This window comes from Acinetobacter sp. WC-141, assembly GCF_000313935.1.
In the GTDB taxonomy this organism is placed as follows: Bacteria; Pseudomonadota; Gammaproteobacteria; order Pseudomonadales; family Moraxellaceae; genus Acinetobacter.
The window spans coordinates 1-57,671 of record NZ_AMSS01000088.1; the positions used below are offsets into that span (position 1 = coordinate 1).

48 protein-coding genes, 1 tRNA gene and 1 pseudogene (1 of these 50 running past the window's edge) are annotated in these 57,671 nt (G+C 38.5%); 18 read left to right on the forward strand and 32 right to left on the reverse strand.

Translation table 11 applies throughout. The annotated features are described in order from the left end of the window. The 6 genes and pseudogenes from ACINWC141_RS19910 to efp form a co-directional block, all read right to left on the reverse strand. Positions 1 to 555 (reverse strand): annotated as a pseudogene (locus ACINWC141_RS19910) (IS3-like element ISAba22 family transposase); the annotation flags it as partial. A 53-nt stretch (positions 556 to 608) separates the two neighbouring features. Beyond that, a complete protein-coding gene (locus ACINWC141_RS17265; RefSeq protein WP_009393534.1) occupies positions 609 to 1,184 on the reverse strand; it encodes an integrase arm-type DNA-binding domain-containing protein in 576 nt (191 codons plus the stop codon). Between the two features lie 175 nt (positions 1,185 to 1,359). Next, a tRNA-Val gene (locus ACINWC141_RS17270) sits at positions 1,360 to 1,436 on the reverse strand. 167 nt (positions 1,437 to 1,603) lie between these two features. Continuing rightward, entirely contained in the window at positions 1,604 to 1,906 is a 303-nt protein-coding gene (locus ACINWC141_RS17275) for a YbdD/YjiX family protein (RefSeq protein ID WP_009393620.1), read from the reverse strand. A gap of 2 nt (positions 1,907 to 1,908) precedes the next feature. Next, positions 1,909 to 4,005 carry a carbon starvation CstA family protein gene (locus tag ACINWC141_RS17280; protein ID WP_034679043.1) on the reverse strand — a complete coding sequence of 699 codons (2,097 nt, stop codon included), beginning with the start codon at positions 4,003 to 4,005 and terminating at the stop codon, positions 1,909 to 1,911. 165 nt (positions 4,006 to 4,170) lie between these two features. After that, the gene (efp, locus tag ACINWC141_RS17285; RefSeq protein ID WP_004790907.1) at positions 4,171 to 4,740 is read right to left on the reverse strand and encodes an elongation factor P; all 570 of its coding nucleotides are present in this window, start codon (positions 4,738 to 4,740) and stop codon (positions 4,171 to 4,173) included. Positions 4,741 to 4,813: 73 nt separating this feature from the next. Here efp and epmB point away from each other — a divergent pair, with 73 nt between their 5' ends. Genes epmB through ACINWC141_RS17300 form a run of 3 tightly spaced genes read left to right on the forward strand, consistent with a single transcriptional unit; the run spans position 4,814 to position 9,699 of the window. Beyond that, the gene (gene epmB, locus ACINWC141_RS17290; protein ID WP_009393625.1) at positions 4,814 to 5,830 is read left to right on the forward strand and encodes an EF-P beta-lysylation protein EpmB; all 1,017 of its coding nucleotides are present in this window, start codon (positions 4,814 to 4,816) and stop codon (positions 5,828 to 5,830) included. 15 nt (positions 5,831 to 5,845) lie between these two features. Then, positions 5,846 to 7,591, forward strand: a complete 1,746-nt coding sequence (locus ACINWC141_RS17295; RefSeq protein WP_009393472.1) for a cyclic-di-GMP receptor FimW-related protein — start codon at positions 5,846 to 5,848, stop codon at positions 7,589 to 7,591. Then, complete coding sequence (locus tag ACINWC141_RS17300) at positions 7,588 to 9,699, forward strand: EAL domain-containing protein (protein ID WP_009393575.1); 2,112 nt, start codon at positions 7,588 to 7,590, stop codon at positions 9,697 to 9,699. Before ACINWC141_RS17295 ends, ACINWC141_RS17300 begins: the two co-directional genes overlap by 4 nt. A 63-nt stretch (positions 9,700 to 9,762) precedes the next feature. On the opposite strand, the gene rpmE is transcribed toward ACINWC141_RS17300, so the two are convergent. The 4 genes from rpmE to ACINWC141_RS17320 form a co-directional block, all read right to left on the reverse strand. Then, a complete protein-coding gene (gene rpmE, locus ACINWC141_RS17305) occupies positions 9,763 to 9,987 on the reverse strand; it encodes a 50S ribosomal protein L31 (RefSeq protein ID WP_003650476.1) in 225 nt (74 codons plus the stop codon). 193 nt (positions 9,988 to 10,180) lie between these two features. Beyond that, complete coding sequence (locus ACINWC141_RS17310; RefSeq protein ID WP_171058576.1) at positions 10,181 to 11,152, reverse strand: bile acid:sodium symporter family protein; 972 nt, start codon at positions 11,150 to 11,152, stop codon at positions 10,181 to 10,183. A 133-nt stretch (positions 11,153 to 11,285) separates the two neighbouring features. Continuing rightward, positions 11,286 to 11,687: a lactoylglutathione lyase gene (gene gloA / locus ACINWC141_RS17315; protein WP_009393535.1), complete on the reverse strand. Its 402-nt coding sequence runs from the start codon at positions 11,685 to 11,687 to the stop codon at positions 11,286 to 11,288. A 2-nt stretch (positions 11,688 to 11,689) separates the two neighbouring features. Beyond that, a complete protein-coding gene (locus tag ACINWC141_RS17320) occupies positions 11,690 to 13,876 on the reverse strand; it encodes an AmpG family muropeptide MFS transporter (RefSeq protein ID WP_009393541.1) in 2,187 nt (728 codons plus the stop codon). A gap of 165 nt (positions 13,877 to 14,041) precedes the next feature. On the opposite strand from ACINWC141_RS17320, the gene ACINWC141_RS17325 reads away from it, so the two are divergent. Then, the gene (locus ACINWC141_RS17325; protein ID WP_009393549.1) at positions 14,042 to 16,660 is read left to right on the forward strand and encodes a Lon protease family protein; all 2,619 of its coding nucleotides are present in this window, start codon (positions 14,042 to 14,044) and stop codon (positions 16,658 to 16,660) included. A 52-nt stretch (positions 16,661 to 16,712) separates the two neighbouring features. Here ACINWC141_RS17325 and ACINWC141_RS17330 read toward each other — a convergent pair whose 3' ends face one another. The 3 genes from ACINWC141_RS17330 to surE form a co-directional block, all read right to left on the reverse strand. Next, a complete protein-coding gene (locus tag ACINWC141_RS17330; protein WP_009393673.1) occupies positions 16,713 to 17,642 on the reverse strand; it encodes a LysR family transcriptional regulator in 930 nt (309 codons plus the stop codon). Positions 17,643 to 17,743: 101 nt separating this feature from the next. Continuing rightward, entirely contained in the window at positions 17,744 to 18,571 is an 828-nt protein-coding gene (locus ACINWC141_RS17335; RefSeq protein WP_009393515.1) for a peptidoglycan DD-metalloendopeptidase family protein, read from the reverse strand. A 111-nt stretch (positions 18,572 to 18,682) separates the two neighbouring features. Continuing rightward, entirely contained in the window at positions 18,683 to 19,453 is a 771-nt protein-coding gene (gene surE, locus ACINWC141_RS17340) for a 5'/3'-nucleotidase SurE (protein WP_009393519.1), read from the reverse strand. A gap of 101 nt (positions 19,454 to 19,554) precedes the next feature. Between surE and ACINWC141_RS17345 the strand changes: the two genes are divergently transcribed. The 9 genes from ACINWC141_RS17345 to ACINWC141_RS17385 all read left to right on the forward strand — a co-directional run bounded on the left by ACINWC141_RS17345 (position 19,555) and on the right by ACINWC141_RS17385 (position 27,109). Then, a complete protein-coding gene (locus ACINWC141_RS17345; RefSeq protein ID WP_009393510.1) occupies positions 19,555 to 19,926 on the forward strand; it encodes an MCR_0457 family protein in 372 nt (123 codons plus the stop codon). Positions 19,927 to 20,074: 148 nt separating this feature from the next. Then, positions 20,075 to 20,497, forward strand: a complete 423-nt coding sequence (locus ACINWC141_RS17350) for an MCR_0457 family protein (protein WP_009393579.1) — start codon at positions 20,075 to 20,077, stop codon at positions 20,495 to 20,497. Positions 20,498 to 20,623: 126 nt separating this feature from the next. Then, complete coding sequence (dacC, locus tag ACINWC141_RS17355; protein WP_009393588.1) at positions 20,624 to 21,772, forward strand: D-alanyl-D-alanine carboxypeptidase PBP5/6; 1,149 nt, start codon at positions 20,624 to 20,626, stop codon at positions 21,770 to 21,772. Between the two features lie 91 nt (positions 21,773 to 21,863). Further along, entirely contained in the window at positions 21,864 to 22,415 is a 552-nt protein-coding gene (locus tag ACINWC141_RS17360) for a gamma carbonic anhydrase family protein (RefSeq protein ID WP_009393468.1), read from the forward strand. A 144-nt stretch (positions 22,416 to 22,559) separates the two neighbouring features. Next, positions 22,560 to 23,048, forward strand: coding sequence for an NUDIX hydrolase (locus tag ACINWC141_RS17365; RefSeq protein ID WP_009393640.1), 489 nt, complete (start codon positions 22,560 to 22,562; stop codon positions 23,046 to 23,048). Between the two features lie 4 nt (positions 23,049 to 23,052). Beyond that, entirely contained in the window at positions 23,053 to 24,186 is a 1,134-nt protein-coding gene (gene mnmA / locus ACINWC141_RS17370; RefSeq protein ID WP_009393647.1) for a tRNA 2-thiouridine(34) synthase MnmA, read from the forward strand. A gap of 13 nt (positions 24,187 to 24,199) precedes the next feature. Continuing rightward, positions 24,200 to 24,931 (forward strand): high frequency lysogenization protein HflD, encoded by a 732-nt coding sequence (gene hflD, locus ACINWC141_RS17375; RefSeq protein WP_004643577.1) that lies wholly within the window; start codon positions 24,200 to 24,202, stop codon positions 24,929 to 24,931. A gap of 53 nt (positions 24,932 to 24,984) precedes the next feature. Then, on the forward strand, positions 24,985 to 26,373 hold the full coding sequence (gene purB / locus ACINWC141_RS17380) for an adenylosuccinate lyase (RefSeq protein ID WP_009393663.1): 1,389 nt from the start codon (positions 24,985 to 24,987) through the stop codon (positions 26,371 to 26,373). A 79-nt stretch (positions 26,374 to 26,452) separates the two neighbouring features. After that, on the forward strand, positions 26,453 to 27,109 hold the full coding sequence (locus ACINWC141_RS17385) for a DUF2238 domain-containing protein (RefSeq protein ID WP_009393499.1): 657 nt from the start codon (positions 26,453 to 26,455) through the stop codon (positions 27,107 to 27,109). A 19-nt stretch (positions 27,110 to 27,128) separates the two neighbouring features. On the opposite strand, the gene blp2 is transcribed toward ACINWC141_RS17385, so the two are convergent. From blp2 to ACINWC141_RS17430, 9 genes are all read right to left on the reverse strand, one after another. Next, positions 27,129 to 29,324 carry an Ig-like repeat protein Blp2 gene (gene blp2 / locus ACINWC141_RS17390; protein WP_034679046.1) on the reverse strand — a complete coding sequence of 732 codons (2,196 nt, stop codon included), beginning with the start codon at positions 29,322 to 29,324 and terminating at the stop codon, positions 27,129 to 27,131. A 245-nt stretch (positions 29,325 to 29,569) separates the two neighbouring features. Further along, entirely contained in the window at positions 29,570 to 30,187 is a 618-nt protein-coding gene (locus ACINWC141_RS17395) for a cytochrome b/b6 domain-containing protein (RefSeq protein WP_009393566.1), read from the reverse strand. A gap of 135 nt (positions 30,188 to 30,322) precedes the next feature. Beyond that, on the reverse strand, positions 30,323 to 31,285 hold the full coding sequence (sohB, locus tag ACINWC141_RS17400; RefSeq protein WP_009393626.1) for a protease SohB: 963 nt from the start codon (positions 31,283 to 31,285) through the stop codon (positions 30,323 to 30,325). A 148-nt stretch (positions 31,286 to 31,433) separates the two neighbouring features. Next, positions 31,434 to 32,336 carry a phosphate ABC transporter ATP-binding protein PstB gene (gene pstB, locus ACINWC141_RS17405; protein ID WP_009393441.1) on the reverse strand — a complete coding sequence of 301 codons (903 nt, stop codon included), beginning with the start codon at positions 32,334 to 32,336 and terminating at the stop codon, positions 31,434 to 31,436. 13 nt (positions 32,337 to 32,349) lie between these two features. Beyond that, positions 32,350 to 33,747 carry a phosphate ABC transporter permease PstA gene (pstA, locus tag ACINWC141_RS17410; RefSeq protein ID WP_034679048.1) on the reverse strand — a complete coding sequence of 466 codons (1,398 nt, stop codon included), beginning with the start codon at positions 33,745 to 33,747 and terminating at the stop codon, positions 32,350 to 32,352. Further along, positions 33,744 to 35,123 (reverse strand): phosphate ABC transporter permease subunit PstC, encoded by a 1,380-nt coding sequence (gene pstC / locus ACINWC141_RS17415; RefSeq protein WP_009393725.1) that lies wholly within the window; start codon positions 35,121 to 35,123, stop codon positions 33,744 to 33,746. The genes pstA and pstC overlap by 4 nt, the downstream gene beginning before the upstream one ends. 100 nt (positions 35,124 to 35,223) lie before the next feature. Beyond that, positions 35,224 to 36,255 (reverse strand): substrate-binding domain-containing protein, encoded by a 1,032-nt coding sequence (locus ACINWC141_RS17420; RefSeq protein WP_009393506.1) that lies wholly within the window; start codon positions 36,253 to 36,255, stop codon positions 35,224 to 35,226. A gap of 476 nt (positions 36,256 to 36,731) precedes the next feature. After that, positions 36,732 to 38,111 carry an amino acid permease gene (locus tag ACINWC141_RS17425; RefSeq protein WP_009393651.1) on the reverse strand — a complete coding sequence of 460 codons (1,380 nt, stop codon included), beginning with the start codon at positions 38,109 to 38,111 and terminating at the stop codon, positions 36,732 to 36,734. A gap of 140 nt (positions 38,112 to 38,251) precedes the next feature. Then, on the reverse strand, positions 38,252 to 39,973 hold the full coding sequence (locus tag ACINWC141_RS17430; RefSeq protein ID WP_009393430.1) for an alpha-keto acid decarboxylase family protein: 1,722 nt from the start codon (positions 39,971 to 39,973) through the stop codon (positions 38,252 to 38,254). A gap of 134 nt (positions 39,974 to 40,107) precedes the next feature. On the opposite strand from ACINWC141_RS17430, the gene ACINWC141_RS17435 reads away from it, so the two are divergent. Next, positions 40,108 to 40,593, forward strand: coding sequence for an Lrp/AsnC family transcriptional regulator (locus ACINWC141_RS17435; protein ID WP_004643588.1), 486 nt, complete (start codon positions 40,108 to 40,110; stop codon positions 40,591 to 40,593). A gap of 69 nt (positions 40,594 to 40,662) precedes the next feature. Here ACINWC141_RS17435 and ACINWC141_RS17440 read toward each other — a convergent pair whose 3' ends face one another. The 3 genes from ACINWC141_RS17440 to ACINWC141_RS17450 form a co-directional block, all read right to left on the reverse strand. Next, entirely contained in the window at positions 40,663 to 42,093 is a 1,431-nt protein-coding gene (locus ACINWC141_RS17440) for an aldehyde dehydrogenase family protein (protein ID WP_009393462.1), read from the reverse strand. 286 nt (positions 42,094 to 42,379) lie between these two features. Next, a complete protein-coding gene (locus ACINWC141_RS17445; RefSeq protein WP_009393619.1) occupies positions 42,380 to 43,912 on the reverse strand; it encodes a pyridoxal phosphate-dependent decarboxylase family protein in 1,533 nt (510 codons plus the stop codon). 2 nt (positions 43,913 to 43,914) lie between these two features. Beyond that, positions 43,915 to 45,288 (reverse strand): diaminobutyrate--2-oxoglutarate transaminase, encoded by a 1,374-nt coding sequence (locus ACINWC141_RS17450; protein ID WP_034679054.1) that lies wholly within the window; start codon positions 45,286 to 45,288, stop codon positions 43,915 to 43,917. A gap of 466 nt (positions 45,289 to 45,754) precedes the next feature. Between ACINWC141_RS17450 and ACINWC141_RS17455 the strand changes: the two genes are divergently transcribed. After that, on the forward strand, positions 45,755 to 46,456 hold the full coding sequence (locus ACINWC141_RS17455) for an SIMPL domain-containing protein (protein WP_009393520.1): 702 nt from the start codon (positions 45,755 to 45,757) through the stop codon (positions 46,454 to 46,456). A 63-nt stretch (positions 46,457 to 46,519) separates the two neighbouring features. Here the strand turns inward: ACINWC141_RS17455 and ACINWC141_RS17460 are convergent, their stop codons facing one another. Continuing rightward, on the reverse strand, positions 46,520 to 47,143 hold the full coding sequence (locus tag ACINWC141_RS17460) for a TetR/AcrR family transcriptional regulator (RefSeq protein ID WP_009393563.1): 624 nt from the start codon (positions 47,141 to 47,143) through the stop codon (positions 46,520 to 46,522). A 117-nt stretch (positions 47,144 to 47,260) separates the two neighbouring features. Here ACINWC141_RS17460 and ACINWC141_RS17465 point away from each other — a divergent pair, with 117 nt between their 5' ends. Beyond that, complete coding sequence (locus ACINWC141_RS17465; protein ID WP_009393665.1) at positions 47,261 to 47,725, forward strand: hotdog fold domain-containing protein; 465 nt, start codon at positions 47,261 to 47,263, stop codon at positions 47,723 to 47,725. 35 nt (positions 47,726 to 47,760) lie between these two features. Here the strand turns inward: ACINWC141_RS17465 and ACINWC141_RS17470 are convergent, their stop codons facing one another. Beyond that, positions 47,761 to 48,855: a fatty acid desaturase family protein gene (locus ACINWC141_RS17470; protein ID WP_009393562.1), complete on the reverse strand. Its 1,095-nt coding sequence runs from the start codon at positions 48,853 to 48,855 to the stop codon at positions 47,761 to 47,763. A 12-nt stretch (positions 48,856 to 48,867) separates the two neighbouring features. Beyond that, positions 48,868 to 49,935 (reverse strand): ferredoxin reductase, encoded by a 1,068-nt coding sequence (locus tag ACINWC141_RS17475; RefSeq protein ID WP_034679057.1) that lies wholly within the window; start codon positions 49,933 to 49,935, stop codon positions 48,868 to 48,870. Positions 49,936 to 50,074: 139 nt separating this feature from the next. Between ACINWC141_RS17475 and fabR the strand changes: the two genes are divergently transcribed. Both fabR and ACINWC141_RS17485 read left to right on the forward strand, forming a co-directional pair. Then, positions 50,075 to 50,770, forward strand: a complete 696-nt coding sequence (fabR, locus tag ACINWC141_RS17480) for an HTH-type transcriptional repressor FabR (protein ID WP_009393459.1) — start codon at positions 50,075 to 50,077, stop codon at positions 50,768 to 50,770. Positions 50,771 to 50,936: 166 nt separating this feature from the next. Then, positions 50,937 to 51,953: an AI-2E family transporter gene (locus ACINWC141_RS17485; protein ID WP_009393722.1), complete on the forward strand. Its 1,017-nt coding sequence runs from the start codon at positions 50,937 to 50,939 to the stop codon at positions 51,951 to 51,953. A gap of 57 nt (positions 51,954 to 52,010) precedes the next feature. Here ACINWC141_RS17485 and rapA read toward each other — a convergent pair whose 3' ends face one another. The 4 genes from rapA to hemL all read right to left on the reverse strand — a co-directional run. Next, positions 52,011 to 54,848: an RNA polymerase-associated protein RapA gene (gene rapA, locus ACINWC141_RS17490; protein WP_034679059.1), complete on the reverse strand. Its 2,838-nt coding sequence runs from the start codon at positions 54,846 to 54,848 to the stop codon at positions 52,011 to 52,013. A gap of 144 nt (positions 54,849 to 54,992) precedes the next feature. Beyond that, positions 54,993 to 55,631, reverse strand: a complete 639-nt coding sequence (locus ACINWC141_RS17495) for an RluA family pseudouridine synthase (protein WP_009393487.1) — start codon at positions 55,629 to 55,631, stop codon at positions 54,993 to 54,995. A gap of 132 nt (positions 55,632 to 55,763) precedes the next feature. Beyond that, positions 55,764 to 56,468 carry a phosphopantetheine attachment domain protein gene (locus tag ACINWC141_RS17500; protein WP_009393554.1) on the reverse strand — a complete coding sequence of 235 codons (705 nt, stop codon included), beginning with the start codon at positions 56,466 to 56,468 and terminating at the stop codon, positions 55,764 to 55,766. 63 nt (positions 56,469 to 56,531) lie between these two features. After that, positions 56,532 to 57,671, reverse strand: the 3' portion of a protein-coding gene (gene hemL, locus ACINWC141_RS17505; RefSeq protein WP_009393469.1) for a glutamate-1-semialdehyde 2,1-aminomutase. The gene runs 159 nt beyond the window's last position; only the last 1,140 of its 1,299 coding nucleotides appear in the window; the start codon falls outside the window, past its right edge; its stop codon occupies positions 56,532 to 56,534.

A 57,671-nucleotide genomic window follows, 5' to 3' on the forward strand; every position in this document is an offset into this window, starting at 1 on the left:
TTATCTGACGTACAGCGTACATACTCATTTTTATACCCTGAGCTTGTAAGTATTTGGTTAATCGAATATAACCATAGCTCTGCTTTGTCTCCTCATGGGCTATTTTCACCAATATCGTCTGTTGATTTCGTTGAATCGTTCTTTTGCTCACGCCTCTCTTGAGCCAATCATAAAAACATGAAACTGAAACATGAAGTAATCGAGCCATTAAGGTAATTGGAAAAGAATATCTTTTTTGTTTCATATAGGCGTACCTTACTGACTTTCTTTGGCAAAGTACGCTGCTGCCTTTTTTAAAAATTCACGTTCCATTTCAGCTATTTTGAGCTGTTGTTTGAGTTTTTTATTTTCTTCGAGTAGAGCGTTTAGATCAGGTGAATACTGTTTTGTACCTGCTAAAGTTCCAGCCTTTGCTTTGGTATTCCAATTTGAAAGAGTTTGCATTGAAATGCTAAGTTGTCTGGCTGTTTCCGAGACATTGCCTTGATTGGCTTCAATTAATTTGATGGCTTCAGCTTTAAATTCTGTGGTGTAAGTCTTGTGTTTCTTGCTCATGGTAAACTCCTGATGAGTGTGTTTAGTTTACCAAGTTAAAACCTCCTGTTTTTTCAGCACACATCATTTGCTAAATCATAGGCATTTGTACAATATGAGATTAGTTTATCAACTTGATTATTAATTTTATTAACTGTTCTTAATCTTTGAAAGAAATCAAACCATTCTTTCTTTTTAATTGATATACATTCTCTATAACCAAATTCCTTTATCACATGTTTTTGGATTGATTTTTTAGCTTTATAAAACGTTTCTTCATCCCAAGTATTTTTTTTAGTTTCAAGCCAATCATTGATAATGACTTCAAATGTTAAGTTTTTTTTACTATCAATATGTTTTTTATAATGTTTGCTAAATCTAACAATCTCACCATTTGATTCTTTAAGTGCTAATTCACTAGCTTTTTTTCTAGCATATTGTCCACTTACGTTTGGGTAGCTACCTAACCCCTGATAACCGTCCTTTCCCAATTCATTTTTAGAGCGATATTGCCAAGACTTACTTCCATCTTTCTTCACAAAAAAATATAACTTGCCACTATCTCTAATCCTGTAATCAACACTCTCAGGTTCTAGATTAGCCAATGCGGTATCCGATAAAGGTATCTTTTTTATTTCACTTCTTTTCATATAATTTTGTATCACGAGTTCGATTTATTTTAATGATACGTACTGTGATACAAAAATACCAGCGGTATATAGCGTTATATATCGTTATTAAACGCAATAAAAAAGCCTCAAAACATTGAATTTTGAGGCTTTTTTTTAGTATACAGTCATATTGCTTTATACTAATTCATAATTTTGGTAGGTATATCCAGACTCGAACTGGAGACCTCTACGATGTCAACGTAGCGCTCTAACCAACTGAGCTATACACCTAGAATGGAAAGCATAATATTCATTTTTCAAAAGCAAAACAAGTGATTTTCAATTGAAAAAAATACAAATGAGCAGACTTTAAGCAAACTTTTTTCATTTTCTAAAAAAGAAAAACGGTACATGGTTTAACCACATACCGTTTTGTTTAGCTGAATATCAAGCTCAACTTAACAAGGGCATTTCTTTAAAGTACCGCCTGCCGTTGGATAACGCGCATCCACACAATAACGATAGAAAGTCTTTGCATCCATTGGTGTTAAATCAGGATGATGCGCTTTCATGTGTTCCAAATAAGTTTGGTAATCTGGCACACCAACCATGAGTCGAAAGCTTTGCTGCAAACGCTGCCACAGTGTTGCAATGCGTGACCAGTTCTTTGGAGACAACAACAGCTCTTTTTGCGAGAGCACCGTCATTTTGATGATTTTCGCAATAATGACAGTTCCATTTTTTGCAAATTTAAAATTCATCTTTACTCTCCTCGAGTGGTGACCACTTTAGGATCGGCATATACCGCAGGCGCTTCGTTTACAGTCGGTGTTCGACTTGCTAAAGCACGGCGTACAATACCAATTGAAGCAATAATCATGACAATCGATACAATCATAAAGAAGCCACAAAGCGCAGCATTAATCTGATTCGACATCACAATGTTTTGCATCTCAGCAATAGTTTTGGCTGGTTTAATTATTTCCCCACGAGCAATCGCATCAGAAGCCTTATGTGCTTGTGCCAAGAATCCAATCTTTGGATTTTCGTGGAAAATCTTTTGCCAACCCGCAGTCATACAAGTCACGAATAAGAAAATTGTTGGGACGATTGTTACCCATACATATTTTTCTTTTTTCATTTTAAACAAAATGACTGTACCCAAAATGAGTGCCATTGAAGCCAGCATCTGGTTACCAACACCAAATAAAGGCCAGAGTGAATTGACACCACCGAGTGGATCAATCACACCTTGATAGACGAAGAAACCCCATCCACCCACTGCAACCGCAGTACCCACTAAGTTACCCAAGAATGAACCAGAAGATTTAACCGCAGGAATAACAATACCCACTGTGTCTTGCACCATGAAACGGCAAGCACGTGTACCCGCATCTACAGCAGTTAAGATGAATAATGCTTCAAACAAAATGGCAAAGTGATACCAAAACGCCATCATTGAACGGCTATTGAAAATTTCCGAAATGATGTGTGCCATACCAATCGCAAACGTAGGTGCTCCACCTGTACGCGATAAAATCGAAGATTCTCCGACTTCCTGTGCCAACACCGTCAACATTTCAGGAGTAACCACAAACCCTAAATTACGAACAGCTTCTGCCGCAGTTTCTACAGTTGTACCAAGTACAGCCGCAGGTGCATTAATTGCAAAGTACACGCCTGGGTCTAAGACAGTTGCACAGATCATCGCCATAATACCGACGAAAGATTCCATGAGCATGCCGCCATAACCAATCACACGAATATCAGCTTCGTTATCAATGAGTTTTGGTGTTGTACCACTGGATACAAGCGCATGGAAACCAGAAATCGCACCACAGGCAATGGTAATAAATAGGAATGGAAATAAACTACCTGAGAAAACAGGACCAGTACCATCAATAAAGTGGGTCACTGCTGGCATTTTCAATTCAGGTAATGCAATGATAATACCGACTGCTAAACCGAGAATGACACCAATTTTAAGGAAAGTTGATAGGTAATCACGTGGTGCTAACAGTAGCCAGACTGGCAATACTGAGGCAATAAAACCATAAATGATTAAACACCAAGTGAGCTGTGTTCCCGTTAAAGTGAAAAATTCACCCCAGTAAGGATCTGCTGCAACATGTCCACCATAGACAATAGCAAGCATCATTAACACGAAGCCAATAATAGAAACTTCAGCAATACGTCCTGGGCGAATAAATCGCATATAGACGCCCATAAATAATGCAATTGGAATAGTTGCTGCAATTGTAAAAACACCCCATGGGCTATGGGCAAGTGCTTTAACTACAACTAAAGCCAATACTGCTAGGATAATAATCATTACCCCAAGCGCACCAAGCATTACAACGATTCCGGCAAAAGAACCTAATTCCTGTTTTGCCATTTCACCAAGCGACCGACCGTCTCGACGCGTTGAAATAAATAAAACTAAAAAGTCTTGTACTGCCCCCGCGACAACCACACCAACCAGTAGCCAGATTGTCCCCGGTAAAAAACCCATTTGTGCCGCTAAAATTGGCCCGACTAATGGCCCCGCTCCGGCAATTGCAGCAAAGTGGTGACCAAAAAGTACATATTTATTGGTGGGTACATAATCCAGACCATCGGCTAAACGATGTGCTGGGGTTAAACGTCTTGGGTTTAATTCAAATACTTTAGTTGCAATAAATAGACTATAAAATCGATATGCGATGCTATATACACATGCTGCAGCGAGTACAAGCCAAACCGCATTGACATGTTCACCACGACTGAGTGCCAGCATCCCAAAAGAAATCGCACCTATAATTGCCACTAGGCTCCAGACCAGCTTGGAGGGAAGCGTAGATTTCGCTTGCATTGTGTCCATTCTTAACCTCTCAATAAATAACTACAGCATTTTTATATTGTTATGTACTGTTCCTATCAAATCCTTGTGACTGTACTCCTCCTTTCGTTTTTTTCCTCTTATACTTTCGCATAAAAAAAGGGATGATTGACATCATCCCTTCGATAATAGTTTATTTTTTAACTATTATGCACGCTCTAAATAATCGCCAGTACGAGTATCTACACGAACGCTTTCTTCTTGCTGAACAAATAACGGAACACGAACAACCGCACCTGTTTCAAGCTTAGCAGGTTTACCGCCACCGCCAGATGTATCACCACGTACACCTGGATCAGTTTCAACAATTTTTAATACAACGAAGTTCGGTGGGTTTACAGTTAAAGGTACGCCGTTGAACAACATAATCGTACATTTTTCATTTGAATCGTCTTTTAACCATTTTGCAGCATCGCCCATTGCAGTTTTGTCTGCAGCGATTTGCTCAAAAGATACAGGATCCATGAAATTCCACATTTCACCATCGTTGTATAGGTATTCCATTTCAACTTCAACAATATCAGCAGCTTCTAAAGAGTCACCTGATTTGAAAGTTTTTTCTAATACTTTACCGGTTTTAAGGTTACGTAGTTTTACACGGTTGAACGCTTGACCTTTACCTGGTTTTACATATTCGTTTTCCATGATTGAACATGGGTTACCATCAAGCATAACCTTAAGGCCTGCTTTAAAATCATTTGTAGAATAATAGGCCATGAAAGGCACACTCCAAACTTAACAAGTCAACTATGCGATATAATGCGTTGTTGCATTATCTTAATCGTGTCAAATGATAAACTATTTATACCAAGAGCAAAACTGGCAATCACAACTGAGTGACCTTATTACTGATCCTTCTGAATTGCTAAGCCTACTCGAGTTATCCTCAGAGCAGCTATTATCGGGTGCGATTCTGGCTTCTGAACAGTTTAAATTACGTGTTCCTCGTGCGTTCGTCGGAAAAATGAACACACAAAACCCTTTTGACCCGCTTTTGCTACAAGTTTTACCTCATCATTTAGAACTTGAAGAACATCCTGAATTTGTTACTGACCCATTAGGCGAAGAAGCAGCAAATCAATTACCCGGTGTATTACATAAATATAAATCGCGCTTTTTACTGACTTTAACGGGTGCCTGTGCCGTACATTGCCGTTATTGCTTCCGTCGACATTTTCCCTATCAAGAAAATTTGCCAAAAAATGAAGATTGGCTAAATATTAAAAATTATATTGAAGCGAATCCGCACATTAATGAAATCATTTTGAGTGGTGGAGACCCCCTTACGCTTTCTAATCGTAAATTAGCACTTTGGCTAGAACGTTTATCATCTCTCAAACAAATTAAGATTCTGAGAATTCATTCACGGGTTCCAATTGTGATTCCAAACCGGATCGACGAAGAGCTGATTTCTTTATTAAAAAACAGTAGGCTGCGTATTATTCTGGTGGTACACTCAAATCACGCTTCTGAACTCGATGACTTTACCTGTTCAAAATTGTTGCAGTTATCTGCCGAGCACATTACTGTACTGAATCAGGCAGTATTGCTTAAAGGTGTGAATGATTCTGCACAAACATTAATTGATTTAAGTTATCGTTTATTTGAAGCTCGCGTTATGCCTTATTACTTACATGTTTTAGATAAAGTAAAAGGTGCACAACATTTTGATTTAGAATCATCTGAGATAGATGATATATATCGTGATGTGTTAGCGAACCTACCGGGGTATTTGGTTCCTAAACTCGTCAGGGAAATTGCGGGCGAAAAGAATAAAACACCGCTTTTTGGGGCTACAACATTTTGAGTTATATAATAAGTGATGATGAATAATGCACTGTCGGACATTTTTCACAATCAAACCGAACTCACTCGTGAGCGGTTAAGCTTTTGTGAAGCCAATATTAAAGATCTTAATGAATGGGTCACTACCCTTTCTATTATGCAACTCGGCGATACCTCAAAAGCATTATTCACCGCTATTTTAGAGCTCAATGAATTAAAATGTAGTGAAACCCTGCGTTTTGATCTCATTCAAACGCTTCACCCCACCATTAATAATGTTCTTTCAAGTCTAGAAAAAAACTTTTTTAACCAAGGTGTTATTAGCACAGACCGTAATGAACATATTATTGAGTTAGCGATGTTGCTCCGTTGCTATTTCGCCAGTATTTATTTAAATATTGCGCAAAATAGCCATGAGCAATTACAGCATCAAAAGTTTTCTTTATTTGCCTATAGACAAAAAAAGAATTTACAAACAGCACGTACTTTATCAACTTTCCATGCCCTACAACAATTAACCAGTCTCTTATATCAGCAGCATATGCTCTACAGTGAACCGGTTAAAGGGCAATGGTTAATTGCACATCAACTCTACGAAACCGCAGTTCAACATAAATATCATCTGGTAAATATTAACCACATTCAGGGTGTACATCATCCCCTAGCAAATATTACCCAAGCCTATGCACAGCTAATTTTGCTCGATATTTTAAATACGAACCAAATTCGTCAGTCAGAAATTCAGGCTTTATTTCAATGTAGTTTTGACTGGGCAAGAATGATTCATATCTTGCCAAAAGATACAGCTTTAACAAAATATGTAGTCGACCCAAATAAAGACCATCCGCCGGTTTATAACACCAAACGTAGCTCTAACTTTAGCCCAAGCATTTTTATAGGCACACAGGCTTTACTTGAGCATGTCACTGCAACCATGCATAAAAATGCACAATATATTTCCAAGAATGAAAAGTTTTATTTAAGCCCAGCTTTAAAGTTTCATGTTCAAACAATTTTAGGTACGACGGCTCAACGTCGTCATGAGCGTTATGAATATAATGCAGAGCTACAAATTTGTTTCGGTTTAAGCACGGCCCACTTCTATCTTTCAAAAGCAAAAAACTTTGAAGAAACCTTACATCTTAATAATAACTACAACTTACAAAGTGAGTCTAAAGTCCTATCCAATTTAGAGAAAAAAGAACAACAAACGACATCCTATCAACGCTTGAGTCGTGAAACTAAAACTATTTATCAAACGACTGTTCTTGATATTAGTGTCAATGGATATCGTATTAAATGGTCTGGGGAAGCACCAAAAAATCTAAGAACCGGTGAATATATTTTAGTTAAAGAAACCCTGCATGGACAATGGCGTGGTGGCGTAATCCGCTGGATTAAGCAGTCGACAGAAAAATCACTAGAGTTAGGTCTAGAGATTTTGTCACAGGCCATGTTCCCTTGCGCAGTGCATATTCAAGCTGAGCGTCATACGCGCAATTATCATCCTGCACTATTACTACAAACACAAAACCTAGAAGAAATACAAAACACACTAATTTTACCGGGGTCACAAATTTTTAGAGAGCAACAAACAATTCATTTACGATTGGGGACAGAAGAAATCAAAGTGTATCTACTCAAAGCACAACTCATTACTCAAAGTTTTATTCAATTTCATTTCGAGCTTCTGAATGAGCAGCAACAAAATCTGCTTGATCAATTCATGATGAAAAAGAATAGCAACTCTAGCAGTCAAGATTTATGGGAAGCACTAAAGTGAGAAACTCTTTATTATCTAAAAAGTTAAAACGTACTGAAACGCGTTTACTCATTATTGATGACAACCAGCTACGTTATAACCAGATTTTAAATTTATTATTGGGGAATAATTATCAAGTCCACGCTTTACTACTTGATGATCTAAAAAGTTTCGAAAAACAGTTAAATACGCCTTGGGATGCTATTATTTTTGGTCGTGCTTATGACCTAAAAATTGAACAAACCCTCTCCCTCATTCAAGCATCTGAGCAGCCACATTTACCTGTTTTATTATTGCAACCTGAAGATTATCAACCTCAGCAATATCAAGCGTACATTCATAAAGGTATTTATGATGTAGTTCCATTAGAACCACTAGATTATTTTTATATCACGCTTATTCGGACCTTGTCGTATAGCCACTTATTGCAGACCGAACAACGTCTGACCAATGAACTAGAGACTATTCATTCTCATACACAAACATTGGTCAATAACAGTCATAAAGCAGTTGCCCTTTTTCAAGAAGGTATGCACGTTAAGGCAAACACAGAATATCTCAACCTTTTTGGCTTTAAACAAGAAGAAGAGATTATTGGCCTGCCTATTTTAGATGTGTTACAACCCAATGATTTAAATATTTTTAAACAAAGATTTAAGAAAATTTCATTAGGTCAATTTGATCAGGCACGTTTTGAAATTCAAAGCCAACATGTAGCCATTTCAGGCAATAATGCTTTAAAACTTGAATTTATTCCGAGTCAGGAAGAAGACGCCGTACAGTTAACCATTGACTATCAACTGGATTTACAAGCACCTGCAAATACAGTTTTTTCTGAAAAGAGTTACGGATCCGTTACACCTTGGCAACAGATTAATCGACAGCTATCAACCCACCCTGCTCAAGCGAATGCATTGGTTTTATTTAGATTAAGTCAGTGCCCAGAACGTGTATTTCAACTCGATTGGCAAACTCCTGCACAATATTTTAATCAGCTGCAAAGTTTCCTGAAAGAACAAACGCAAATGCCGATTTTCAATCTTGAACTTGGGGCATATCTTGGGGTTTTGCAAGCCGAAAACAGTACAGTCCTTAACTCCCAATTGGCTAGTCTGCAAAGTTTGCAAAAAGAGCATTTATTAACGATTGATGAGCTTAATTATTCAGTACAATTCAAACTCAGTTATGCTGAAATTAGTGAACCTTTAAATGAAGCTAGCTTTGCAGAGCTTCTTGATCAAACAAATCAGCAAGAGCTACCTAAGGCGAAGTCAGACATTGAGTTAGTACCAACCATCGATATTATTTCTTCTGAACCGACCAGCTCTTCTATCTCACTTGATCTTACCCTTCAACATGTCGATGCCCCTGTGCAATCATCGCTATTGCAGCAGTTAAAGCAACAGCTAGCTCGGGGTGAAATTCATTTAAAATATCAGCAGATTTATGATAAGCATGATCAAGACACTCATAACTATGAAGTAACTAGTGGCTTTATTGCAGATGAACAGTGGCATGATTTAAACGATTTAGCTGCATTAAGAGATGATAGTGAACTTTCAATTCAATTAGACCGTTGGGTTTTGGTAGAGGCTTGCAAGCAACTACATAATTTCATTACGCAGTACCCGAAAGCTAAACTCATTATTAACTTGAATATTGATATCTTACTCAAAGATAAAACATTCCCTGAGCTCATTTCGAAATTACTCACTATTATTGGGAGTAAGCAAGAAAGCCCGTTGATTTTGCAATTTTCAGAGCAGGCGATTCAGCCACATCTTTCAATTGTTCAGCAACACATAACCCGCCTACGTCAACACGGGGCGGAAATTTCAATTCGAGATTTCACCTCTTCACTTTATAGCGAATCGATATTGCAACAGCTTGATGTTCAATATTTAAAATTGCAATTGAAGAAGACAGAGCTATTAAACTCAGAAGATGGGTTAGCGCAACTACAAGAAAAGATTTTGAACTATCTGGCTGTAAAACCTGTAGGGATTTTACTTGCTGATCTTAATGATATGAACTTATTTGCTAACGCTTGGAATGTAGAAGCACGTTTCTTACAAGGTCGTTATTTCCAGAAAAGGCTTGATCGATTAACAGACGTACAAGACCAATAATGGTCTTGTCGTTCACAAACAAAAAACGGGCATAAAGCCCGTTTTTTGTTTCGTTTTGCAGTATTAACGCTTGATAGAGCGAGACATACCAGAAAAACGTTGTTTGAATTTGTCGATACGACCACCAGTGTCTACATTCTTTTGCTTACCAGTATAGAATGGGTGGCAAGCTGAACATACGTCAAGGTAGATAGTGTCTTTACCTAAAGCAGAACGAGTTTCGATTACGTTACCGCAAGAACAAGTTGCTACTAATGTTGCATATTTTGGGTGAATATCGGCGCGCATCGTCGATTACTCCTAATTAGAAAGGCTTAAGCTGTCATCGCAATTGATCACTCTCAATGTAAATCGAGGAAAGCTCAAAATGAGCAGATCAACACCACAACAGACCATTCTTTTGGCCCACCGAAACCTCTAGGGTTAGAGCTAAGCACAACAAGTGGACAACATTATACGTCAAATAATTTATTTTTGCGAATTAATCTTTAGATTTAGCCCAGTAATTTGCAATTACCCCGCAAACCATTAATTGGATTTGATGAAAGATCATAATAGGTAACACAATCATGCCTAAAGGCTGGCCAATAAATAAAATTTGCGCCATTGGCACGCCACTTGCCAATGTCTTTTTTGAACTACAAAAGAAAACCGTGACTTGATCTGCGCGGTTAAATCCTAAAGCACGAGGCAGATACAGTGCTAATAGCATAATGATGGTTAATAGAACTGAACAAGCAACTGTTAGAATGAGTAAGGTTTTCCAGCTCACCTGATGCCAAAGCCCTGCGACCACTGCCCCACTGAAAGCTCCATACACCACCATCAAAATTGAGCCTTGATCGAATGCCTTAACAATACTTGGAACTTTTGCCATATAAGGAAAAATATAAGGACGTAATATCTGCCCTAAAATAAATGGCACTAACAGCAACAATGTAATTTGTATAATTGAAGCAGTCGGGTCAAACCCATGTTGGCTTTGGCCTAAAATAAAAAAGCTGACCAACACTGGTGTAATAAACATACCAATCAAGTTTGAAAAAGATGCACTACAGACCGCTCCAGCCACATTCCCTTTTGCAACTGATGTAAATGCAATAGAAGATTGAACCGTAGAGGGTAAAAAGCACATAAACAAAAAACCCCAATATAGCTGCTGACCTAATAGAGGTAACAGAATCGGTTTAGCTAACAAACCAATCACGGGGAAAACAAAAAAAGTAAATGCGAAGACAAGTAAATGCATTTTCCAATGCAAAATGCCTTCAATTACAGCCTCACGGGACAGCTTCGCACCATGTAAAAAGAATAAAATTGCAATCGCGACAGTAGTCAGTGTATTGAAATATTGCGCTGCTTGACCACTGACTGGAAAAAATGTTGCTAGTAATACCATTCCAACTAACAAAATTGTAAATCGATCAAGTGCCAATAACTTCAACATAGCCACATCCTATGATTATTTTAGATAAATAAAAAACCCAGTTGATAAATTGACCATTTGGTCAAGCGTTCATCATACTGGGCTAAAAAAATAAAGCTAGACTTTTAAGACCTAAATCTTAAAGCGTCATAGTCAATTTTTAGTTATTTGTCGCATTAGCATCTTGTTGAATCAATTCGACTTTATAACCATCTGGATCTTCAACAAATGCGATAACGGTAACACCACCTTTCATTGGACCCGCTTCACGCACCACTTTACCGCCACGTGCTTTAATTTCTTCACACGCTTTATAGGCATCGTCAACACCAATAGCAATATGACCATAGGCATTGCCTAACTCATAACTTGATGTATCCCAGTTATGGGTAAGTTCAAGCACAGTATTGGTTTCTTCATCACCATAACCAACAAATGCCAGTGTAAAGCGCCCTTCTTCATAATCGCGCTTACGAAGTAACTTCATTCCTAATACTTCGGTATAGAACTTTAAAGATTGTTCTAAATTGCCTACTCGCAACATTGTATGAAGCATTCGCATGTTTATTCACCTGCCTTTTCTGATTCATGAGTTTGATGATCTTTTAAAAGTTTTCCAACCCAAACCACTAAAATTAAGATTGGAATACCAATAAGAGTGGTCATCAAAAAGAACTTTGGATAACCAATATTACTCACTATGGTACCTGAATATCCACCCAAAAGTTTTGGAGTAAGCGTCATGAGTGAACTAAAGATCGCATATTGAACAGCTGTAAATGAAACACTCGTTAAACTTGAAAGGAATGCAATAAATGCTGCGCCAGCTAAGCCAGAAGCCAAGTTGTCGACAATAATGGCAAAATAAAGCCATAAAGAACTATATGGTTTAATCACCTTACCACTGATTTCAACAGATTGACCAGAGAGTGGATCAATATAAGGGAGCGGCTCAATATTCACATCTAATTCACTTGTCGCTTTTAGATTGGAGCTAACCGCATAAGGATGAGTTGCAGAAAGTATTTTCTGTTCGCCCTCTATTACAGCTACATCAAGCTCTTTACTCTTCGATGCCACTAATTTTTTCGCATCAATGGTTGCACTGAAAACACCTTTTTGATCAGACATTTTTGCATCAAAATTTTGTCCATCAAGACTAATTATGATTTTTTGTGCAGGAGTTAAAGCTTGCCCAAAGTATTGGCCTCGAACCACAACACTTCCCTCCCCCTCTTTAAGTGAAACCTGATCATTGCCCATGACAGGTAAAATTTGTAGAGGTGATTTTGCTAATTCAGTGGTCAGTAATGGCTGAGTACGTATGACAGGTAGCACACTAGTTTGTGCAGCATAAGCAGCTTTTACTTCAATTTGTTTTGTTCCACTAAAAGCAGAACTTGGAACTTCTAATTTCCATAATCCCACTTCATCTGGTTTAACTTGATAATTTTGACCGCCAACTTTTACATCAACCATATCTAATGGCTGACCAGATTTTACTAGACCAATGAAAATTAAATTCGTAGAACTTGCCAAAACTGCACCCACAAACATAAGCTTCATAATGTTTATGCGCTGTGCTAAAAGACCGCCTAAGAACCCACCAACTAGGCTAAATAAAACACCATAGATTTTGACTGCTTCGGCAATTTCTTCTTTACTAAAATTCAGGTCTTGGTAAAACACATTGGAAATGACACCGGCAATAATGTCTGAAATACGGAAAAAACCAATGAGAAGTAATAAGACTAATGCGAGTTTGACGCCATAACGTTTAAAGAAATCTAAAATTGGTGCAATCCATGTTTCTTTAGCCATTTGTTGGTTAACTACTCCAAATTTAACCAGTAAATAACCCACAAAAATGGCACAAGCTGTGGCCGTTAAAAATCTTAAAGCTTCTAAACCAAATAATGCTGCGTTGTCTTTTATATTTCCAGCTTGCGAAATTGCCTCTGTTATCTGTCCAGAATAAATATAGGTGACTACAAATGAAATAACGGCAACAAAAAATACGAAAACCAAGCGGTAGTAATCACTACTCTTATAGTTTTTATAAACACGATTTACCTGAGGTTCACGAATGAGCAAAGTCGTTACAATACCGACTAACATAACCGCTGCCATGGTTAAATAAGTCATTTTCCAAGCTTCGTAAATGTAATTACCTTTAGCCGTCCCCAAATATGCAGCTAGAAATAGTGCTCCTGCTCCAGCCACAATCATTCCGATTCGATAACCAGCATTATAGGTAGATGCCAACACTGTTTGCATTTCTGTTTCTGCTAATTCAATACGGTAGGCATCAATCACAATATCTTGGGTTGCTGCTGAAAAACCAAGCAACACCGCACCCACTGCCATTTGAACAAGATAACTCTGTCCTAAAGCAGGATCAGAAAAAGCCATGATACAAATAGCAAGAACAATCAAACACTGTGCAATTAACAACCAAGCACGTCTTCGACCTAACATTTTGGTTAAAACAGGTACAGGTAACTCATCAATGAGAGGAGCCCAAACAAACTTAAAAGAGTAACCTAGAGCCGCCCAACTAAAAAAAGTGACTGCACTTTTATCAATACCCGCCTCTCCAAGCCATAAAGAAAGACTAGAGAAAATTAATAAAATTGGAATTCCGGCAGAAAAACCAAGAAACAGCATAATTAATGCACGGCGATCTAAAAATGCTTTAAAAGCAGAGACCCAACCCGAAGCTTGTGTGGTCATTCGTTTTTTATTTTCCATAAATTGTAAATGTGCCTATTCAAACCCTTCTTACAATTGCTTTCAAGATTCTTTATGCAAACATTTTTGTTTTGGCGATAAAAACCGCAAGTTTGCTTGATATTTTATGCTAAACCTGTATACCTTTAGGCTTCAAACTTCGTTTTCTTTTGCTGGATATCAACAGTGACACAAAAACTTGATCAAGTGACTATTTCAACTTTATCACTCGCTAAAACAACCACCACAAACGTCACAGTAAATGCATTTCCTTCAGCTTTTGAGCAACCTGATATAAAAATGACCTTAGATAAGACCGTTTTAAAACCCGAACAACTTACACATATCCCAGATTTTGAAAAAATTCCAGCTTCAACCAAACGCATCAAACCTCTTAATAACTTTTTAGGTCAAGATCGTGCCAAAGCATCTGTAGAGGCAGGAATTTCGTTGCCCTACTCAGGCTATAACATTTTTGCAGTAGGAACTGCTGGTTTAGGCAAACGTACCATGATCAAACGTTTGTTACAGCAGCACGCCAAAACAATGCCAACGCCTGATGATTGGGTGTATGTCTATAATTTCAAACAAGCACGTCAACCTATTGCCCTACGTTTCCCAGCAGGTCAAGGGACTAAGTTTCAGCAAGCACATGAACAAACTTGGCAAATTATTTTAAAACAACTTGAACGCCGTTTTAGTGCAGAAACTTATCATAACCGTATTGAACGGATCCGTCAGGAAACAGGTGATGTACAACAGCAAGCACTTGTTGAACTGACCAAAGAAGGTGAAGAACTCGACTTAAAACTCATTTCCCGTAATGAGAAACATGGTTTTGTGCCAGTACAAGTCAAAGATGATCAAGTTCAAGAACTTACCCAAAACGATATTGATGCGTTAAATAGTAAACAACGCGCTGAAATTGCGGCCAATATTCGCTATATGGATAAAAAGCTGGATCGCCTTGGTCTACATTTAGGTGATTTAGAAGATGATGCACGTGACAAAGTGTCTGTGTTAAATCGAGATATTGCAACGCAAGTCGTTATGCCAAGAATGGATCTTATTTTAAATAAATACGGTCAGGTTAAAGGACTCGAAGACTACTTAAAACAATATGCGCAAGATATTATTGATAATGTAGAACTGATTTTAGAACAAGAAGAAGATGATTATGCTCCTTCAATGTTCAATCGTGTTCCTGCACGTTATCAAGCCAATGTCATTGTTGCAAATAAACCAAATAGCGGTGCTCCTGTTATTTTTGAAGACTTTCCAACACACTATAATTTACTCGGTCACGTTGAACAGCTCACCCATAACGGCACAATTACCACAGATTTCACCTTGATTCGTCCTGGTTCATTGCATCAAGCCAATGGTGGCTTTTTAATGCTTGAAGCTGAGCAGCTATTAGAACAACCCTATGCTTGGCAAGGTTTAAAACGTGCGCTTAAATCTGGGCAGCTTAGATTATCGTCACTCGAACATATGCTGACTTTAACAGGTAGCATTTCGATTGAACCTGCTGCAATTCCGCTCGACATTAAAGTGATCTTAATGGCTGAACCTGAAATTTATTATGAAATTTTAGAGGTTGAGCCGGAACTTGGTAGTGTCTTTAAAATTCGTGCAGATTTTACCGATACACTTCAACGCAATGAAGCAAATGAACAGGCTTATATGCAGTTGATTGCTGACTACGTACAAGCCGATAAATTATTACCATTTGATCGTAGCGCTTTAGCAGCTTTATTAACTGATTCTAGCCGCCAAGCTGAAGATCAAAGCTCATTATCATTACATGCCTCTACTCTAGGTGACCTCATTCGGGAAGCACATCACCATGCGTTTAAAGCCGATGATAAGATTGTCACTGAACAGCATATCAACCTAGCTCTACAACATCGACAATACCGCTTAGGCTATTTGAGAGAGTTATATTGGCAAGATCTTTCACGTGGCACGCAATTAATCGAAACGTCAGGATACCGTTTAGGTCAGATCAATGCCCTTTCCGTTATTCATTATGCAGATGTTGAGTTTGGTCTGCCTTCACGTTTGACAGCCTCTGTTTATCAAGGTGGCGGTGATATTCTTGATATTGAACGTAGTGTAGAGCTTGGTGGTTCACTTCACGCGAAAGGCGTGTTGCTCATGTCTAGCTTTTTGAAAGCTCACTTTGGCCGTCAACAGATTTTGCACTTCTCTGCTGCACTTGCATTTGAACAAAGCTATGGTCAAGTCGATGGTGATAGTGCAACTGTTGCTGAGCTTTCAGCGTTGATTTCTGCGATTAGCCAGATACCAATTGATCAATCATGGGCAATTACCGGCTCTATGAACCAGTTAGGACAAGTTCAGCCAATTGGTGGTGTAAATGCAAAAATTGAAGGTTTTTATGATGCATGTAAGCTACAAGGTTTGACTGGTAAGCAAGGTGTTATTATTCCTCGTCAAAACATGCAGCATTTAATGTTACGTCAGGATGTGATTGAGGCTGTTCGCAGTGGTCAATTCCATATCCATGCGATTGATACGATCGATCAGGCACTTGAAATTTTAATGGCTCGTCCGGTTGGTACACTCGATAAGAAGGGTAAATACAGTAAAAATTCAATTTATGCGGCAGTGATGGAACAACTTGAATATTGGCAAGCCATTGAAGATGGTGCTGAAATTGAAGAAGAGCCAAAGAAGAAAAAGAAAAATAAGAAGAAAATTAAAAAGCATGAAGAACTTACTGCTGACGATCTGCCACAAGAAAATGCAGAAGAAGTTGCCACATTAAAACAGAAGTAATAAAAAAAGGGCCTGTAAAATACAGGCCCTTTTTACTTTTAGAGTGGCAAAATTAACGAACGATCTGAATCGCTCGTCCCCCTGCTAACTGGCTAAAATATTGTTTAAGTGCCTCAACACAACGTTGAATTTTCATTGGTTGCTGTTCATGCTTCGCAATCTCAGCATACAATGTAAACGTTGGTAATTTCCAATCTGGCATGAGCTCAATTAAAGAACCATTTTTTAATTCTTTTTGAGCATCTAAATATAAAATTCGTGCAATACCATGCCCTTGCTGACATAAGGCTTTTGCAACTTGTAAATTATTACTCTGCAAACGGCTTTGCATTTCAATATTCAGTGTTTCACCTGTTTTTACATGTTGGAAATTGAAATGGCGCGAGTCATTCATGACATTAATCGGCAACAGTTCATGATCTCTTAAATCATTAGGATGCACAATTGGACTAGACTGGTTCAAATAACTGGGAGAAGCTACCAAAATTTGGTCTACAAAAGCCATCGGAATGACAGAGCTACTCTCTTCTACCGGAGTAGAACTCATGCGTACTGCAATATCAATTCGCTCTTCAAGTAAATCGATATAACGATGCCCAACTTCGAAATGCACAGATAAACCGCGATGAGCAGACATCCAGTGAGATAATGCAGGAATGAGGTGTTGAACTGCTAAATCAGGAGTTGTTGCAATACGCAAATCCCCGATTAAGTCATCCCTCAATTCATTAATTCTGATTTTTCCCCTTTCAGCAGCCGCCAACATCTCTTGACAGCTTGAAAAAAAAGCCTGTCCGGCTTCTGTCAAACTCAGTTTACGAGTGGAGCGATGCAATAGAGTTACATCCATTTCATGCTCAAGCGAGCGTATTTGCTGGCTCACCGCACTTGTTGTAATTCCTAATTCACGTGCCGCACCACTAAATGAACTTTTTTCGACCACACAAGCGAAAACACCCATCGCACGAAGCTGATCTAACATAGGTTTCCTCAAATCTAATTTTAAATTTATAAAAAATGCTTATTGTTGTAATGAAAGCAACCAATTACATTATACGAGGAAACCTAAGTTTTTTGCATTAGCTATTTTGGTAAAAGATTTATAGGATTAATCGGTTTTCCATCCAAACGAATCTGGAACTCAAGCATGACTTGAGATGCTCCGGTAGAACCCATTTCGGCAATTTTTTGTCCAGCAGTTACATTATCACCGCTTTTCACCAACATCTTGCTATTGTGAGCATACGCACTGATGTAACCGTCAATATGCTTAATTAAAACCAGATTTCCGTATTCTTTTAAGCCATCAGCGGCATAAACGACTTGACCATCGGCTGCGGCATAAATAGGGTCACCCTGATTTCCACCATAACGGATTCCCTTGACATTATTTGCCAAATTAAACCCTTGAATTACTGGACCATTAGTCGGTTTTATCCAACGTAAGCTCGAATTTGGTGCAACCGAAGTCACTGTAGTATTCGTTGACGGTGCAGTAGTTGACGGCTGAGTTACTGGAGTAACAGGCTGTGTGGTTGGTAAAGCAATCGTTTGACGTTTGATTTGCTCAGGTTGCGCCATAACTTGCGTAGATACCGTTCTTGGTGAAGAACCTTTCTTCAAACGCAAAGACTGATTGACATAAATACGATATGGCGCAGGAATATCATTCATTTCGGCAATACTGATATAGTCCAAACCATAACGCATTGCGATACCACTTAAAGTATCACCTGAACGAACTGTGTAATAGTTAGGAGCCATTGCATAGCGAGAACTATTATTAATTTGTGGTTTAGAAGCACATCCAGCCATAACCGCAGTAAAGCCTACTACTACAGACAGCATCATAATTTTCATTATTTTGTCTTTTTGGCTATGCACTCTGTTTTGTTGCCCAATTAAATGCATTGATCTCCCTCACTAAATGCTACAAATCATTTCGGCTAAGAGTACCAAAAAAGTAAGAGGAAACACGTTCCTCTTTTTCTTTATTCACAAAGTTATAACATTCGAAGCAAATTATTGACTCAAACTGAGCTGAAGGTCTTCTAAAACGGCGTAATTTGTAGCGTCCATTTGAATAGGCGTAACACTCACATATCCGTTTGCTACCGCAAAGAAATCCGATTGAATCTGACTTGAAACACGCTCTGGATCTGTTACCGCCTCGCCTGCTAACCCAATCCAGTAAACTTGACGACCTCTTGGGTCAACATGACTGGTAATAGGCTTAGATTGAGCACGACGTCCCTGATACGTAATTTGTGCTCCTTGTAACTGTGGCACGTCAGGAATATTGATATTAAAGATATGTCGTGGAGGCAAAGCTGGCAGCCCGCTTGCAATAAAATCATGAACCCACTGAGCAGCCTGAGCATAATCTTCTTTATTGTTATAAGCGCGTACATCAGGACCAGCTAAAGACACAGCAATTGCTGGTTGCTTCATTAAACGCCCTTCAAATGCGGCCCCTACTGTTCCAGAATATAAAACATCATCCCCTAAGTTTGCGCCACTATTGATTCCACTTACCACCAAATCAAATTCGAAATCAAACAAACCATTCATTGATAAATAAACACAATCTGCTGGCGTACCATTTACTGCCCATACATCTTCGGCAATTTGGATTGGGCGCAATGGTCGATCTAATGTTAATGCACTTGAGAAACCACTTCTTTCACTTTCTGGGGCAACCACAACCACCCGTCCAAGTGGTTTTAATGCTTCAGCTAAAGCCTGTATACCTGGCGCAAAAACACCGTCATCATTCGCTATCAAAATATTCACTAAAATCTTTCTCTACAAATAAACCTAAAGGTTTTCACAATTGAATTATTTGTTGAATTATATATATTTATGCCTCCATAGCATTATAAAATTGTGAAAAAATGAAAACTTTTGCTCCTTTTTTTCAGGTATTGGGGATTAGCATCACATTGTGTACGCAAGCGGTTTTTGCAGATGAGGACATCTCAACACAAGAGGCTGATAGCTTAATTAAAGATGACATTGCCGCAACGCAAGTTTTACAAGAAATTTGTCCAGCTTTCGTTGGGACAACTAAAAAACTTGAGACAAATACTCAAAAAATTATCGCAATGTATTTAAGCGGTTATTCAAATAAATCCATTACCCTCGCCACTCTACAAAATGATGCAGAGTTTAAAACCTTGTTAAATGAAGCGCGTCTTGCGGCAAAACAAATGGACCATCATGAGCAACATGAGCTCTGTGAAGAGATCGTCAATTATAAAGAATAGATGTTTGCTCTTTTAGAGTAGAGATTTATTGAGGTTTTCTGCTTGGTATTAAGCAGAAAACCAACATAACAATACATTTTTTCCATTTTTTTAACCTGCAAATTGGTTAAGCTATCGACATATTTAAAAATTTTATTTCGGGTTATCGATGTTTATGAAGAAAAGCTTAGTTCAATCGCTCTCTTTGGTTTTACTTATGAGCATGGCAACAGTTGGTTTTGCTGCTGATAAGAAGAAAACAACTGAAAAGAAAACCGAAAATGAAAATGTTGTTGAAGTAACTCCACAACAAGGGATAACTCCTGAAGAATTGGCTGCAATTCAAGTACTTTCTGAAATTTGCCCAAGTCTTATTGGCAAAAAAGATGCTGATTTTGCTCAAGGCTACGAACGTTTAGTTAAAGACTATCTACCAAATGAAACTGATCCTGTCTCTGCTTTAGAAAAACGTAGTAAAGACAAAGGCTTCAAAAAATACTTAAAAGAAGCACGTAAAGATGCTAAAGCAGCGGGTGATAAGCAAAACACATTAGTTTGCCAAGACGTGAAAGCGTATCAATCGCAAAACTAAATTAGTAAAAAACTCTTGAGTTACAATACTGTTTGAAAAAGCCGACTTCCCCCATAGAAGTCGGCTTTGCTTTATCCTAAAATGCTAGGTTCTTCTGCTTCATACAAGATATTGGAATTACCTAGAATGACTCGAAAAAGCGCTATTGCTGCACTACTCCTCTTACCAAGTTTTTCTTATGCAGCAACTGTCTTATCAGCTCCGCCAGAATTAAATAATAAGTCTTATGTATTAATGGATTATGAGACAGGACAAATTCTCGCTTCTAAAAATGAAAACGAAAAGCTTGCACCTGCTTCAATGACTAAAATGATGACTAGTTACATCATTGAACAAAAATTATTAAAAGGTGACCTGACTGAAAATGAGCAGGTTCGCATGAACGAATCTGCGTGGTGTAAAGGAAGTAGCTCTGAATCATGTATGTATGTCCCTTTAAATGGTACAGCGACTGTTCTAGAAATGCTCCGTGGTATTATTATCCAGTCAGGTAATGATGCATCAAAAGCAATGGCTGAACATATTGCCGGAAATGAAGGCACGTTTGCTCATATGATGAATCAGGAAGCAAAACGTATCGGCATGGTAAACACTCAGTTTATTAACTCGACCGGTATGCCAGCTGAAGGTCATTATTCAACTGCAAAAGATATGGCAGTTTTAGCACAGCATATTATTAAAGATAGCTCAAAATATTACCCAATCTACTCTGAAAAAGAATTTACCTTTAATGGTATTAAACAAGGTAACCGTAATGCCTTGCTTTACACAGACCCAAGTGTAGATGGTTTAAAAACAGGCCATACAGATGAAGCAGGCTACTGCTTAACTACTTCAAGTAAACGCGGTCCAATGCGTTTAATTTCAGTGATTTTTGGTACGCCAAGCATGTCTGAACGTGCAGACCAAACGCGCACATTATTGGCTTGGGGTTTTGCAAACTTTGAAACTGCAAATGTTCAACCAGCCAACCAAGTTCTTGCAAAAGCAAAAGTCTGGTTTGGTAAAGAAGATGAAGTTCAAGTGGGCTTGGCTGAAAACTTTAGCGTGACCATGCCTAAAGGTAAAGCTGGGGGCATTAAAACTCAATTAGTCGTTCAGCCTAACTTAAATGCGCCGCTTCAAAAAGGCCAAGTCGTGGGTAAACTTGTTGCGAGTCTAGACGGCAAAGTTATTGCTGAAAAGCCATTAGTTGCATTAAAGCCAGTTGAAGAAGCAGGATTCTTTGCACGCTTAATCGACCATGTTAAACAATTCTTCAGCAACTTATTCTAATTTTTTGAATAGTTGAATTAAGCACTCATGCTATTTAGTCTGAGTGCTTTTTTATTTTATAATTCATCTAAATTCTATGTTGATACCTCTCATGGCAAAGAACATCCGTCCTTATCTTGAACATCGTCCTCAAGTTGATACAACCTGTTATATCGATGACATGGCCGTTGTAGTCGGTGAAGTGAGCTTAGCTGAAAATGTTTCTGTCTGGCCCTTTGCTGTGATTCGTGGTGATGTAAATAGTATTCAAATTGGTAAAAACAGTAACGTACAAGATCATTGTATGTTGCACGTTAGCCACAAAAATGATGCAAAACCTAATGGCTCACCTCTCATTATTGGTGAAGATGTGACGGTTGGACATCATGTCACTTTGCATGGTTGCACCATCGGTAACCGTGTTTTAATCGGGATCAATACCGTTGTTCTAGATGACGTGATTATTGAGGATGATGTGATGATTGGCGCGGGAAGTTTGGTTCCACCGCGTAAAGTCTTAAAAAGTGGTTATCTGTATGTAGGAAGCCCTGTACAGCAAGTACGCCCTCTTACCGAAAAAGAATTAGCATTTCTTCCCTATTCGGCAAGACATTATGTGAAAGTACAAAATAATCATAAAGCGGCTCAAGCAGAACAAGATTAATTAGCTCTATGAAATATCAGCAATAAAATTCTGATTTTTTAAACGATATGGTTTTGTAGTATTGCTCATATCGTTTAGCAGATCACCGTAGCCAAAAACCCCTAAATTTCGTATTATACGTCTTTTAAATCATGGTGCTTTTTTATGACCGCATGGACTCCTCATGTCACTGTTGCTACAGTCGTAGAAAAAGACGGACGCTATCTATTTGTTGAAGAGCATAGCGAAGGTTTTGTACACACCGTATTTAACCAACCTGCTGGTCATGTAGAATGTGGTGAGTCATTAACACAAGCAGCCATTCGTGAAACACTTGAAGAAACGGGTCATCATGTTGAAATTGATGCCTTGCTCGGTATTTATACTTATACCCCGCCCATGTTTCCGGATCGTACCTATTACCGCTTCTGTTTTCTAGCACATGTGACTCAGATTGAAAGCAATCCTCAACTCGATACAGATATTGTAGCTGCTGTGTGGATGACACCAGATGAGCTCAAAGAATCTGCTCGTGCTCGTAGTCCGCTCGTACTAAAAGCAGTTGAAGATGCCATGAAAGGCTACCATTATCCTTTATCGCTTATTTATGAGCACCCTTTCTCTCCCTCATTAACTTCTCATTTGGATGCCTAGTCCTATGCAACAACGTGTCATCGTCGGTATGTCTGGTGGTGTAGACTCTTCTGTTTCTGCAGCACTTTTACTTCAACAAGGATATCAAGTTGAAGGTCTTTTCATGAAGAACTGGGAGGAAGACGACGGCACGGAATACTGTACGGCAATGGAAGATTTAGCCGATGCTCAAGCAGTAGCCGATAAAATAGGCATTAAGCTACACACAGCAAACTTTGCTATGGAATATTGGGATCGGGTGTTTGAACTTTTCTTAGCTGAATATGCAGCTGGACGCACGCCAAACCCAGATATTTTATGCAATAAAGAAATTAAGTTCCGTGCATTTTTAGATCATGCCATGACTTTAGGTGCAGACTTTATCGCGACTGGTCATTACGCACGTCGTGGTGAAACCGCATATAACTCGAAAGGCGAAGCATACGCACCATTATTACGTGGTGTAGACAATAACAAAGACCAAACTTATTTCTTGCATGCTGTTCATGGTAAAGAAATTAACAAAACCCTATTTCCAGTCGGTGAGATCGAAAAGCCAGAAGTCCGTAGAATTGCTGAAGAACTTGATCTCGCTACAGCCAAGAAAAAAGACTCTACTGGGATCTGTTTTATTGGCGAACGTCGATTTAATGACTTCCTTAAACAATATTTGCCCGCTCAACCTGGAAAAATTGTACTTGATACAGGTAAAGAAGTTGGTGAACATCACGGTCTGATGTACTATACGCTCGGTCAACGTGGCGGAATTGGTCTAGGTGGTTTGAAAGGTGCAGCTGAAGGTGCATGGTTCGTACTACACAAAGATATTGCCAATAACCGCCTAGTTGTTGGTCAGGGACATGAACACCCACTCATGCAAAGCACACAGCTTTGGAGTGAGTCAATTGACTGGGTGGCGGGTGAACAGAATATTCCAGTTGAAGGTTTACGCTGTACGGCTAAAACACGCTATCGCCAACCTGATCAGGCATGTACCATTTTTATTGATGAAAATAGTGAACACGGTGTACGAGTTGAGTTTGATGAACCTCAGCGTGCTGTTACACCGGGTCAAAGCGTTGTATTTTATTCAGATGAAGTTTGCTTAGGCGGGGGTGTCATTCACCATACAAATGCCCCTACACCAAATTTTATTTAAGGGAATGAATGACATGGTGGAGTTACCATTTCAACAATCACAAGCCTTGAATGTTCGCCAAAACCGTGCCCTTGCCTTGGCTGGGGTATTTCAAGCTACCCAGCTCACGCACATGACAGCTTTAACGGGTCAGCAGAGTATTGGTGAAAGTGGTAACTTCTATTTTGAGCTGTTAATCAAAGCGAGTTTAAATATTCGCCCTACAGTCAACAATGGTGTTCAAACATTAGATTTTTTTAATCAGTTGGCAGATATTTCTTTAGGGCTTAAAACACTCGAAAATTGTATTACTCAACCTTTTACAAATATGCCTAAATCTCGCCTTCCAAAAATGGGCACGGCCAAGCTTCCAATGTCCTATGCGATGTCACTTTTACAATTAGAAAAGAAGGTCTACAGCAACCCTGAATACGTCGCAATCATTGAAAAAGCGCAGCAAAAGATTTTAAAACAGCTTTCTTTTTTTGATAATAATTATTTACACCCAAGCATTTTAGCCAATTTGGCTCAAACCTATGTTGATACGGCTGGGCAGATTAACCCTCGCATTCTTGTTCGTGGTAATGCAGAAGCATTTAAAGATACCAACCATACTAACCGCATCCGCGCTTGTCTGTTTACAGGCTTGCAAATGGCCCATTTATGGCGACAACTCGGTGGTAGTTCGTGGAACATGATTTTTAGCAAACGTAAATTGCTACAAGATATTCAAGCACTTGCTCGTTTACAGTACCAAGTTATCTGACTGTAAAGAGATTATTTTTAGTTTTATGTTTATTCCAACATTAAGGAATCTTTATGAACGCTTTAACCGCACTATCACCATTAGATGGACGTTATGCCAGCAAATGTGATGCGCTACGCCCTTTTCTTTCTGAGTTTGGTTTAATTCATGCTCGTGTCACTGTAGAAGTGCGTTGGTTACAAGCGCTTTCTAACCGTCCGGAAATTGTTGAAGTTGCTCCTTTTTCAAATGAAACAAATGCAGCTTTAGATGCAATTGTTAGCAATTTTTCTAAAGAAGATGCTAACCGCATTAAAGAAATTGAACGCACAACTAACCATGATGTAAAAGCTGTTGAGTATTTCTTAAAAGAGAAAATCGCAGGTATTACTGAATTACAAAATGCGGGTGAGTTCATTCACTTTGCATGTACTTCAGAAGACATCAATAACTTGTCTCATGCACTCATGCTTAAAAACGGCCGCGAAGTTTTAGTATCAAGCATGAAGCAAATTTTAAATGCGATCTCTGCTTTGGCAACAACTCACGCTGAACAACCAATGTTGTCACGTACACACGGTCAAACTGCAAGCCCAACCACTTTGGGTAAAGAAATGGCGAACGTGGCATACCGTTTAGCTCGCCAAATCAAACAATTTGAAAATGTTGAGCTACTAGGCAAAATCAACGGCGCTGTAGGTAACTACAATGCTCACCTTTCTGCTTATCCAGATGTTGACTGGGCTGCGCATGCTCAAGCTTTTGTTGAATCTTTAGGTTTAGCATTCAACCCGTACACTACACAAATCGAACCGCATGACTACATGGCAGAGTTGTTTGATGCGTTACGTCGTTTCAACACAATTTTAATCGATTTTAACCGTGACGTATGGGGTTACATTTCTTTAGGTTACTTCAAACAAAGATTAAAAGACGGTGAAGTTGGTTCTTCAACTATGCCACACAAAGTTAACCCAATTGACTTTGAAAACTCTGAAGGTAACTTAGGTATTGCGAATGCCGTATTAGCACACTTAGGTGAAAAATTACCAATTTCTCGCTGGCAGCGTGACTTAACTGACTCGACTGTACTTCGTAATATGGGTGTTGGTTTTGCACAGAGTTTAATTGCTTTTGATGCTTGTTTAAAAGGTATCGGTAAACTTGAACTCAATGCAAACCGCTTACTTGAAGATCTTGATCAAGCTCAAGAAGTGTTAGCAGAGCCAATTCAAACCGTTATGCGTCGTTATAACGTTGAAAAGCCATATGAAAAATTAAAAGCATTAACTCGTGGTCAAGCCATGACTCGCGACATGATGGTTAACTTCGTAAATGGTGATGAACTTTCTCAAGTGCCAAGCGAAGAGCGTGCACGTTTAGCTGAACTTACTCCTGCAACTTACACAGGTAATGCAGCTGAACAAGCTAAACAAATTAACGATTTAATTAGCAAAATCTAATTAAAAAATTTATAAAAAGCGGAGCTTAGGCTTCGCTTTTTTATTACACTGATATAAATCACAATAAAGTCTTCATAAAATGATCGAAAAACAATTCAAACTTAAACACTATATTGCTCTTAGCCTTATTTTGATTGCCATTATACTATCTGGTATTCAGCCTCTTGAATTTGAAGCTTATTTACTTCATCAGATGGGTACAGTCTTTATGCTAGTTATCCTATTTATTATTTTTAAAAAGATTGGTCTCGATTTTTTAAGTTTTACTTTCTATTTAGGTTTTTTGCTCATCCATATTATTGGTGCGCACTATTTGTACTCATACGTGCCTTACAATGACTGGATTCAACACATATTCCATTTTAATCTAGATCAATACATGGGTTGGACCCGTAACATGTATGATCGTTTAGTTCATCTGGCCTATGGGGTTTTACTCTACCCTCTTATTTATCGAGTTTTTCAGGTTTGGTTACCTACAGCGCGGCCTTTCACTCTGTTTTTACTTGTGGTCCAGTTCGTGATGGCATCTAGTGTTTTTTATGAACTCATTGAATGGGCAATTGCCATTGGTTTATCACCAGAGCAAGCTGAGAATTATAATGGTCAACAAGGCGACATGTGGGATGCCCATAAAGATATACTATTAGCAACAATTGGTGCAATTCTCTATGGACTTGCGGCTCTTATAAAAACACCTAAACACATAGTCATAAATAAAAAAAGCGCTCAATGAGCGCTTTTTTAAAGGTTCTTTAGACTACCGGATAAGTCTGATCTAAAAGATTTGGCAAAATTGAAGTAGCTGTGTTTGGTAGAAGTTGATCCAGATTAGTTGTGACATCACTAGTGGTGTTGCTTACATCACTATGTTCATGCACCACTGGTTTAGACTCTGTTGAAGATAAAAGCTTTGCGATCGGGTCAGAAGTATCTGTTGAAGAACTTTTTAATAAATCATCTAAGGACACAGATTTTTGCTGTTGATGGTTCGTTTCGCTTGTTGCATTTTGCGCGAATTTTAAAGTACTCAAACCAACACTGTCCGCCACAGAAGGAACAACTTCATGTGTATCACTACTCATAACTTCACTAGCCGCCACTTTTGGTGCGACTACATAAAAGGTGAATGGTGAACTGACTTCACTGGTAAGACCTGCTGCATCAGTTTGAATTAAAGTAATGGTATGTTTACCGAGGGCTAAATCTTTATCAAGTGTAAATGACCAAGTCTTACTCGTACCTAAATCACCTATTTTAATAATCGAAATTGCGACTCCGTTATCATAAATAGTCAAAGTCGCATTGGATTCAACTTGAACAGTAAATTTTGGTTTAGCATCATCGGTTTCAGAACCAGCTGTAATTGCTCCCTTTAAAGCCCCCACATCATCATCTAAACTTTTTAAAACAGGCTTAGCTGGTGGAATCGTATCTTTATCACTACCAACAATCTCCAGCGCAACAGATTTATTTCCTGCACTGTCTGTTGCTATTACAGAACCTTTCAAGCTATCGGTTAAAGCAGGAGAAATAGTGATTGTAAATTTTCCATTCGCATCTGCTGTTCCAGTACCAATAATCTTATCTGCTGAATTTTTGATTTCTATTTTTGCATTGGCTTCGGCGGTACCAGTAACAGAAGTTCCTTCTGCATTGACTTGAGCTGTGGGTTTATCTGGCGCTATGGTGTCATAGCCAGGGGTAACCTCTAAAGGCTTAGATTTATTACCCGCTGCATCTTCAACAATGATTGTCGCCTTTTGCGATTCTTTTAAGGCCGAAGAAAGCGTAATTTGAAATTCACCTTGCGCATTTGCCGTACCTGTTCCAATGACTTTACCATCAGCATCTTTTATCTGAACTTTCGCATTAGCTTCAGCTTTTCCTTCAACCACTGTTCCTTCTTTATTGACTTCAACTAAAGGAGTCTCTGGAGGAATAGTATCTTTCCCAGCAAAGATGAGAGTCGCTTCGGATTTATTTCCAGCAGCGTCCTGAGCAATGACTTTACCACCGGCTTCACTTGTCAAAGGAGGAGTTAGCTTTAAAGAAAAAATTCCATCTGAATTTGCTTTTACAGTACCTAATAATTTTCCGCTAGCATCATAGACATTTACAGTAGCATTCGCTTCAGTTTTACCCTCTAAGATCGAACCATCTTCATTTAATTGAGCCTGAGGAGCATCTGGAGCAATTGTGTCTTTGGTACCAGTAACAACGGTGGCTTTAGAGTTATTTCCAGCAGCATCTTGAGCAATAACAGCTACTTTTTCACCGTTTACCAATGGCTTATCAAGTTTAATAGTAAAATTACCATTGCTATCGACAGTACCCGAAGCAAGAACCTGTCCTTTTGCATCTTGAATATAGATCTTTGCATTGGCCTCTGCTTTACCACTGACCGTAACAGTATCATCAGCCAGAGTAGCTGTGGGTTGATTAGGTGCAATTAAATCTGGCGCCGATGATGAGTCATCTTTATCATCTTTATCAAAAGCCCAAAGGTATAAACCTTCAGCGGCTAAAACTGCTAAGCCTGCTTTTAACACATTACCCATCGAAAAATTTGGAGAATCATCAACTGCCATGGTTGAAGCTGGCTGACTAGTACTTGTATAGGCTAAATCTGTGACATGGTCTAGACCTCTATAGTCTATAACCTTACCTTGTGCATCGAATTGTGCTTCAACAAATTTTCCTTGTTCAGTCGGAAAAACAAGCGAATGTTCTGTTGTGTTTGTTGCTTCATTAAAGAAATTTTCTAAAACAAGGGTTTCTCCATTTTTTAAATGGATGATAAGACTTCCACCCTGCTTTTCCATCGATGCTATGTCTTTTTGGCTAACACCAATCTGAATGATTGCAGGTTGGTTTAAAACCACTTTATTGAGCTGACCATTTTGCAGAACGTCCAAACCCTCTTTGGATGCCACAATTATTCTTGTCATTATTTCCTATCCTGAATTTCAGTTATATTTTTAAATGTCTAACTTTTTAAATGATTCATCTAAAAGCTATTTTATTGCTGTTTAAAATATCAAAACCATGTGTTTATCACAATTCAAAAAGTATATTTATCAATAATTATTTTTGACTTTTAATTAAAATATCTATTTCTCATAAAAGTTATATAAGCCTTAAATATTACATATTTTAGTATTTACTTAATTCCCCCTATTTTAAGAGCATCATTTTACATTCTTAAGTAAAAAAAGCTAAAAGTGCCTATCAAAATCAAAAGGCATAAAGCAGACAATTTAGTAATCTTCGCATCTGATAGCGTCATTTTTAGCATACTCCAGCCCTGAAAATGTTTTGCAAAAATGCTATTTAGAATAAGAGTTGAAACATGCAACAAAACCAAAGCTAAAAATAAGTTTGCAAAAAATTCGTGTAGGTCTTTCAAAGAAAAATTAACATGCTCAGTTGCATACCCTAGCCCCACCACAATGGGAATCACGAGAAATATAAGTACAATTGAAATTTGAAAAAGTGCAATGCTGATTGAATGAATTGAATTTTTAGAAAAAATATTTCTAAAATTTGAATGGACTAAAGATTTTTTGATCGCCCTTATCGCTATATTACTTCGCTTTTTAATGCCAAACGATGTTGTACTTGAAATACGCGGACTCAAAAAATGCCAGATCACTCTCACGGTAATACTAATAAGAAGTACGTAACCAAACATCATATGGACTTGGTGTAGATCTTCATTATTTCCGGTAAAGTAAGCACCAATAAAGCCAAGCATAATAGTTATATGTAAGATGCGTATTAGAATATCAATATGTGACCATGTTTTTGTCATCACAAAAGCTCAAAAGTGAAAAGTTAACTATAACTTTTACAATTGAAACTTAAACAAATATTAATCAATTTCTTTCACCCCCCATAAAAAAAGAGTACCCATTTAGGTACTCTTTAGTTCAAAAATTTAGGTTAATTAAAATCTAGTATCACGCATTTGAACTAAAGTTGAATTAGCTTTTGCCAAACTATCTACAACTTTATTCATTACAGCGGGAATCAAGCTATCAGCCATCTGTGCCGCTTGCAAACCTAGCTTTTCACCTAAGGTCGCTTTTTTACGAGTGTTAATTACATAGACATCATGCTGTGCTAATAAAGCCAATAGATACTCATCAGATGTTTGTAATTTATCAACTAGGTTGAGATTAAGCGCATCTTCACCATACCAATGTTCGCCTGTAGCGACTTTATCAACATTAAGCTGTGGTCGATACTTTTCAACAAAGTGCTTAAATAACACATGCGTTTGTTGAAGCTCTTCTTCAAACTTCGCTTTACCTTCAGGTGTATTTTCGCCAAACATCGTCACTGTACGCTTATACTGCCCTGCCGTGTAAAGTTCAAAATCAACATTATGTTGTTTTAAAAGTCGGTTAAAGTTTGGAACTTGAGCAACCACACCAATTGAACCAACAATAGCAAATGGTGCTGTAATAATTTCATTTGCGATACATGCCATCATATAGCCGCCACTTGCTGCCACTTTGTCTACACAAATCGTCAGATGGAAACCTGCATCGCGTAAACGCACCAATTGAGCTGCTGCTAGTCCATAACCATGTACCATGCCTCCAGGGCTTTCAAGGCGAACGACAACACGATCACGCCCTGCCTTAGCAGTTGCTAAAATGAGGGTAATTTCTTCTCGTAAGTTTTCAACTGCTGATGCTTGAATATCACCTTTAAAATCTAACACAAAGATTTTCTGATTATTTTTACGGCGAATTTTAGCTTCTTTAGCAAGTTGTTGAGCCAATTGTAAAAGTTCTAAACGGCTTGCAGTTGTTTGTGCAATTTTTTTTCTCTGTTCATTTACACGTGCATTTAAATGACTAACACGTATTTCTGCAGGGAGTTTAGGCAAATGGAATAACATAAAATTCTAAGCTCATAAGTTATCTTTTATAGCCTTAAGATGTGGTCCTTTTGACTAAAATTCAATAGCGTTTTTGCAAAATAGAGTCATTTTCATTTATATAATAAAAAAAAGAGCTCATGGCTCTTTTTCTTTTCTTGATTATCAATTAACCAAAGCGTCCAGTAATATAGGCTTCTGTTAACTGATGGTCAGGCTGCGTAAAGACTTTTTCAGTTGAGTTGACTTCAATCAAATCACCTAAATGGAAATAAGCAGTACGATCAGAAACACGCGCTGCTTGTTGCATCGAGTGAGTCACAATGACAATTGTATATTGCGCTGATAGATCAGAGATCAATTCTTCAATTTTTGCTGTTGCAATTGGATCGAGTGCAGAACACGGCTCATCCATTAAAATGACTTCTGGACTAACTGCAATTGTACGTGCAATACATAAACGTTGTTGCTGACCACCTGATAAACCCGTACCCGGTTGATTCAAACGATCTTTCACTTCGTCCCATAAACCCGCTTTACGCAAGCTATTTTCAACAATTTCTTCAAGATCATATTTATCACGCGCTAGACCATGAAGTTTTGGGCCATAAGCCACGTTATCAAAAATAGTTTTAGGGAATGGGTTTGGCTTTTGGAATACCATACCAACCTGAGCACGTAATAATACGACATCAAGATTTGGATCATAAATATTGTGGTTATCGAGTGTAATCTTACCTGTTACACGACAACCATCAATTGTGTCATTCATGCGGTTTATCGTACGAAGAAAGGTCGATTTACCACAACCTGACGGGCCAATAAAAGCAATAACTTCGTTTTTGTAAATATCGAGGTCAATACCCTTAATCGCTTCAAAATCACCATAATAAACATGGGCATCTTGTGCACTAATTTTGATTTCGGTTGAGTTCTGCTTTTTTGAAGTGTGTGGTTCAAAATGCGAAACATACGAAGTGCCATGGTTCTGCGATTTATCTGTAAATTGAGATTGTTCAGTGTTCACTAACTTATCCTTTTCTAAGGAATTCGTAATATCAATAGTATTCATAATTTATCCTCTATTACCAACGCACTTCGAACTTTTTACGTAACCAAATTGCAAGACTGTTTAACCCAATCATTAAAGCAAGTAGTACGATAATCGCAGCGGCAGTACGGCCTTCGAAGAAGTTACGCAACTCATTACCTTGCCATAAGTAAACCTGGACAGGTAAAGCAGTTGATTGATCAAATGGAGTTGTTGGAATACTTGCAACGAATGCACTCATTCCAATTAAAAGTAAAGGTGCAGTTTCACCAAGCGCATGGGCAACGCCAATAATCGAGCCTGTCATAATGCCTGGTAAAGCTAATGGTAAAACGTGGTGGAAAACAGTCTGAAATTTAGAAGCTCCCAAACCAAGTGCAGCTTGTCGAATAGAAGGTGGTACTGCTTTTAGTGAAGCACGTGTCGTAATAATGACTGTTGGTAATGTCATCAAACTTAAGACCAAACCACCTACTAACGGAGCAGATAAAGGTAAATGCATCCACCCAATAAAAATTGCCGCACCGAGTAAACCAAACACAATTGAAGGAACAGCAGCAAGGTTATTGATGTTGACTTCAATAATGTCTGTAAGAATATTTTTTGGAGCAAACTCTTCAAGATAGATTGCGCTGGCAACACCAATCGGAATTGCAATAATGATCACAATCAGCATCATGAATAATGAACCCATGAATGCACCTGCAAGACCACTAATTGCTGGTGAACTACGAGAGTCCGGATTCTTAAACAAGTTCAAATTGAACGTATTTTCAAGAATACCTTTTGCTTTTAGCTCATCTGCAAGTTTACGAACTTCTGGGTCAAGTTGTTGCTGATCATCTGGCAATGAACGGTCAATATTACCTTTTAACCAGACATCGACATTCGCATCGCCTAAGAAATTAAGATTTTCTTTTTTACCAATGAGTGATGGGTCTGCAAAAACCATGTCACGTAAACGATAAGCTTCTGAACTTGCATATAGGCTACTCAAGTAATCACGCTGTGATGCAAGTGCAGGATCTTTCGCAATCATTCCATTTACAATGATACCATCCCAATCGACCATACCCATTTTGGTTTGCCAGTCGATATAACGCTCTTGATAATGTGCAGGTGTTTCCCCCTGCCCACGAACAGGTACAGGACCTGCATTAATCACTTGCGGATCAAAGTAAATTGGAACAGTCATACTTGTTTGCCAAAAAGCAGGTAAACCTTTTGCCAAAATACTGGTAAACAATAGCGCAACGAATGCAAGTCCAATTACGACTGCCGAGAAACCAGCATAACGAAAAGCTTTTTCTTTACGATGACGTTTAGCCAAAGATTTTTCGATGACCTTTTTACGTCGTTCACGTGATTCAGCAGCAGCTTTTGGATCAAATACGTTCTGATCCATAGGAGACGATGTATTTGATGTACTCATTCGTATTGCTCACGGTATTTACGCACAATGTACAGTGCGACAATGTTTAGACATAAGGTAATCACAAAGAGTGTTAGACCTAACGCGAATGCAACCAAAGCTTGTGGGCTGGCAAAGTCAGTATCACCAGTTAACTGTTTTACGATTGTAACGGTCACTGTCGAAACAGCTTCAAATGGATTTGCATGTAAAAGTGGACTGTTCCCGGCTGCCAAAACCACAATCATGGTTTCCCCTACGGCACGCGAGACAGCTAATAAAAAGGCGCCTGTAATGCCCGGTAACGCAGCGGGTAAAACGACTTGACGAATTGTTTCCGACTTAGTTGCTCCAAGTCCTAAAGAACCGTCACGTAAAGCACGAGGTACTTGGGTAATAATGTCGTCTGATAAAGAAGAAACAAACGGAATAATCATAATCCCCATCACAAAACCAGCAGTTAAAGCACTGGTCGCGTTAATTTCAAGACCAACATAGGCACCCGCTGTCTTGAAAAATGGTCCAATAATCATCATGGCAAAAACACCATAAACAATTGTTGGAATACCAGCTAAAACTTCAATTGCTGGTTTTGCCCATGAGCGTAACCAAGGAGAAGCATATTCAGCTAAATAAATGGCAATCATTAATCCAATTGGTACGGCAACGAGTAAAGCAATACCGCTGACCATGAGTGTGCCCCAGAGCAATGGTAATAAACCATAACTGCCCTCGACATTACCTGAAGTACTAAAGCCAGGGTTCCACTCTGTTCCGAAGAAGAAATCAAGCGGACTTACAAAACGGAAGAAGTGCATTGCTTCGCCAAACATCGACATCACAATACCGATGGTTGTTAAAATCGCAACGCCAGAACATAAAATCAAAGCAACATTAATGGCACGTTCAACTTGGTTACGTGCACGATATTGTTGATTAATTTTTTTCTTTGCCCACACTAAACCTAATAAAGCTGCACAAACGACAACAGCAAATTTGGCAAAAGAGCCAATGGTTTGAAATTTTGCGAACTGTTGAGCAGCAGCTAACTCATAGGCTGCTGGTTTGTCACTTACCCCAAAACCTGAAGCAATCGCTTGAACACGATCAACTAATACGCTTCTTCCCGCTTCATCAAGTGAAGCACTTATCGATGCGGGAATATTATTAAAAATAATATGATTTAAAATACTTGGTTCAACCAAGCTCCAAATGATCAAAATTAAAAAAGCAGGGATACCGCACCAAAGCCCAACCAGTGCACCATAATAACCAGGACGAGAATGTAATGTCGCCGAGTTGCTTCCCTTACCTGCTAGGCTACGGCTCTTTCTCAGCCCAAGTTGATATGCGATTGCCACAAGGGCTAACAACACACCGATAAGTAGCAGATTCATGTACTCTCCACTGTTTTCTCAATTGTCATAATTTGGAAAAACAAGTTAGACAAAAAGGCTGATGAACTCTCAAGATCACCAGCCCCCTATTCAAACTAACTTATTTAACAGTTTTACCTGCTTTAAAGTCAGCCAAAACTTTTGCACGTTCAGCATCAGACATTGCGATTAAGCCATCACGTTCAGCTTTAGAACCTTTACCTGTCGCTTTTTTGCTTACGAAATATTCTACATATTGCGGTAAGCCTTTAACTGATTTTAAATGTTCGCCTTTCACATAGAAGAACAATGGACGAGACACAGGATATGTACCGTTCAATACTGTTTTCTCAGATGGAAGAACGTTATTTACTGTTGCTACACGTAACTTGTCACGGTTCATATCATAGAAACTTAAACCAAACACGCCTACTGCACTTGGAGAAGTCTTTAAGCGAGCTAGAGTTTCTGTGTAGTCACCAGCAATTTCAATTACACGGCCATCTTTACGGAAAGTAGAACATGCTTTCTTCTGAGCATCTTTATCTAGGCTCTTGAAGTATTCATATGATTCACAACCAGCATCAACCATTTTCTCTTGGAAAACTTCACGCGTACCGTGGTTAGACGCAGGAATTACAAGTGTAATTGGTTCGTTTGGAAGTGATTTATCAATCTGGTTCCAGTTTGTATATGGGTTTGGAACCAATTTACCTTTTGAAGGTAACTGTGCAGCTAAAGCAGCAAACACATGGTAAGGTTTTAATTTATAAGCTGCTTTGTGTGAGTTAGACGCAAATACGATACCGTCGTAACCAATTTTGATTTCTTGAATTTGTTTTACACCAGCTTTGTTACAAGCTTCAATTTCAGTACTTTTAATTTTACGAGAAGCGTTAGCAACGTCGATTGTGTTATCGCCAACACCTTGACAGAATTGTTTTAAACCAGCAGAAGAACCGCCAGAACCAACTACAGGAGTTTTAAATTGAGGGAATGTATTACCAAACTCTTCAGCTACAACGCTGGCAAATGGTAATACAGTTGAAGAACCAGCAATTTGAATCGTATCACGAGCTGCATTTGCAGTCGTTGTTACAGCTGCCCCAGTTACTGCTAACGCAATTGCGATTTGACGTGGATTTAAGCGCATTCTGTTCTCTCTCATTAATGCAATAGGTTGTACGTCACTTTTTGTTGAGTGCTTGTACGCTCTTCGATAGCTGCATTGTGAATAGAAAATATGACAATTAAGTTACAGTATGATGACGCTTTAATGATTTCGATATTGTTAATTGTCACATTATTATTTTTTATCTATTATCAAATATTTAATTCAAACCAAGTGGGTATTTTACTTTATATATTAGTCTGTATTATGACACTCATTAAAAATATAGAATTTAAATATTCATAAAATATAAAATAAAAAGATATTATAAATATTTTAAAAATCGATAATTTAAGTTTATTTTTACTTTTACTACTAAAAATAATTTTATGACTAAAACTGTTATTAAATTTTGCGATAAATAATAATTTCTTTGTAACATTAAAATAATATGACAAAAGATAAAGGGTTACCTTCCGTATGTAAGGTAACCGCAATATCATTGTAAATTTAGCGGATTAATTCGATTGTACTTCTGGCATCGCTACCATTTTTTTACGATATTTTAAGAAATACATCAGTGCTAAAACAGCAAGCCAGATGGGGCCTAAAATAACAGCCAATCTCATATCTGGCGTCATTGCCATGATAATAAGAATAAAGCATACAAAGCTAATGGTTAAATAATTACTCCATGGGCTAAGAATACTTTGAAACTTAGTTTGACGTTTTTGCAATTTCATTGCTTTAGTAAATTTCAAATGTGTGACTGAAATCATAAGCCAGTTAATAACAAGTGCCGCCACAACAAGCATCATAAAGAGCTGAAAAGCTTGACCAGGAATCAGATAATTCACAACCACACATATTGCTGTAATAGATGCAGAAACAACTGCTGCTGGAACTGGAATACCACGGCTATTTACTTTTTTCAAAATTGCCGGAGCATTGCCCTGCTCTGCTAAACCATGCAACATACGGCTATTACAATAGATACAACTGTTATAAACTGAAATAGCAGCAATCAAAACAACAAAGTTTAAAACGTTCGCAACGCCATTACTGTTTAAAGACTGGAAAATCATTACAAATGGACTACCACCTTCTGCCACCATATTCCATGGGTAAAGACACAGTAAGATCCCAATTGCGCCGATATAAAAAATTAAAATACGATAAACAATCTGATTCACTGCTTTTGGAATAGTGGTTTCAGGTTTTTTCGTTTCAGCAGCAGCAATACCAATAAGTTCTAGACCACCAAATGCAAACATAATAACAGCTAAAGCCATGACAAAACCGTGAATCCCGTGCGGGAAGAAACCACCGTGTTGCCATAAATTTGCAATACCTGCTTGCGGACCAGCAGAACCTGTGAATAAAAGATAAGTACCAAAACCAATCATGCTTAAAATTGCAACAATCTTAATGCACGAAAATAAGAATTCAGATTCCCCGAAAAAGCGGACATTGACCAAGTTAATGCCGTTAATCAAAATAAAGAAAAATAAAGCAGTCAGCCATGTCGGAATTTCAGGCCACCAGAACTGAATGAAGGTTCCAATTGCACTGAGCTCCGCCATGCTTACCAGCACATATAACACCCAATAGTTCCAGCCAGACATAAAACCAGCCATTTTGCCCCAGTATTTATTGGCAAAATAACTAAAAGAACCACTTACTGGCTCTTCAACAACCATTTCACCTAAATGACGCATAATCAAAAAGGCAATAATTCCTGCAATTGCATATCCCAATAAGATTGAAGGACCTGCCAATTTAATCGTTTGAGAAAGACCTAAGAATAACCCTGTTCCGATCGCGCCTCCGAGTGCGATGAGTTGAATATGCCGATTGGATAAGCCTTGTTTTAACTCGTGCTTATTGTTTGCATCCATAACATTATCTCCAATGTTGGTGTCACTTCCTGTACACCTTTATTCAGCACCATATCCGAAGATCAGAAACCGACCTTCGGACATAAGTTTGCTTTAATATGAGTCCATTTAATTTTAAGAAGACTTGTCCTATCTTCTATTTAAAACGAGCTTGCATCCTTACATTTAATAGGCTGGGAACGCTCCTTTAAAATTTCGTAGCCACGATCGCCGTAATCAAAACGCGCGATGACTGAAGCAAATTTTTTCAAACTTACTGGCGCATCCATTGCTGGTAGTTTTAATTCAATAAAAGTTAACTGATCATTTAAATGAACATTATCTAAAACACTTCTAAGCTGCCCTGCGGTTTCAACTACATAAGTGGTATGGCCTTTTTTACCGTTAAATACAGCTGGAATTTCGGTGTATTTCCAATTTTGCACGTCGTTATAGGCTGCATTTTCACCCATGATTAATCGCTCAATGGTATAACCACCATTGTTCAGCAAGAAAATAATAGGTTTTAAACCGTGACGGATAATCGTAGAGAGTTCTTGTACCGTAAGTTGGAATGAACCATCACCAATAAATAAAATTTGACGACGTTCAGGTGCGGCCAGCAAACTACCGAGCAAAGCTGGTAAGGTATAACCAATTGAACCCCAAAGTGGCTGAGCAATATATTTAGCTGTCGCAGGAAGTTTTAAACCAGACAAAGCTGAGTTTGAAGTTCCTACCTCACCAATAATCACATCGTCTTCTTTTAAGAACCCTGCAATATAGTTCCAGAGCACATCTTGGCTTAGCTTTTGTTGGGCTGGAGCTTCAAAGGCTTTTTGAGGCTGTTGTTCAAGAACAGGTTTAGTTGCTTTACGCGGTGCAACTTTTTTATTTAACTCAACAAGTAATTGCCCGATCTCAATACCGGGGTAGTCCTGACCAAAAATATTCAGGCCATAAGACTTAATTTCAATATAGTTTTTAGTCTCAATTTGATGAGTAAAGACGGCTGAACCGACGTCTGTAAAACGTGCACCAATACCAATTAGGCAGTCAGATTGCTCAATGATATTTTTTACATGCGGCTGGCTTGCCCCACCTACATAAGTACCGATGTAACGTGGCGAACCTTCATCCATAATATTTTTTGCAGTATTCATACCCGCAAATGGAATTGAGCACTTTTGAGATAAATCATTAAGCAAAGAAGTCACGCCAAAAACTGAAGCTTCATTATCAATGAGAAGCGCTGGGCTTTTTGCATTGTTCAAAATGTCGCAAAGTTTATTGACTACGCTGTTTAATAAATCTGGTTCAACTGCTGGATAACTTAAATCAAGTGGTCGCTCACTAACTTCAATTTTAAAGTGAGTAATATCGCCTGGTAGTTGAATGTGCACAGGGCGGCGATCAAGGAAACACTGACGTAATACACGATCAATTTCAAAGGCTGCATTTGCAGGAGTTAAACGTGTTTGAGCAACTGTGAACTCTTTCATACAGTTCATAATATTGTCGTAGTTGCCATCAACCAACGTATGGTGAATTAAAGTGCCCTTTTGAACTGCATGTAAAGGTGGAATGCCAGAGATATGAATGAGAGGTACATTTTCTGCATATGCACCTGCAATGCCATTAATCGCGCTTAAATCACCTACACCATAAGTAGTTGCCAAGGCAGAAAAACCGTTAATTCGTGCATAACCATCTGCTGCATAGGCAGCATTTAATTCATTACAATTTCCAATAAATTCGAGTTCTGGATCTGCTTCAACTTGTTCAAGATATGAGAGGTTAAAATCACCAGGTACACCAAAGAGATGTTGGATACCCATTTGTTTTAGACGAAGATTTAAAAAGTCACCGATTTCTATGAACATTGCTCTATATCCTTTGAGACCAATTTTTATTCCATAGAAAAATAATATTTCATCTACCTTTTAGATTTCGTGCATAATGAAAACGCATTTTAATAAAAATACATGATTTGTGTATCATAAAAGGATTTTATGCAATGGATAAGTTCGACTGGCAAATCATTCAGGCGCTACAAAAGAATGGACGGCTCACCAATCAGGAAGTTGGAGATTTAATCGGTTTATCTGCTTCCCAATGTTCTAGAAGAAGACAGCTCCTTGAGCAAAAAGGCATAATTTTAGGCTACACCGCCCGCATCCAGCAGCAAGCGCTAGGACTGGAAGTCACAGCGATGATTCATATTAATTTAAGAACACACGAAGCAAAATCACAGCAGGCTTTTCAAGAATTAATTGAAGCGGAAGACAACATTCAAGATGCATTTTCAATTAGTGGTGATGCGGATTTTATTTTAAAAGTCGTTGCAGAAAACTTAGAACAGCTTTCTCAATTTGTAACCGAAAGATTGCTTTCTTATAATTTTATTGGTCACATAAAGTCTTACATTGTTCTGAAAAAAATCAAAGAACAGAATCATTTTTTAATCAAACCTAAAGGTCACGGTTACCATCACACAACTTAGGCAGACTAGTATTTAATAAAATAATTTAAAATAAAAAGGCGGATCTATCATCCGCCTTAAAATTAATATTTAGACTTTACTGATATGAACTGTTTGCCCGATCGTATTTTCAAGTAAACCTTCTAAACCAAACTCAGCACCTAAGCCTGACATTTTCCAGCCACCAAAAGGCGCATGAGGCAGTACTTCTGCATGGGTATTAATCCAAACAGTACCGCATTGAAGCTGAGTCGCATAAGTTTGAGCAGCTTGAATATCAGAAGACCAAATTGAGCCACCTAAACCGAATTCACTGTCATTGGCTCGTGCAATTGCATCGTTGATGTCTGTATATTTTAAAACAGGCAACACTGGACCAAATTGTTCTTCTTGTACAACACGGCAAGAGTCAGACACTTCTGTCAAAATGGTAGGTGCAATAAAGTAGCCCTGCTCTGGTAACTGCTGTTGACCAGAAAGTGCTTTTGCGCCTTGCTCAATTGCATCGGCAATAAGTTCTTTCACCTTGTTATATTGCATTTGGTTTTGTACTGGACCAAACGTGGTAGAAGTCTCCATTCCATCGCCCACAATTTGAGCATTAGCAATATCAGCTAGTTTTTGGGCTAAAGCATCGTATTGGCTTTCATGCACATATAAACGTTTTAACGCCGCACACGTTTGACCCGCATTCAAAAAGGCAGTATTGAAAATCTTAGCTGCAATTTCATCTATATTTGCATCTGGTAATACAATACCCGCGTCATTACCGCCGAGCTCTAAAGTTAAATGTTTTAGTTGTTGAGCTGCACCCGTCATAATGTGCTGACCAGTTCTGGTTGAACCCGTAAACACAACCTTTTGTACATCTGGATGAGAAGAGAGTGCTTCACCAATCTCACCAGCACCCACCACAATTGAAATAACACCTGCTGGAACTTCTTGCTGAATGATTTCACATAAACGCAAAGTCGATAGTGGCGTATATTCAGAAGGTTTGCTGATGACAACGTTTCCGGCGCGTAATGCTGGCATAATATGCCAAACTGCAATCATCAGTGGCCAGTTCCAAGGTGTGATTGAAGCCACCACACCTAATGGTTGACGATGGCGCTCAATACGCTTAGCTTCACTATCTTCGATAATTTCAACGGGTAAATCCATAGCAGCCGCATAACGAGTCCAACCAATTGCACCCTGCACTTCCATTTGCGCGAGTGCCAGTGGCTTACCTTGTTCAAGCACAACAAGTTCAGCGAGCATTTCAGCATGCTTTTCAATACCATCCGCAATCTTATTCAAAATGGATTTACGTTCATCATGGGAAACGAGTTGCCATGCTTTAGAAGCCTGCTTAGCTGCGGCAACAGCCTGATTTACTTGAGCAACAGATGCTTTTGAGCAACGCGCGGCAGTTAAACCTGTAGCAGGGTTAATAATTTCCAGTTCACCTTGCTCACCTGAACAAGATTGACCGCCAATAATCAGTTTAAATTCACTAAGCACATTAACTTGTTGCATTTCTTCTTCCTTGTCTTAATTGTAATTACAGCCACTTACTTTTTTCAGTTAAAACGGGATTATTTAAAGTAAGTACGATATTGATATATCAGTGTGACCAAAAATATTGTGAACATACCAATACAATAAGAAATTTGCTCCCCATAAATCATGCATAATTATTTTTGTTTTGTGAAAATATGCATGATTTGTGCATGTATCCTTTTCTTCATACACAATTCAAATAAAAACAATCTGCAATAAAAAAGCCCGGTAATAAACCGAGCTTTTTTTGTTATCAACTCAATTAGTCGATTGGTGGTACATAGTTACCAGAAGCAATTGCATCTTTAATGCGGTCAGCTTCAGCCAATACTTGACCTAAAAGGTTTTTAACGTTTTCGAATGTCACAACAGGGCTTAATGTTGTCATTTTCAATGACTGTACATTACCAACTTTTGTTACACCGATATTTGCTTCACCACGTGCAAACAATTCGTCCGCTACGTTTTGGTTTAAGCTATCGATAAACTCAACTGGGTAGCCTTGTGGAACAACACGGAATAATACCGAAGCAAACTGTGGTTCAACTAAAAGTTCTAAACCTTCAGTTGCCTTGATGTAATCTGCAACTTCACGAGTAAGTTTTACACCATGGTCAATCATTGAACCGTAAAGGTCTTCACCAAGCGATTCAATTGTCATCCACAATTTCAATGCATCAAAACGACGAGTCGTTTGTAATGACTTAGAAACAAGGTTTGGCACACCATGTTCTTCGTCATAAGCAGAGTTCAAGTATTCAGCTTCGTAGTGCATGAAACGATAGTTCGCTTCATCTTTTAACAAGAATGCGCCACAGCTAATGCTTTGGAAATAATGCTTATGGAAGTCAAGGGTAATTGAGTCTGATAATTCAATACCATCAAGCATTGCACGATAGTCATTTGACAGAATTAATGCACCGCCCCATGCCGCATCGATATGCATCCATGAACCATATTTATTGGTAATTTCACGGATTTTCTTCAATGGGTCAATTGCACCAGCATCAGTAGTACCTGCTGTCGCAACAACACAAGCTACCACTTTACCTTCTGATTGCAAATGCGCCATCGTTTTTTCGAGAGCATCTACATCCATCTGTGCATTTTCATTCACAGGAACAGTCACAACTGACTGGAAGCCCATGCCCATCATTGCCATGTTCTTTTGCACAGAGAAATGCGCATTTTCAGAACAAATGACTTTGACGTTTTTCATTGCCTCAGCTGGAATACCATCACGCTGTACAGACCACGGATTACCGTTTTCGTCTTTCCAGTTTTTCGAAATGCACCAGTCACGAGCAAGCAATACACCCATTAAGTTAGATTGAGTACCGCCAGAGGTGAACACACCTGCCTGACCAGAACCATAACCCACTTTTTGGCGTAACCAATCAATAAGCTGAACTTCCATTAATGAACCGGCTGGGCTTTGATCCCATGAGTCCATAGACTGGTTAGTTGCATTGATAAGTACTTCCGCAATCTGGCTCATTACCATCGTGGGACAGTGTAAATGTGCTAATGAATGCGGATGATGTACTTTTAAGCTTTTATTTAAGAAAAGCTCAATCATACGTTGAAGTGATTCTTGTACACCCATACCTTCTTTTGAAGGTTGGAAAGAAATTGCTGAACGCAATTCTTTAATGCTACCGCCTGTGTACATCTTTTCGTTTTGCAACCATGCTGAAACGGCTTTTACCGCTTCGCCCATTGCTGACTCATAGTCAGCAATGGATTGTGCATCATTGCAGAGTAATGCTTTACGATGTTCTGCAAAATCCACCATACTTATGCGCCTCGTACTGCAACCAATGCTTCTGCAATTGCTTTCTTAAAGCGAGCAACTACTTCAACACACTCTTCTTGAGTGATGATAAGCGGGCAAAGTAAACGAATTACTGTACCGTTACGACCACCTTTTTCAAGCAATAGTTTATTGTTGAAACAAGCAGTTTGAATTGCAGCAGCTAATTGTGAGTCAGCAGGATGCGAACCCATACGATCAGCTGGTTTACGCTCGTCAACGATCTCAACACCGATCATTAAACCGCGACCACGTACATTACCGATACATGGGAATTCTTGAGCTAATTTTTTAAATTCAGCTTGTAAGAAGTCACCACGCTCTTGGGCATTTTGAGCAAGATTTTGTTCAGTAATCGTTTTTAATACGACAAGGCCTGTACCCATAGCAAGTTGGTTACCACGGAAAGTACCCGTGTGACCAGCAGGTTGCCACGCATCAAATTTACGTTTAATACCTAATACTGCAAGTGGTAAACCACCACCTACCGCTTTAGACATTACAACAACATCAGGTTCAATACCTGCATGTTCAAATGCAAACATTTTGCCTGAACGTGCAAAACCAGCTTGAACTTCGTCTAAAATTAAAACGATGTTGTGCTTTTCAGTCACTTCACGGATTTTTTGCAACCATTTTACTGGAGCTGTAACGACACCGCCTTCACCTTGAATCGCTTCAAGAATAACAGCAGCCGGTTTTGTTACACCGCTTTCAACATCTTCAATAAAGTTTTCAAAGTAGTAAGTTAAAGCGTCAACACCAGCTTCACCACCTAAACCAAGTGGGCAGCGGTATTCATGCGGATATGGCATGAATTGTACGCCAGGCATTAAACCGTTAACTGAATTTTTTGCACTTAAATTACCAGTCATAGCAAGTGCACCATGGGTCATACCATGGTAACCGCCAGAGAAACTGATCACTGAACTACGACCAGTGTAAGTCTTAGCAAGTTTAATTGCTGCTTCAGTTGCGTCTGCACCAGCAGGACCACAGAACTGCAAGCAATATTCTTCTTTACCACCTGGTAAATATGCTAACAATGCTTCAGTGAATGCATCTTTTAAAGGTGTGGTTAAGTCTAAAGTATGCAATGGCAAACCACTTGCCAATGTATCTTGAATACTTTGAATCACCGCAGGATGATTATGACCTAAAGCCAATGTACCTGCCCCAGCTAAACAATCAAGGTACTCTGTACCTTCAACATCAGTAACCCAGCATCCTTGTGCTTTCGCTATCGCTAACGGTAATTTACGTGGATAGCTACGAACATTTGATTCCATTTGACTTTGGCGAGTCAAATAATATTCGTTAGTAGCATTAGTGGCAGGGTTAACGGAAGTAACGCTCATATCGGATTACCATCTCTGATAGGGGTAGAAAGAAATAAGTCTGGTGACGATTGGTCCTTTGACTCGGTGCTTTATAGAACTAGTAAAGACACTTATTTTATATCTTGTAACTAGGAGCGCGATGATACCTAATTTTACAAGAAAAAAAACGTCTTTTATGTACTTTACTCATCTAATCTTATTGAAAAAATGTATCATCCCAATAGTTATGATGAATTATCATCATACTATGTGACAACCTAAAGAAAATATTCTTTTTTTATATTACTTTGATTTTTTAAGTTACATTGAAATACTTTAATTTTAAGTCTTTATTTTTAGAAGATTTTATCTGTACCAAAATTTAAAAAATCTGTTCTAAATATTACAAATACGCCACAAAATCTGCAAAAGTTATGCATAAGTTATGTTTAACATTTCTTAATGAAAAAAATTAAATCTATATTAATTTTTAAAGGAAAAATTTATGCGTACTTTAGCTGTCTCAACTCTTCTTTTAGGTTCCCTCCTTAGCCCTTTAGTTTTTGCTCAGGATGATAATGCTTTGAACTATAATATTGTGAACGTACAAGCTGAAGCTTCTCGTCAAGTTTCTAATGATGAAATGCATGCAACTTTATATATTGAAAAAAGTAACAAACAACCAGCCGAACTTTCAAATCAAATTAATCAATTGATGAATCAAGCGCTTAATATTTCTCGTAAATATCCGCAAGTAAAAGTGGAAACTGGCGCGCAGAGCACTTATCCAATTTACGATAACGATAGTAATAAGCTCAAAGAATGGCGTGGCCGCGCTGAAATTCGTCTAGAAAGTAAAGACTTTAAAGCAGCAAGCCAGTTAGTCAATGAATTACAGCAAAACTTCCAAACTCAATCGATTAATTTTACGGTTTCTGATGAACAACGTAAAAAAGTTGAAAATGATTTGATGGTTGAAGCGTCTAAAAACTTTCAACAACGTGCTCAAATGTTGACTCAAGCATGGAATAAAAGCCAATACACGCTCGTTAACTTAAATTTAAACACTAACAACTATTTCCCACAGCCTGTAATGCGAGCGAGTATGGCAAAGTTCGCTGCTGCTGAAGCGGCTCCAGCCCAAGACATGGCAGCTGGTGAGTCTAAAATCACCGTAAATGCAAACGGCTCAATTCAATTTAAATAATTTTTTTCATCAAAAAAGCCGCTTGAAAGATGCGGCTTTTTTTGTATGTGCGGTTTAATATATTCAACTCAAATTTTGCAAAGAATCCCAAGCAGCTTTTGCCAAAATATCTTTATAAACTTTAGGATTTGAAGAAACGCGTTGCGATAACCATGCACGGCAGTAATTTTCTGTAGATCCAATGACTAATGAAAGTAATAACTCATGCGGTATAGATTTTAAAAACCCAGCCTCAGCATACTTTGAAATTTCACTAAAGATTTTCTGATTTCTTAATTTATTTTTTTGAACAAGACGCTCTTGGTCCTCACCCTGCATCACACTAAAACGAGCAGATATTAAAAATTTAGCAAAGTCAGGTTGTTCACTTACCCAATCAATATAACTATGAATAAAAGCATATAAAACGTCTTGAAGGGATTTTGCGCCTTCCAGATAGTCATCTCTTAACGTCGCTTGGTCATCTAAAGCAGCAAAGAATAAAGTCGCAACGATCCCTTCTTTATTTTTAAAGTGGTGATAAATAGCCCCTACACTACTGTCTGATTTCGAACGAATCATCTCAATACTTGTGGTTTCAATTCCATTCTCTAAGAAACAAGACAAGGCATCTAACAAAATCTGTCTCTTTAAAGCAGCTCTTCTGCCTGGATATAACCGTTCTAATAACTCTTGTGCAGATTGCATTATTTGTTCCCCAACCAGTTATCGGAGATATTCTGAATGACTTGACTCGCTTTTGTAAACAGAATTATATTCTTTAACAGAAAATAATTCTGTTTTTATTATATGGAGCCTTAAATCATGGCAACCACTTTAGAACTTTGGAACAAAGTGTCTGCTTTTCCTAAAGGAAAATGGACTTTCTCACGCATGCTATGTTTAAAAGCACCGTATTTCGGCAGTATTTCACCATTATTTATTGAGTTAAAACCGAATTATTGTGAAATAGCGATTAAGAAAAAGCGTTCTGTTCTCAATCACATTGGAACAGTGCATGCGATTGCGATGTGTAATATGGCTGAGCTCGCAGGTGGCACAATGACAGAAGTTACTGTGCCTAACACACACCGCTGGATTCCCAAGGGCATGACTGTCGAATATTTAAAAAAGGCAGAAACAGACTTAATTGCAGTTGCAACGCCTGTAGAAAAAAATTATGACTGGGATAAAGCTGGTGAATATTTAGTAAATGTAGAAGTCTATGATTCGCAGAAAGATAAAGTCTTCCAAGCTACGATTACCATGTGGATTTCTAAAAAGAAGTAATAAAAAAGCCCTGAACTCATCAGGGCTTTTTTTGATTATTTTTTAAAGGGTAAAGCATATTTAAAGATACGACCCACAACCTGACCAAACTGTTTAGCCAAACTTGCGTTGTTATAGTTCAGACCATATTTTTTACATACAGCTTCAACTTTTGGAGCCATTTGACGATAACGGCGCGCAGGAACATCAGGATATAAATGATGCTCGATTTGATGGCTCAAATGTCCGCTTAAGATATGTAACGCTTCTGAACCTTTTAAGTTTGAAGAACCACGAATCTGGCGCATATACCAATGACCACGACTCTCTTCTTGTAAAACAGACTTTGGAAATACTTCTGCATCTTTAGTAAAGTGACCGCAGAAAATAATCGTAAATGTCCAGATATTACGAAGACCATTCGCAACCAGATTACCAGTAAACACAGGTAGTGCTGCTGGACCGGCAATTAAAGGGAAGAAAACATAGTCTTTAAAAAGTTGTGTACCAATCTTTTTATTAACAGGTTTTAATTCTTCCAAAAATTTTGCCATGCTCTTACGTTTATAAAGAACGCGACCAATTTCAAGGTTCTGTATGGCTACGCCCCATTGGAACAATAAGCAAAATGGAATGCTATAAACAGGTTGAAGTAAGAAACCTGGCTTCCAGCGTTGCTCTGGGAATAAACGAAGTAAACCGTAACCAATATCATCATCTATACCTTTAATGTTGGTATAGGTGTGATGTTTATAGTTATGAGTTTGACGCCAGTTATCAGAAGTACCGACGGTATCCCATTCGTAAGTTTGACCATTAAATTTAGGATCATTCATCCAGTCGTATTGGCCATGCATCACGTTATGACCAAGTTCCATGTTTTCCATGATTTTAGAAAAGCCTAATAGACCTGTTCCTAAAATCCATGCTGGTGGGAACCAACCTGCAAACAAACAAGCTCGGCCTAAAAAACTACTGTAACGAACTGCTGCATAGACACGGCGGATATATTTAGCGTCTTTTTCACCCAAATCATCCAATACTTCTTGTTTGATCTGATCGAGCTCTTTTGCAAATGCATCAAGTTCTGCTGGAGTCAAATCGCGATTTTTAGGATTTTTAAAATATTCGACTTTCACTGGCATATTCATAAAAGTTCTCTCTTAAAGATCAATAACTAGATCAGATTGTGCTGAGTTCACACAAATTTTGAGTAATTGGTTTGGTTCGGTATTTTCACTACCATTGAGTAAGTTACGTGTAGACCCTTGAGCTTTACTACAAACGCACTTATTACAAATTCCCATACGACAGCCATGTGTTGGCTTAAGGCCTTCATGTTCCAGACTTACCAAAATTGATTGGCCTTTTGGAATTGCAATGATCTTATTAGACTGGGTTAATGTGACATTTACATAACCCACTTCAGCCGTACTGTCCTGAGTTAAACTAAAAGCTTCTGTTAATACAGTCGGTGCTTTTTCAAAAAGCTGTTCCACTGTTGAAACGAAGCCAGAAGGCCCACACGCATATACAGTGCTATTTTCCAAATCATCTATTAATGCTAAATGCTCTGCATTTAAACGTTCATCATTTGGTGTTTCTTGTGTGTAGAAAACCTGATAACTAAAATTTGGGAATTGCTGTGCAACTTTTTCAAAGTATTCGATAAAAGCTGCATCTGAGCGTTGCTTTACCCAATATAAAAGCTGTACTTGAACTTTATCTAACTGCTGGCTTTGTTTAATCGCAGTGATTAAGCTCAACATTGGTGTAATACCACTACCCGCAGCCAGCATAATTAATTTCGGTGTTTCAATATTTTGTTGCATGTCACCATAAGGCTGACCAAGCTCAAAAATATCGCCAATTTGGCTTTCAGTCATAAACCAATTGCTGACGATACCATCTTCCACTTTTTTAATCGTTAAACGTAAATGTTGTTCATCAATTTGCGTCAAGCTATAAGTACGTTCATAGCGACGACCAGCAATTTCAACAATGACAGGATGATGCTGACCAGCAACACCCATTTTCACTAAGCGGTTACATTTTAATGTAAGGCTTACCATGTCATGAGCGACAAATTCTTTTTTTACAATTTGAACAAGCCCATGTTTTACAGACCATAAAGGATTAACTTTTTGTAGCCAGAAATTAGCCATTTCTTTATCAAAGATGGCTTGTGTCAATGAATTGAATAGAGAATTTCTCTTTTCGATTACTTGCATAGCTGGGGCTCTGTCGCTCTTTTTTAATTATTATACACATGTATATATATTTGTATATACACCCGTACTTTTAATTACAATTTCACAAGTTCAGCTTCTAAGGCTATAATCTTGTGAGTTTACAAATATATTGAACAGCATGACCCAATCTTCACTTTCTCAGAACCTGAATGACACACCTCTACAACAAGATGTCATTGAAATTAAAACAGCTACGCGTTCTGTGGGAAGAAAAGCGACAATTACTAAAGAAGAACTTTTTCAGGCTGCTCTAAATCTGATTGGCCCACAAAAGAGTATTGCTTCACTAAGTTTACGTGAAGTAGCACGAGAAGCTGGCATTGCGCCAAATAGTTTCTATCGGCATTTTAAAGATATTGATGAATTAGCAATTTCTTTAATTGACCGTGCAGGTATTGTTTTACGTAAAATTATCCGGCAGGCTCGCCTCCGTGCTTCTTTGCAAGAAAGTATTATTCGTAGTTCTGTCGATATTTTTCTTCAGCAATTAGATGCCGATGAAGGTAATTTAAGTTTATTACTACGTGAAGGTTTTACAGGCTCTACTTCTTATAAAGCTGCTGTTGATCGTCAATTAAACTTCTTCCAACAAGAACTGCAAGAAGATTTAATTCGTCTGGAGCGCCTAAATAACAATCATTTATATCATCCTGAACTCGTTGCAAAAGCAATTACGCAACTTGTATTTCACATGGGTGCCAAAGTGATTGATCTTCCAATTCATCAACGTGCGGAAGTTGCTGAGCAAACCATGATTATGATTCGAATGATTTTAGAGGGAGCTCGTCATTTGGATGAAGCAAAAATTCGTTAAAATCATCTAATGAATGGCTTGTTGATGAACAGGCCATTTTTTCCTCTAACTCCTCTATTTCCCAATAAAAATATAATTCACCAATTGAAGCGAATAGCTTGCGAGAGTATAAATAATTATTCCATTTGCTCTTTCTTCTATATTCCCAACGATCTCAGGGATCAACATGCAAAATTTGAATAATCGTCAAAGTCTGATTGCAAGCTACATTCTTATGGGCATCTTTTTGCTTTCGGTTATCCCATTACATCTATTAGCAAGTTTTTTTGCAGGTTTTCTTATTTATGAAATTATTATTAGTTTAAGCTCGGTTGTAGAGCGCTATATTGATGGTCAAAGAGCTCGTATTTTTATTAGTATTTTATTAAGTATTATTACCATTTCCCTGATTGGTTTTTTCATTACGAGTCTGATTAGCTTTGTTGTATATGACCTAAAAGGCGTCGGATTACATAGTATTAATGCCAAAGTCGATCAAACTCTATTGCATTTACAAGCTGAAATTGGCAAATATCTTCCGGGTTATATTCCCGATAGCGTGACGGAATTAAAAGACGAAATTTTCGCGTTTATGAAAGATAACGTGACCATATTAAAAAATACCAGTTCCGATATCTTACATAACTTCGTGACGATGGTTATGGGACTTATTATCGGTATTTTGGTGGCTATACATGGTTTTCATCACCGTAGTCCCCAACCTGTTTTTAAGTCTCTTCTGATTCAACGTATTCAAAAATTATCAATTTCATTTAAAAACGTTGTTTTTGCACAAATCAAAATTTCAGCTATTAATACGCTGCTCTTTATTTTATTTGCCTTTATTTTATTACCGCTTTGGGGAGTCCACCTTCCTTTTGCTAAAACTCTCACTATCTTGACCTTTATGTTTGGACTGATTCCAATTTTAGGTAATCTTATTTCTAATACTTTAACGTTTATTGCCGCTCTTACTGTTTCTCTGGGACTCGCAGGGGTAGCATTACTTTATCTCGTTTTGGTTCATAAACTCGAATATTTCATTAACGCTAAAATTATTGGACATAAAATCAATGCAAATGCATGGGAGATTTTATTAGCGATGCTGGTATTTGAGTCAATTTTTGGCTTAGGCGGTTTAATTGCAGCTCCAATTTTCTATGCATATTTAAAATTAGAACTTAAAGATGCTGGTCTCATCTAATTGAAAATCGATCTATAAAAAAAGCGCCCTCTAGGCGCTTTTTTTATTTTGAGTTAATTATGGCTTAACCACAACCAACACCTGAATCGCTTCTGGTGTAACAGTTAAACCATCAAGCAAGCTCAAGCCTTCTTTTTGCAGCTTTTGTAAACGATCAATTTCATCTTGACGGATACTTGGGTTGAACTGTTTTAGATAAGTTAAACGGTCAATTTCATATTGCCATTTATTGCCATAATGTTCTTTCGCTTGCTGCTGAAGCTGTGGCAAATCCACTTTCGCGATATCCAAAGCTTGTTTATAACGTTGCTCAATAATATCACGGCGAGCTTTAACCACCTGACGACAGCTATTGCCATCTAGGTGATGCAAATATGGTTTCAAAATTGTTGGATCAATTTTTTCAGACAAATCTTGACCATTTTCGCTTAATAACACGCGAATTAACTGCTTAGGCAAGCTCGATGGTAGATTCAACGCCTTAGGCGCAACTACATCGACTTTAAACCACACTTCAATTAATACTGAGCCCTGCTTTAACGCATTAGATTTGAGTACAGCAACATTAGTACTACCAAATGATTGCGTACGGATCATTTCCATCACACTTTCAATAAATGGATGCTCTAAAGTTAAATATTGGGCATCTTCACGAAGCTGAGCCTGATCACGATAGAACGTTGCTGTCATACCTTCTTCGTCTAGCGCCAAGCCTTGCACTTGCATTTGGTCTGTTGGACGAATAATCACAGTACCGTTACTTTGCTCATCAAAGTCGATATTGGTTGACGACATAAAACGCTTCACAAACATTGGTAGCGTTGTATTGTCATCATAATCTTCTAAAGCCTGAACAATCTTTTGTGCCACAACTGGACGACAAGAGTTATATTCAAGTAAACGGTCTCGGCCTGCTTGAAGTTCAGCTTCTAAAGCTTGACGTTGAACATTCACTTCTTCAAGCAAATCTTCAAATGTTTGGCCTTGGTCTGCAAGCAAACAGTCTTTTAATTCAACAATAAAGTTTTCTTGCAACGTTTGCGCTGTCGGCGAAATATTGCTGAAAATATTAAGTGCTTCATTGTACCAACGGAACATACGTTCTTGAGCTGTTCCAACAAGATATGGCACATGAATCTGAATACGGTTTTCTTGACCAATACGGTCTAGACGTCCGATACGTTGCTCTAAAACATCTGGGTTCGCAGGTAGATCAAATAAAATTAGATCACTGGCGAATTGGAAATTACGGCCTTCTGAACCAATTTCCGAACACAGTAGAATCTGTGCACCATAACTTTCTTCAGCAAAATAAGCAGCCGCTTGGTCACGTTCAAGTAAGCTCATTCCTTCATGGAACATTGCAGTACGGATACCTGCATGCAAACGCAATACATTTTCTAGAGCTTCAACAACAGGTCCACTACGCGCAATTAAAAGCACTTTTTTATGCTTGAGATCTTTGCGCAGAACTTCCATTACCCATAGTACACGTGGGTCATTTTGCATCCATGAACCATCAAGTTGTGCTTCTTCAGGCCACATCTGCTCACGCAGTTTTCCATCTTTTGACCAATCTTCTGGCGCTGGTAATGGGGCTGGCTGACAATCACGTCCTGGGAAGCCTTGAATTGCTTCACGCGTATTACGGAATAAAATACGACCTGTACCGTGACGGTCTAATAATTCGTGAATTGCTCTAAAACGCTGGTCAGGTTGGTCTTCAATAGTGTGACCTAACAAGCCTTCTAAAGCAGATAAATGCTCAGGCGTTAAAGGCTGATCAGACATGAGCACTTCAGCAATTTTTGCTGTCTGCTGGTATTGAGTTTCTTCATCTAAGAAGCGCTCTAAACTACTAAAACGCTGTGGATCAAGTAAACGTAAACGTGCGAAATGGCTTTCCACACCTAATTGTTCAGGTGTTGCAGTGAGTAATAAAACCCCTGCTGTATTTTCAGCTAATTCTTCAATTAAATCGTAGCGATCATTACCGCCTTCTTCTTCGCTCCACATCAAATGATGTGCTTCATCGACCACGAGCAAATCAAAACCAGCTTCTATGGCTTGCTCACGCAAATCATCATGGTCAACCATTAAGTCAACGCTGGCAATAATGCATTGCTCAGTCAAGAACGGGTTAAGTTCCGGATCATGTTCTTTAATAGATGCGGTACGTGTCAAATCAAACAGAGAAAATTGCAAATTAAAACGACGGCGCATTTCAATCATCCACTGATACTGTAAAGAATCAGGGACTAAAATAAGAATTCGTTCTGAGCGACCGGTTTTAAGCTGTTGGTGGATAATTAAACCAGCTTCAATTGTTTTACCCAAGCCCACTTCATCGGCAAGTAAAACACGAGGTGCAAAACGTTTACCAACTTCGTGTGCGATATAAAGCTGATGTGGAATTAAACCAACACGCGCTCCAACCATCCCACGTAGAGGACTATTCTGCATTTGTGCTTGCATAAGCATCGCTTCAATACGCAGGTCATACCACTCTTTATAGTCAACCTGACTTGCAAGCAAACGATCTAAAGGTTTCGACAACTGAATTTGCGCACCGATACGTGTTTCATTTAGCGCTTTACGATCTTGTTCACCATTTTCTAAGGTACGAACAACGTTGTAACGCAAAACACCATGTCGGTCTTCAACCGACTCAACAATCCACTTCTTACCTTCTTGATCTTGAACTTCATCATTTGTGTTAAAGATGATACGAGATAGTGGCGCATTATTACGTGCATATACACGTGTCTCATCACTTTTGGGGAATAAAATGCTGACAGATCTTTCATCTACATCAATAAGCACACCTAAACCGAGCTCAGTTTCTGTGTCTGATAGCCAACGTTGACCAATAGCATACTGCTGCAATTTTTCCACCTTTCTCTCAAGTTCGCACTACATATTGTACGATGCAAATTAGCTTATTTTTGCATCTTTTTATGTAGTCTTTAAAGCAAAATTTTGAAGCAAAAACCAATTAAATGACTTTGCTACAAAAAATCACGCATTAAAATTTTTACATTAAAACGGTACAGGACAGTCAAAAGTTAATGTTTCTGCTGTGACAGGATGATTAAAACTTAACTGTTTGGCATGCAAACATAAACGCGGAACAAGTTGTTGCTCCGGTGTTGCATACAGCGTGTCACCTACAATTGGATGTCCCAGATATTGCATGTGTACACGGAGTTGATGGGAACGACCCGTAATTGGTGTTAATTTCACACGAGTTACAGGCTGTCCCTGAATCTGAAAATGTTCTAGTACCTGCCAATGAGTTAAAGCAGGCTTGTTGTGAGAAGCGTCGACAATATGTAAAGGAGGTCGGCTTGGATCATAGATAACAGGAATATCTACAGTCCCCTCACCCTCTAAATGACCTGCGACAAGCGCTTCATATATTTTTGAAGTCTGACGATCTTGAAATTGACGAGCAATCGCACTTTGACCGCGCTTGGATAAACCAAATACCAAAATACCTGAAGTGTCTCGATCTAGACGGTGAATGAGCAAAGTTTTAGGCTCAATCGCAACCAACCTTGTCAAAACGCTATCATGTAAATCACCCTTACCAGGAACACTCAAGATGTCCGAAGGTTTATGAATCACCATAAAATCATCATCACGATAGATCAGATGTTCACTTAGAAAATCACTCAAAGTTGTATTCCCAAGGCAAGATGAAAAACAAGCGGGCAATAATAAAAAGCTTACGTCCGAATTACAATGCCGTTCGGGTAAATTAACAGCATAATTTGCAAATATTATGGATCATTTGCAGACTATAGTTAGTCAAGGCTTCAATAACTGCATAATATGCTGCAATGTCGGTGCTTGCATTACCTCTTCAGCGTTCAAGCTCGCACCATTCGCACGCCACAGTTCGATCAGATAATCCACAGCAGACTGATCTAAACCGTAGTTTCGTAAATCAATTTCAGGATGAATCTCCATGGGGTGTCGCCCCACCTGTTCAGCAATTGCCAATAAGATTCCTTTATCCGACAAAATATATTCAGACGGCGCACTTAAAGACCATAGGCGCATTAAGGTCTGTGTACTTAAATGTTTTATATGGTCAAAACTGATCTTTTCAACCCATTGGATATGTTGCTCTAGATTAGCCGCCAAGATCGCATCATTTACAATAGCTACATAATCAGTAATAGATAAAACAAGCTGCATGACTTGTTTAAACAGAGGTGACAAATCACCTACCATCACAACTTGGGCTTTAGCATTTGACGACAGTCGCTGCCCCAACTGCAACATGGTTTGCTGAAGCTGAGATGCATCAATAAAAATAACTGGAATTTCGAGGGCCTGTGCTCTTTTACTTAGCAATTCTAAATGATCGGCTAATGGCTGGTGCACCCAGTCAGGTGATTTCTCAAGTTCATTTAGCCCAACCATGAGCAAAATACTTTGCGTAGACTCAATCGGCCAATTTGAAGTATTTGCTGCTAATTGGATTTTTCGAGGTAAGGGATAAAACATTGTTCTCTACAGATATAAAAATAGCTCAAATTAAAAAGCCCGTTTAACACGGGCTTTTTTTGCTTACTTCATTTCAGCGAAAGTTTCTTTGGCAGCCTGAATTGTAAACGCAATATCTTCATCAGAGTGAGCAGATGAAATAAAGCCTGCTTCAAATGCTGAAGGTGCCAAGTTTACCCCACGTTTTAACATGCCATGGAAGAACTTTTTGAAAGCTTCAATATCACACGCCAACATAGAGTCAAAACTTGTAATATCTTCTTGGTCGGTAAAGTATAGACCAAACATTGCACCCGCTTGTTGAGTTTTAAAAGGAATACCTGCTTCATCAGCTGCGGCTTGTAAACCTGCAAGTAACTTTTCAAGTTGAGCAGATAAATTGCTGTAAAAATCTGGTTGACGCAAATGTTTAAACATCTCGATACCCGCACGCATAGCAAGTGGGTTTCCAGACAATGTACCTGCTTGGTATACGCCGCCTAAAGGCGCGATACATTCCATGATTTCACGTTTACCACCAAATGCACCAACTGGTAAGCCCGCACCAATAATTTTGCCTAAAGTTGTTAAATCTGGCTTAACGTTATAAACCGATTGAGCACCACCTAAAGCAACACGGAAACCTGTCATCACTTCATCAATAATAAATACAGATTTATATTCATCACACACATCACGAATGGCTTGTAAGAAACCGTCGATTGGTTTCACCATATTCATGTTACCCGCAACAGGTTCAATAATAACGCCCGCAATCTCATGACCAAATTTAGCAAAGCATTCTTTTAATGCTGCAATATCGTTGTAAGGTAACGTTAAAGTGTGTTTAGCAAAATCAATAGGAACACCTTTTGAAGTCGGTTCACCTTCACCTAAAGTGAGTAAGCCCGAACCTGCTTTTACTAAAAGTGAGTCTGAATGCCCGTGGTAACAACCTTCAAACTTCACAATCTTGTCACGGCCAGTGTAACCACGCGCTAAACGAATAGCCGTCATAGTCGCTTCTGTACCAGAGTTCGTCATACGTACCAATTCAATTGATGGCATGATTTCACAAATAATATCTGCCAGCGTTGTTTCGTGTACGGTTGGTGCACCAAAACTTAAACCATCTTCTGCGGCTGTTTGCACTGCTTTAATAATTTCTGGATGAGCATGACCCAAAATCATTGGTCCCCAAGAACCAACATAGTCAACATAACG

Excerpts from the sequence above, each read along its gene's own strand:
- ACINWC141_RS17395 (WP_009393566.1), bottom strand. The coding sequence starts at position 30,187 with ATGACAAAAACATGGTCACATATTGATATTCTAATACGCATCTTACAT.
- ACINWC141_RS17385 (WP_009393499.1), top strand. The coding sequence starts at position 26,453 with ATGATCGAAAAACAATTCAAACTTAAACACTATATTGCTCTTAGCCTT.
- purB (WP_009393663.1), top strand. The coding sequence starts at position 24,985 with ATGAACGCTTTAACCGCACTATCACCATTAGATGGACGTTATGCCAGC.
- ACINWC141_RS17500 (WP_009393554.1), bottom strand. The coding sequence starts at position 56,468 with ATGTTTTATCCCTTACCTCGAAAAATCCAATTAGCAGCAAATACTTCA.
- ACINWC141_RS17335 (WP_009393515.1), bottom strand. The coding sequence starts at position 18,571 with ATGCATTTAATTGGGCAACAAAACAGAGTGCATAGCCAAAAAGACAAA.
- efp (WP_004790907.1), bottom strand. The coding sequence starts at position 4,740 with ATGGCCTATTATTCTACAAATGATTTTAAAGCAGGCCTTAAGGTTATG.
- ACINWC141_RS17330 (WP_009393673.1), bottom strand. The coding sequence starts at position 17,642 with ATGTTAGATCAGCTTCGTGCGATGGGTGTTTTCGCTTGTGTGGTCGAA.
- pstC (WP_009393725.1), bottom strand. The coding sequence starts at position 35,123 with ATGAATCTGCTACTTATCGGTGTGTTGTTAGCCCTTGTGGCAATCGCA.
- ACINWC141_RS17445 (WP_009393619.1), bottom strand. The coding sequence starts at position 43,912 with ATGGTGGATTTTGCAGAACATCGTAAAGCATTACTCTGCAATGATGCA.
- mnmA (WP_009393647.1), top strand. The coding sequence starts at position 23,053 with ATGCAACAACGTGTCATCGTCGGTATGTCTGGTGGTGTAGACTCTTCT.
- ACINWC141_RS17365 (WP_009393640.1), top strand. The coding sequence starts at position 22,560 with ATGACCGCATGGACTCCTCATGTCACTGTTGCTACAGTCGTAGAAAAA.
- sohB (WP_009393626.1), bottom strand. The coding sequence starts at position 31,285 with ATGTTATTCCATTTGCCTAAACTCCCTGCAGAAATACGTGTTAGTCAT.
- ACINWC141_RS17345 (WP_009393510.1), top strand. The coding sequence starts at position 19,555 with ATGAAAACTTTTGCTCCTTTTTTTCAGGTATTGGGGATTAGCATCACA.
- ACINWC141_RS17455 (WP_009393520.1), top strand. The coding sequence starts at position 45,755 with ATGCGTACTTTAGCTGTCTCAACTCTTCTTTTAGGTTCCCTCCTTAGC.
- dacC (WP_009393588.1), top strand. The coding sequence starts at position 20,624 with ATGACTCGAAAAAGCGCTATTGCTGCACTACTCCTCTTACCAAGTTTT.
- ACINWC141_RS17470 (WP_009393562.1), bottom strand. The coding sequence starts at position 48,855 with ATGAATATGCCAGTGAAAGTCGAATATTTTAAAAATCCTAAAAATCGC.
- ACINWC141_RS17425 (WP_009393651.1), bottom strand. The coding sequence starts at position 38,111 with ATGGATGCAAACAATAAGCACGAGTTAAAACAAGGCTTATCCAATCGG.
- rpmE (WP_003650476.1), bottom strand. The coding sequence starts at position 9,987 with ATGCGCGCCGATATTCACCCAAAATATGCAACATTAGTAGCAACTTGT.
- fabR (WP_009393459.1), top strand. The coding sequence starts at position 50,075 with ATGACCCAATCTTCACTTTCTCAGAACCTGAATGACACACCTCTACAA.
- ACINWC141_RS17485 (WP_009393722.1), top strand. The coding sequence starts at position 50,937 with ATGCAAAATTTGAATAATCGTCAAAGTCTGATTGCAAGCTACATTCTT.
- blp2 (WP_034679046.1), bottom strand. The coding sequence starts at position 29,324 with ATGACAAGAATAATTGTGGCATCCAAAGAGGGTTTGGACGTTCTGCAA.
- ACINWC141_RS17280 (WP_034679043.1), bottom strand. The coding sequence starts at position 4,005 with ATGGACACAATGCAAGCGAAATCTACGCTTCCCTCCAAGCTGGTCTGG.
- gloA (WP_009393535.1), bottom strand. The coding sequence starts at position 11,687 with ATGCGAATGCTTCATACAATGTTGCGAGTAGGCAATTTAGAACAATCT.
- ACINWC141_RS17475 (WP_034679057.1), bottom strand. The coding sequence starts at position 49,935 with ATGCAAGTAATCGAAAAGAGAAATTCTCTATTCAATTCATTGACACAA.
- ACINWC141_RS17360 (WP_009393468.1), top strand. The coding sequence starts at position 21,864 with ATGGCAAAGAACATCCGTCCTTATCTTGAACATCGTCCTCAAGTTGAT.
- ACINWC141_RS17435 (WP_004643588.1), top strand. The coding sequence starts at position 40,108 with ATGGATAAGTTCGACTGGCAAATCATTCAGGCGCTACAAAAGAATGGA.
- ACINWC141_RS17275 (WP_009393620.1), bottom strand. The coding sequence starts at position 1,906 with ATGAATTTTAAATTTGCAAAAAATGGAACTGTCATTATTGCGAAAATC.
- ACINWC141_RS17350 (WP_009393579.1), top strand. The coding sequence starts at position 20,075 with ATGTTTATGAAGAAAAGCTTAGTTCAATCGCTCTCTTTGGTTTTACTT.
- epmB (WP_009393625.1), top strand. The coding sequence starts at position 4,814 with ATGATAAACTATTTATACCAAGAGCAAAACTGGCAATCACAACTGAGT.
- ACINWC141_RS17465 (WP_009393665.1), top strand. The coding sequence starts at position 47,261 with ATGGCAACCACTTTAGAACTTTGGAACAAAGTGTCTGCTTTTCCTAAA.
- hflD (WP_004643577.1), top strand. The coding sequence starts at position 24,200 with ATGGTGGAGTTACCATTTCAACAATCACAAGCCTTGAATGTTCGCCAA.
- ACINWC141_RS17450 (WP_034679054.1), bottom strand. The coding sequence starts at position 45,288 with ATGAGCGTTACTTCCGTTAACCCTGCCACTAATGCTACTAACGAATAT.
- ACINWC141_RS17295 (WP_009393472.1), top strand. The coding sequence starts at position 5,846 with ATGATGAATAATGCACTGTCGGACATTTTTCACAATCAAACCGAACTC.
- ACINWC141_RS17460 (WP_009393563.1), bottom strand. The coding sequence starts at position 47,143 with ATGCAATCTGCACAAGAGTTATTAGAACGGTTATATCCAGGCAGAAGA.
- ACINWC141_RS17430 (WP_009393430.1), bottom strand. The coding sequence starts at position 39,973 with ATGTTCATAGAAATCGGTGACTTTTTAAATCTTCGTCTAAAACAAATG.
- ACINWC141_RS17320 (WP_009393541.1), bottom strand. The coding sequence starts at position 13,876 with ATGGAAAATAAAAAACGAATGACCACACAAGCTTCGGGTTGGGTCTCT.
- ACINWC141_RS17440 (WP_009393462.1), bottom strand. The coding sequence starts at position 42,093 with ATGCAACAAGTTAATGTGCTTAGTGAATTTAAACTGATTATTGGCGGT.
- pstB (WP_009393441.1), bottom strand. The coding sequence starts at position 32,336 with ATGAATACTATTGATATTACGAATTCCTTAGAAAAGGATAAGTTAGTG.
- ACINWC141_RS17265 (WP_009393534.1), bottom strand. The coding sequence starts at position 1,184 with ATGAAAAGAAGTGAAATAAAAAAGATACCTTTATCGGATACCGCATTG.
- ACINWC141_RS17420 (WP_009393506.1), bottom strand. The coding sequence starts at position 36,255 with ATGCGCTTAAATCCACGTCAAATCGCAATTGCGTTAGCAGTAACTGGG.
- pstA (WP_034679048.1), bottom strand. The coding sequence starts at position 33,747 with ATGAGTACATCAAATACATCGTCTCCTATGGATCAGAACGTATTTGAT.